Annotated in this window: 53 protein-coding genes, 1 pseudogene and 1 CRISPR repeat array (1 of these 55 only partly in view); of the genes and pseudogenes, 23 read left to right on the top strand and 31 right to left on the bottom strand. The window is 71.1% G+C overall.

Annotated elements, in window-relative coordinates; all coding sequences use genetic code 11:
• Positions 1–359 precede the first annotated feature (359 nt).
• Complete coding sequence (locus AB0I52_RS21795; protein WP_363074969.1) at positions 360–704, top strand: STAS domain-containing protein; 345 nt, start codon at positions 360–362, stop codon at positions 702–704.
• A 237-nt stretch (positions 705–941) separates the two neighbouring features.
• Entirely contained in the window at positions 942–1919 is a 978-nt protein-coding gene (locus AB0I52_RS21800) for a peptidoglycan-binding protein (protein WP_363074971.1), read from the top strand.
• A 133-nt stretch (positions 1920–2052) separates the two neighbouring features.
• Here the strand turns inward: AB0I52_RS21800 and AB0I52_RS21805 are convergent, their stop codons facing one another.
• From AB0I52_RS21805 to AB0I52_RS21815, 3 genes are all read right to left on the bottom strand, one after another.
• Positions 2053–3045 carry a sigma-70 family RNA polymerase sigma factor gene (locus AB0I52_RS21805; protein ID WP_363074973.1) on the bottom strand — a complete coding sequence of 331 codons (993 nt, stop codon included), beginning with the start codon at positions 3043–3045 and terminating at the stop codon, positions 2053–2055.
• A gap of 100 nt (positions 3046–3145) precedes the next feature.
• Complete coding sequence (locus AB0I52_RS21810; protein ID WP_363074975.1) at positions 3146–3829, bottom strand: L,D-transpeptidase family protein; 684 nt, start codon at positions 3827–3829, stop codon at positions 3146–3148.
• 189 nt (positions 3830–4018) lie between these two features.
• Positions 4019–5338 (bottom strand): MFS transporter, encoded by a 1320-nt coding sequence (locus AB0I52_RS21815; protein ID WP_363074977.1) that lies wholly within the window; start codon positions 5336–5338, stop codon positions 4019–4021.
• Between the two features lie 63 nt (positions 5339–5401).
• Between AB0I52_RS21815 and AB0I52_RS21820 the strand changes: the two genes are divergently transcribed.
• A complete protein-coding gene (locus AB0I52_RS21820) occupies positions 5402–6355 on the top strand; it encodes a LysR family transcriptional regulator (protein ID WP_362953976.1) in 954 nt (317 codons plus the stop codon).
• Between the two features lie 16 nt (positions 6356–6371).
• On the opposite strand, the gene AB0I52_RS21825 is transcribed toward AB0I52_RS21820, so the two are convergent.
• The gene (locus AB0I52_RS21825) at positions 6372–6590 is read right to left on the bottom strand and encodes a DUF397 domain-containing protein (protein WP_363074980.1); all 219 of its coding nucleotides are present in this window, start codon (positions 6588–6590) and stop codon (positions 6372–6374) included.
• The gene (locus AB0I52_RS21830; RefSeq protein ID WP_363074982.1) at positions 6587–7435 is read right to left on the bottom strand and encodes a helix-turn-helix transcriptional regulator; all 849 of its coding nucleotides are present in this window, start codon (positions 7433–7435) and stop codon (positions 6587–6589) included. Before AB0I52_RS21830 ends, AB0I52_RS21825 begins: the two co-directional genes overlap by 4 nt.
• Positions 7436–7579: 144 nt before the next feature.
• Here AB0I52_RS21830 and AB0I52_RS21835 point away from each other — a divergent pair.
• Positions 7580–8008: pseudogene (locus AB0I52_RS21835) on the top strand (ATP-binding protein); the annotation flags it as partial.
• A 20-nt stretch (positions 8009–8028) separates the two neighbouring features.
• Positions 8029–8545: a CRISPR direct-repeat array (repeat unit 29 nt; unit sequence GGGACCATCCCCGCACGCGCGGGGAGCAG).
• A gap of 462 nt (positions 8546–9007) precedes the next feature.
• Here the strand turns inward: AB0I52_RS21835 and AB0I52_RS21840 are convergent.
• From AB0I52_RS21840 to AB0I52_RS21855, 4 genes are all read right to left on the bottom strand, one after another.
• Entirely contained in the window at positions 9008–10642 is a 1635-nt protein-coding gene (locus tag AB0I52_RS21840) for a hypothetical protein (protein WP_363074984.1), read from the bottom strand.
• Positions 10643–11005: 363 nt separating this feature from the next.
• On the bottom strand, positions 11006–12664 hold the full coding sequence (locus tag AB0I52_RS21845) for a hypothetical protein (RefSeq protein ID WP_363074986.1): 1659 nt from the start codon (positions 12662–12664) through the stop codon (positions 11006–11008).
• 198 nt (positions 12665–12862) lie between these two features.
• On the bottom strand, positions 12863–13330 hold the full coding sequence (locus AB0I52_RS21850; protein ID WP_363074988.1) for an NUDIX domain-containing protein: 468 nt from the start codon (positions 13328–13330) through the stop codon (positions 12863–12865).
• A gap of 37 nt (positions 13331–13367) precedes the next feature.
• Positions 13368–14129: an alpha/beta hydrolase gene (locus tag AB0I52_RS21855; RefSeq protein WP_363074990.1), complete on the bottom strand. Its 762-nt coding sequence runs from the start codon at positions 14127–14129 to the stop codon at positions 13368–13370.
• A 113-nt stretch (positions 14130–14242) separates the two neighbouring features.
• Between AB0I52_RS21855 and AB0I52_RS21860 the strand changes: the two genes are divergently transcribed.
• Both AB0I52_RS21860 and AB0I52_RS21865 read left to right on the top strand, forming a co-directional pair.
• Positions 14243–15397: an adenosine deaminase gene (locus AB0I52_RS21860; RefSeq protein WP_363074992.1), complete on the top strand. Its 1155-nt coding sequence runs from the start codon at positions 14243–14245 to the stop codon at positions 15395–15397.
• A 134-nt stretch (positions 15398–15531) separates the two neighbouring features.
• Positions 15532–15846 carry a hypothetical protein gene (locus AB0I52_RS21865; RefSeq protein ID WP_363074994.1) on the top strand — a complete coding sequence of 105 codons (315 nt, stop codon included), beginning with the start codon at positions 15532–15534 and terminating at the stop codon, positions 15844–15846.
• A gap of 70 nt (positions 15847–15916) precedes the next feature.
• On the opposite strand, the gene AB0I52_RS21870 is transcribed toward AB0I52_RS21865, so the two are convergent.
• The 5 genes from AB0I52_RS21870 to afsQ1 form a co-directional block, all read right to left on the bottom strand.
• The gene (locus AB0I52_RS21870) at positions 15917–16123 is read right to left on the bottom strand and encodes a PspC domain-containing protein (protein WP_363074996.1); all 207 of its coding nucleotides are present in this window, start codon (positions 16121–16123) and stop codon (positions 15917–15919) included.
• A 93-nt stretch (positions 16124–16216) separates the two neighbouring features.
• Positions 16217–16765 (bottom strand): VanZ family protein, encoded by a 549-nt coding sequence (locus AB0I52_RS21875; protein WP_363074998.1) that lies wholly within the window; start codon positions 16763–16765, stop codon positions 16217–16219.
• A 90-nt stretch (positions 16766–16855) separates the two neighbouring features.
• The gene (locus AB0I52_RS21880; protein WP_363075000.1) at positions 16856–17470 is read right to left on the bottom strand and encodes a hypothetical protein; all 615 of its coding nucleotides are present in this window, start codon (positions 17468–17470) and stop codon (positions 16856–16858) included.
• Complete coding sequence (locus AB0I52_RS21885; protein ID WP_363075002.1) at positions 17470–19008, bottom strand: HAMP domain-containing sensor histidine kinase; 1539 nt, start codon at positions 19006–19008, stop codon at positions 17470–17472. The genes AB0I52_RS21880 and AB0I52_RS21885 overlap by 1 nt, the downstream gene beginning before the upstream one ends.
• On the bottom strand, positions 19005–19682 hold the full coding sequence (gene afsQ1 / locus AB0I52_RS21890) for a two-component system response regulator AfsQ1 (protein ID WP_026171255.1): 678 nt from the start codon (positions 19680–19682) through the stop codon (positions 19005–19007). Before afsQ1 ends, AB0I52_RS21885 begins: the two co-directional genes overlap by 4 nt.
• A gap of 192 nt (positions 19683–19874) precedes the next feature.
• Here afsQ1 and AB0I52_RS21895 point away from each other — a divergent pair, with 192 nt between their 5' ends.
• Positions 19875–20636 carry a SigE family RNA polymerase sigma factor gene (locus AB0I52_RS21895; RefSeq protein ID WP_363075004.1) on the top strand — a complete coding sequence of 254 codons (762 nt, stop codon included), beginning with the start codon at positions 19875–19877 and terminating at the stop codon, positions 20634–20636.
• A 185-nt stretch (positions 20637–20821) separates the two neighbouring features.
• Here AB0I52_RS21895 and AB0I52_RS21900 read toward each other — a convergent pair whose 3' ends face one another.
• From AB0I52_RS21900 to AB0I52_RS21910, 3 genes are all read right to left on the bottom strand, one after another.
• Positions 20822–23083, bottom strand: a complete 2262-nt coding sequence (locus tag AB0I52_RS21900; protein WP_363075006.1) for an alpha-L-rhamnosidase C-terminal domain-containing protein — start codon at positions 23081–23083, stop codon at positions 20822–20824.
• A 42-nt stretch (positions 23084–23125) separates the two neighbouring features.
• Entirely contained in the window at positions 23126–25351 is a 2226-nt protein-coding gene (locus tag AB0I52_RS21905; protein ID WP_363075008.1) for an alpha-L-rhamnosidase C-terminal domain-containing protein, read from the bottom strand.
• A 279-nt stretch (positions 25352–25630) separates the two neighbouring features.
• Complete coding sequence (locus tag AB0I52_RS21910) at positions 25631–26269, bottom strand: uridine kinase (RefSeq protein ID WP_363075010.1); 639 nt, start codon at positions 26267–26269, stop codon at positions 25631–25633.
• Between the two features lie 141 nt (positions 26270–26410).
• Here AB0I52_RS21910 and AB0I52_RS21915 point away from each other — a divergent pair, with 141 nt between their 5' ends.
• Complete coding sequence (locus AB0I52_RS21915) at positions 26411–26818, top strand: hypothetical protein (RefSeq protein WP_363075012.1); 408 nt, start codon at positions 26411–26413, stop codon at positions 26816–26818.
• Positions 26819–26877: 59 nt separating this feature from the next.
• On the opposite strand, the gene AB0I52_RS21920 is transcribed toward AB0I52_RS21915, so the two are convergent.
• From AB0I52_RS21920 to deoC, 3 genes are read right to left on the bottom strand one after another with little or no spacing between them, the layout of a single operon-like run.
• Positions 26878–27798 carry an aldehyde dehydrogenase family protein gene (locus tag AB0I52_RS21920; RefSeq protein WP_363075014.1) on the bottom strand — a complete coding sequence of 307 codons (921 nt, stop codon included), beginning with the start codon at positions 27796–27798 and terminating at the stop codon, positions 26878–26880.
• Entirely contained in the window at positions 27791–29227 is a 1437-nt protein-coding gene (locus tag AB0I52_RS21925) for an aldehyde dehydrogenase family protein (RefSeq protein WP_363075016.1), read from the bottom strand. The genes AB0I52_RS21920 and AB0I52_RS21925 overlap by 8 nt, the downstream gene beginning before the upstream one ends.
• A gap of 5 nt (positions 29228–29232) precedes the next feature.
• Positions 29233–30219 carry a deoxyribose-phosphate aldolase gene (gene deoC, locus AB0I52_RS21930; protein WP_363075018.1) on the bottom strand — a complete coding sequence of 329 codons (987 nt, stop codon included), beginning with the start codon at positions 30217–30219 and terminating at the stop codon, positions 29233–29235.
• Positions 30220–30366: 147 nt separating this feature from the next.
• Between deoC and AB0I52_RS21935 the strand changes: the two genes are divergently transcribed.
• Both AB0I52_RS21935 and AB0I52_RS21940 read left to right on the top strand, forming a co-directional pair.
• A complete protein-coding gene (locus AB0I52_RS21935) occupies positions 30367–31005 on the top strand; it encodes a PH domain-containing protein (protein WP_363075020.1) in 639 nt (212 codons plus the stop codon).
• A gap of 245 nt (positions 31006–31250) precedes the next feature.
• Positions 31251–31604 carry a beta/gamma crystallin domain-containing protein gene (locus AB0I52_RS21940; protein WP_363075022.1) on the top strand — a complete coding sequence of 118 codons (354 nt, stop codon included), beginning with the start codon at positions 31251–31253 and terminating at the stop codon, positions 31602–31604.
• A gap of 137 nt (positions 31605–31741) precedes the next feature.
• On the opposite strand, the gene AB0I52_RS21945 is transcribed toward AB0I52_RS21940, so the two are convergent.
• Entirely contained in the window at positions 31742–32725 is a 984-nt protein-coding gene (locus AB0I52_RS21945; protein ID WP_363075024.1) for a LuxR family transcriptional regulator, read from the bottom strand.
• Positions 32726–32918: 193 nt separating this feature from the next.
• Between AB0I52_RS21945 and AB0I52_RS21950 the strand changes: the two genes are divergently transcribed.
• On the top strand, positions 32919–34331 hold the full coding sequence (locus AB0I52_RS21950) for an aminopeptidase P family protein (RefSeq protein WP_363075026.1): 1413 nt from the start codon (positions 32919–32921) through the stop codon (positions 34329–34331).
• Between the two features lie 124 nt (positions 34332–34455).
• On the opposite strand, the gene AB0I52_RS21955 is transcribed toward AB0I52_RS21950, so the two are convergent.
• From AB0I52_RS21955 to AB0I52_RS21965, 3 genes are all read right to left on the bottom strand, one after another.
• Positions 34456–36096, bottom strand: coding sequence for a phospho-sugar mutase (locus AB0I52_RS21955; protein ID WP_363075028.1), 1641 nt, complete (start codon positions 36094–36096; stop codon positions 34456–34458).
• Between the two features lie 224 nt (positions 36097–36320).
• On the bottom strand, positions 36321–37145 hold the full coding sequence (locus AB0I52_RS21960; protein WP_363075030.1) for a purine-nucleoside phosphorylase: 825 nt from the start codon (positions 37143–37145) through the stop codon (positions 36321–36323).
• Between the two features lie 135 nt (positions 37146–37280).
• On the bottom strand, positions 37281–37718 hold the full coding sequence (locus AB0I52_RS21965) for a gamma-glutamylcyclotransferase (RefSeq protein WP_024490113.1): 438 nt from the start codon (positions 37716–37718) through the stop codon (positions 37281–37283).
• Between the two features lie 249 nt (positions 37719–37967).
• Between AB0I52_RS21965 and AB0I52_RS21970 the strand changes: the two genes are divergently transcribed.
• A complete protein-coding gene (locus tag AB0I52_RS21970; protein WP_363075032.1) occupies positions 37968–39407 on the top strand; it encodes an NAD(P)H-quinone dehydrogenase in 1440 nt (479 codons plus the stop codon).
• A 185-nt stretch (positions 39408–39592) separates the two neighbouring features.
• Entirely contained in the window at positions 39593–40552 is a 960-nt protein-coding gene (locus tag AB0I52_RS21975) for a DeoR/GlpR family DNA-binding transcription regulator (RefSeq protein WP_363075034.1), read from the top strand.
• A gap of 55 nt (positions 40553–40607) precedes the next feature.
• On the opposite strand, the gene AB0I52_RS21980 is transcribed toward AB0I52_RS21975, so the two are convergent.
• The gene (locus tag AB0I52_RS21980; protein ID WP_363075036.1) at positions 40608–41192 is read right to left on the bottom strand and encodes a TetR family transcriptional regulator; all 585 of its coding nucleotides are present in this window, start codon (positions 41190–41192) and stop codon (positions 40608–40610) included.
• 154 nt (positions 41193–41346) lie between these two features.
• Entirely contained in the window at positions 41347–43101 is a 1755-nt protein-coding gene (locus AB0I52_RS21985; RefSeq protein WP_363075038.1) for a biotin carboxylase N-terminal domain-containing protein, read from the bottom strand.
• A gap of 397 nt (positions 43102–43498) precedes the next feature.
• On the opposite strand from AB0I52_RS21985, the gene AB0I52_RS21990 reads away from it, so the two are divergent.
• Entirely contained in the window at positions 43499–43948 is a 450-nt protein-coding gene (locus AB0I52_RS21990) for a hypothetical protein (RefSeq protein WP_363075040.1), read from the top strand.
• Positions 43949–43978: 30 nt separating this feature from the next.
• On the opposite strand, the gene AB0I52_RS21995 is transcribed toward AB0I52_RS21990, so the two are convergent.
• From AB0I52_RS21995 to AB0I52_RS22010, 4 genes are all read right to left on the bottom strand, one after another.
• Complete coding sequence (locus AB0I52_RS21995; protein ID WP_363075042.1) at positions 43979–44596, bottom strand: nucleoside triphosphate pyrophosphatase; 618 nt, start codon at positions 44594–44596, stop codon at positions 43979–43981.
• 31 nt (positions 44597–44627) lie between these two features.
• Positions 44628–44756, bottom strand: coding sequence for a hypothetical protein (locus AB0I52_RS22000; protein ID WP_093900106.1), 129 nt, complete (start codon positions 44754–44756; stop codon positions 44628–44630).
• A 76-nt stretch (positions 44757–44832) separates the two neighbouring features.
• The gene (locus AB0I52_RS22005; RefSeq protein WP_363075044.1) at positions 44833–45039 is read right to left on the bottom strand and encodes an acyl-CoA carboxylase epsilon subunit; all 207 of its coding nucleotides are present in this window, start codon (positions 45037–45039) and stop codon (positions 44833–44835) included.
• Between the two features lie 14 nt (positions 45040–45053).
• Entirely contained in the window at positions 45054–46646 is a 1593-nt protein-coding gene (locus tag AB0I52_RS22010; RefSeq protein WP_363075046.1) for an acyl-CoA carboxylase subunit beta, read from the bottom strand.
• A gap of 133 nt (positions 46647–46779) precedes the next feature.
• Here AB0I52_RS22010 and AB0I52_RS22015 point away from each other — a divergent pair, with 133 nt between their 5' ends.
• The 5 genes from AB0I52_RS22015 to hutH all read left to right on the top strand — a co-directional run bounded on the left by AB0I52_RS22015 (position 46780) and on the right by hutH (position 52791).
• Positions 46780–47682, top strand: coding sequence for a biotin--[acetyl-CoA-carboxylase] ligase (locus AB0I52_RS22015; protein ID WP_363075048.1), 903 nt, complete (start codon positions 46780–46782; stop codon positions 47680–47682).
• 121 nt (positions 47683–47803) lie between these two features.
• On the top strand, positions 47804–48988 hold the full coding sequence (locus AB0I52_RS22020; protein WP_363075050.1) for an adenylate/guanylate cyclase domain-containing protein: 1185 nt from the start codon (positions 47804–47806) through the stop codon (positions 48986–48988).
• 76 nt (positions 48989–49064) lie between these two features.
• On the top strand, positions 49065–49877 hold the full coding sequence (locus tag AB0I52_RS22025; RefSeq protein WP_363075052.1) for an enoyl-CoA hydratase-related protein: 813 nt from the start codon (positions 49065–49067) through the stop codon (positions 49875–49877).
• Positions 49878–49973: 96 nt separating this feature from the next.
• Positions 49974–51161, top strand: coding sequence for a GGDEF domain-containing protein (locus AB0I52_RS22030; protein WP_363075054.1), 1188 nt, complete (start codon positions 49974–49976; stop codon positions 51159–51161).
• Positions 51162–51240: 79 nt separating this feature from the next.
• Entirely contained in the window at positions 51241–52791 is a 1551-nt protein-coding gene (gene hutH, locus AB0I52_RS22035) for a histidine ammonia-lyase (RefSeq protein WP_363075056.1), read from the top strand.
• A gap of 161 nt (positions 52792–52952) precedes the next feature.
• On the opposite strand, the gene AB0I52_RS22040 is transcribed toward hutH, so the two are convergent.
• Positions 52953–53243: a hypothetical protein gene (locus AB0I52_RS22040; protein WP_363075058.1), complete on the bottom strand. Its 291-nt coding sequence runs from the start codon at positions 53241–53243 to the stop codon at positions 52953–52955.
• A 146-nt stretch (positions 53244–53389) separates the two neighbouring features.
• Between AB0I52_RS22040 and AB0I52_RS22045 the strand changes: the two genes are divergently transcribed.
• The 4 genes from AB0I52_RS22045 to AB0I52_RS22060 form a co-directional block, all read left to right on the top strand.
• Positions 53390–53764, top strand: a complete 375-nt coding sequence (locus AB0I52_RS22045; RefSeq protein ID WP_363075060.1) for a hypothetical protein — start codon at positions 53390–53392, stop codon at positions 53762–53764.
• 283 nt (positions 53765–54047) lie between these two features.
• On the top strand, positions 54048–55310 hold the full coding sequence (locus AB0I52_RS22050) for an Ig-like domain-containing protein (RefSeq protein WP_363075062.1): 1263 nt from the start codon (positions 54048–54050) through the stop codon (positions 55308–55310).
• Between the two features lie 403 nt (positions 55311–55713).
• Positions 55714–55836: a hypothetical protein gene (locus AB0I52_RS22055; protein ID WP_363075064.1), complete on the top strand. Its 123-nt coding sequence runs from the start codon at positions 55714–55716 to the stop codon at positions 55834–55836.
• 64 nt (positions 55837–55900) lie between these two features.
• Positions 55901–56187 carry the 5' end (the start) of an RNA polymerase subunit sigma-70 gene (locus AB0I52_RS22060; protein WP_363075066.1) on the top strand. Its footprint extends 712 nt past the window's final position, so 287 of the gene's 999 nt are visible here — the first part of the coding sequence; the start codon lies at positions 55901–55903; the stop codon falls past the right edge of the window.

Genomic DNA, 56187 nt, shown 5'->3' on the forward strand with positions numbered 1-56187 from the left:
CCGGGGAAGCTCATCGGCTCCTTGAGCCACACCAGGATCTGTCGGCGGGCTGGATTGGACGTGCACCGGAGCCGGCCGTTTCACCCGTAGAGAGGGGAGATCTGACCGGATCGGTTCACAGTAGGCACACAGATGACTGGAGTTGGCGCATCTTCATCGGCTGTCGATCGACAGTCGGTCGGCTGTTGATCGGCAGCCGATCGGCGACCGGTCGGCTGCCGGTTGCCCCTGCGATGCGGGGAGCGGCCGTCGCGGAGGTGGCCGGAGAGGTTCATGGGAGGCTCGGGGCACCCGGGCGCCCCGAGCCGCCGGTCGTGCGGAGTGCTGGGGTCCGAAGGGAAGCGGCGAGCGGCTGGGCGATGAGTTTCGGCCACCGGACCGGTCTTCCTGATGTGGATGCCATGACCCCGATCGTTCTCACCGTCTCCGGACGCCTCACCCGGTCCGCCGTCCCCGGGCTCTGCGCCGAGCTGGAGGCGCTGCTGGCCACCGCGGACACGCAGGTGACGGTGGTGGACTGCGACGTGGGCGGGCTCGTCCACCCCGACCTCGCCGCCGTTGAGGCGGTCGCCCGGCTGTCGCTGGTCGCCCGCCGGTCGGGCGGCAGACGGCTCCGGCTGCGCGGAACACGTCCCGAACTCCGGCTGCTGCTGGACCTGGTGGGGTTGGGGGACGTGGTCGGGCTGGCGGAGACGCCTCCCTGAACCGGATCCGCCGAATCCCGGAGCGGAAGAGTGGCGAAGGCCGGTCCGGAGTCCTTCGGGTGTGTGCGAGGACCCTGATTGGGCCCAGACCGGGCCCATGGGCCTATGGCCGGATCGGTGTCGCCTCCTTAACGTCTATGCGAGTAGACGTTGTGACGTGAGCACTTCAATTGCCTGCTTTCCGGGGTGACCACGTCGACAACCCGTGCCCGATTCAGCAGATCTGAGGGAGCGAACATGTGCGATTCCTGCGCAACGGCGGTGGAGGCGACGGCGGAGAGGCCGGAGCCGCGCGGTGGCCTGTCCCGTCGCGGACTGATCGCCGGGATGGGTCTCGGACTCGGTCTTTCCGCGGTGGGCCTGGGGACCGGAGCCACCGCGGCCTTCGCGGCCACGGCGAAGAACGGCCGGTGGGCCAACCCCGCTCTCGGTCACTTCCCCGCCGGCGGCAACTACGGCGCCTCCCGGGGCGGCGCCGCGCACGCCGGTCAGGACGTCTCGAACTCGACGGGTACCGGGGTCTACGCGGCGGCGGCCGGCACGGTCGTCCGCCGGGCGTGGGGCGGCGGCCTCACCGGCCGGACCGGCAACGCCCTGGTCATCTCGCACGGCAGCGGCCAGTACACCTACTACGGTCACCTCAGCGCCTACCGGGTCGCGCTCAACGCCACGGTCGCCGCCGGCCAGCGCATCGCCGACATGGGAGCCACCGGCAATGTGACAGGGCCCCACCTGCACTTCGAGACGCATTCGGGAGGGCTCGGCGTCACGACCAACCCGGTCACCTTCATGGCCGCACGGGGCGTGGACCTGGGCGGCGGCTGGCCCAGGATCGACCCCGGTGCGAGCGGAAAGACGGTCGTCGTCATTCAGTACCTGATGGCGAAGCGCGGGTACGGCCTGGTCGCCGACGGGCAGTACGGCTCGGTCTCGTCCGCCGCCGTCAAGGCCTTCCAGAAGGCCAAGGGCCTGGTGGCCGACGGCCAGGTGGGACCGGCGACCTGGCCGCATCTCGTCTACACCCTGCGGCAGGGCAGCAGCGGCTCCCACGTCCAGGCCCTGCAGACCGCGCTGAACAAGCGCAGCGCCGGCCTGGTGGCCGACGGCACGTTCGGCGCGGTCAGCACGTCCGCCGTACGCACGTACCAGGGAGTCAACCGGTTGGTCGTCGATGGCGAGGCAGGCCCGCTGACCTGGCAGGCACTGGTCGGCTGACGGTTGTGCCGACTCCCTGGGCCACGTGGGGACCGTAGCGGATGACGCACGGCAGGCACGTGGCCCGGGGCGTGGGACGAGCAGGCCGGGTGGCCGGCGGACCACCCGGCCTGCCCCCGCACCACCTACGGCCTCACGCCGCGTCCGCCTCCAGGTGATCGGGCAGCCCGAACAGCGGGAACCAGCGCGGGGTGTCCAGGAAGCAGTGCATCCCGGTGATCGCACCGTCCGCGATGTCGATGACCTGCACCGCCCAGGGCACGAACCCGGGCCCGTCCGGATTCGGCTTGTAGTGCGCGAACGCCGGGGTGCCGTTCGCCGACGTCGCGATCAGCCGGGAGCCCGCGCAGGACGCACCGATGGAGGTCATGAAGCCCGTGATGTCGTCGTGCCCCTGGAGCCAGAGGTCGAACGGCGGCATCGTCATGATGGCGTCCTCGTGGAGCAGCGCGGTCAGCGCCTTCATGTCGTAGCCCTCGAACGCCGCCACGTACCGCTCCAGGAGCTTGCTCTGCTCCTCGTCGAGCGGATCGGCGGCGTCGGCGGGCGTGTCCTTGTGTTCGCTGATCGTCGCCCGCGCCCGCTGGAGGGCGCTGTTGACCGACGCGACCGAGGTGTCGAGCAGCTCGGCGACCTCGCTCGCCTTCCACGCGAGCACCTCGCGCAGGATCAGCACGGCCCGCTGCTTGGGCGGCAGATGCTGTAACGCGGCGACGAACGCGAGCCGCACCGACTCGCGCGCCACAGCCGCCTCGGCCGGGTCCGCGACGGACGGCAGGATCCGCCCGTCCGGCATCGGCTCCAGCCAGGTGTTCTCCGGCAGCGGATTGAGCGCGGCCTGCGCGAGCGGCGTCGGGCCGGACAGATCGACGGGCCTGGCGCGCTTGTTGCCCGCGTTCAGCATGTCGAGACAGACGTTCGTCGCGATCCGGTACAGCCAGGACCGCAGCGAGGAACGGCCCTCGAACTTGTCGAAGTTGCGCCAGGCACGCACCAGCGTGTCCTGGACCGCGTCCTCCGCCTCGAAGGCCGAGCCGAGCATCCGGTAGCAGTACCCGGTCAGCTCGACCCGGTGTCCTTCGAGGCGGCTGTCGACATCGCCCGCCGTCGCCGTCAGATCACCCATAGCGTCGCTCCACCCCTGTCGCGCTGTGACACCACTCACTTCAGCACTTCGGAAGCTACCCCAGGGCACTGACAACGGGGGCGGGAAGAGCGGAAAGCGGTCACGTTCCGAGCTTGCGCCCGTACACGTACACGTCGTCGCCGTTCTTCAGCAGCTTCCAGTACGACTTCGCGTCGGCGGTGCGCATGTTGACGCAGCCGTGCGACCCCGGCGGGTTCCACATCTTCACGCCCACCGAGTGGAACGCCTGCCCGCCGTCGAAGAACTGGGAGTACGGCATCGACACGTGGTAGATCGACGACACGTGGTTGATGTGGCGCCAGTAGATCTTCTTCGCCCCGGTACGGGTCTCGTACCCGTCCCGCCCGGTCCGCACCGGCACCGGCCCGAACTTCAGCTTCTTGCCGTCCTGGATCCAGCTGATCTGCCGGGTCAGGTCCACGCACGCGATACGCCCCTTGTTGGTGGGGCACTTCTTGGCCTTGTTCGGGTTCTTGCCGGCCGCCTTCTGGGCGGTGAGCGTCTGCATGGTGCGCCAGGTGACCGGCCCGGCGTATCCGATGGTGGGCGTGACCCCGTACGTGCTCTGGAACGACCGGATCGCCTTGCAGTCGGCCGCGGACTGCTTGCCGTCCACCTTCAGGTGCAGGTACTTCTCGACCTGCTTCTGGTACGGCCCCTTGGACGTCGTGCAGGACGCCGCCTGCGCGGACGTGCCGCTGCCGAGGACGAGCGCCGGTATCGCGGTCAGCCCCGCGACGGACAGCGCGAGCCCGCGCCGCATCCGCGCGCCTCGTACTCCCCGTATGCCCCGTCTGTCCTGGACGTTCGTGATGCTCCCCGTGACTCCCATGTACGCCAACTCCCCTTCGCGCGCAGTGCGGTGATTCCGCCTGCTAGACGCGCGTCGGGGAGTGGTTGGTTGTGCGCCGTATGTCTCGGTTCTGTACGGAGGGAACCGGGGCCGGCTGTCTCAGTTCCGGACGGGCACCATGACGGCCGGCCGGCGCCGCTCGATGCGCGCGGCCCGCGTCCCGTACAGCGTGATCGAGACGACACCGAGCACCGCGAACAGTCCCAGAGCGACCGTGCCCGCCCAGCCGCCGGAGTGGAAGGCGACCGCGCCGAGCGTGCCGCCCGCGCTGGAGCCGAGGTAGTACGCCGACTGGTACAGCGCCGACGCCTGGGCCCGGCCCTTGGTGGCCGTACGGCTGACGGAGGAGGAGGCGACCGCGTGCCCCGCGAAGAAGCCCGCCGTGATCAGGACGAGACCGAGGAGCACGGCTGCCAGCCGGTCGGCCAGCGAGAGCAGCAGACCGGCGGCCGTGGTGGAGACGGCGAGGTACAGCGCACCCCGGCGCCCCAGCCGGGCGACGAGCCTCCCCGCCGCCGCGGAGGAGACCGTTCCGACCAGATAGACCAGGAAGATCGAGCCGACGATCCCCTGCGGGAGGTTGAACGGCGCCTCCACGAGACGGAAGCCGATCACCGTGTACACCGCGCCGAACACCGTCATGAACAGCGCGCCGATCGCGTACAGCCGGCGCAGCAGCGGGTCGGCGAGGTGCCCGCCGACGGTACGGGCGAGCGCCTTCGGGTTCAGCGAGCCGGGGGTGAAGTGCCGGGCCCTGGGGATCATGAGGTGGAAGACGACGGCGCAGGCCACGGCCAGCACACCGACCGAGCCGAGCGCGGCCCGCCAGCCCCACAGCTGGGCGACCCAGCCGGTGAGGATGCGCCCGCTCATCCCGCCGATGCTGTTGCCGGCCACGAACAGTCCGATCGCCGCTACCAGCGCCTTGGGCCGCACCTCCTCCGCGAGGTACGCCATCGCGGACGCGGGCAGCCCGGCGAGTGCGGCGCCCTGCACGGCGCGCAGCGCGATCAGCCAGCCGAGCGACGGCGCGAACGGCACGAACAGTCCCACCACGACCGCGACCGTCAGCGAGGCGGTCATCATCTGCCGCCGCCCGAACCGCTCGGACAGCGCGCTCATCGGCAGGACGAAGAGCGCCAGCGCACCCGTCGCCGCGGAGACCGTCCAGCTCGCCTGTCCGGCCGTGGCGCCGAAGGAGGCGGAGACGGCGGGCAGCAGGGCCTGGGTGGAGTAGAGGAGTGCGAAGGTCGCGACACCGGCGGCGAAGAGCGCGAAACTCATCCGGCGGTAGCCGGGCCCACCGGGTTCGAGCCGGTCCGCGGTGGCGGTCTCGGCGGCGGCTGCGGCGGTTACGGGGGACGGCTGGGTCGAGGCGGCCACGGTCAGGGTGGACGCCCCGGTACTGGCGGGAGGCATGCCAAGAACGTAGGCCGCACACCTTTCATGCGTCCAATGCGCAAACGGGCGATAATCAATCCCATGGCGCATCAGCACAGCTCACAGCCACGGCTGTCACCAAGCAGTTACGAAGAAGACATCCGCGCGGTCCTCGCTCCACGGCTCGCGTACTTCGAGGCGGTGGCCCGGCACGAGCACGTGACCCGCGCCGCGCACGAGCTGGGCGTGCCGCAGTCCACGCTCTCGCGCGCCATGGTCAGGCTGGAACAGGACCTGGGAGTCGCCCTGTTCGCCCGCAAGGGCCGTACCGTCTCCCTCACCCCTGCGGGCCGCACCTTCCTCGGCTCTGCGGAACGGGCGCTCGCCGAGGTGGAGAAGGCCGCCGACTCGGTACGGGCGGACGCCGACCCCACCGCGGGCAAGGTCGCCTTCGGCTTCCTCCACACGATGGGCTCGGAGACCGTCCCCGCCCTGATCCGCGCCTTCCGCGCCGACCACCCCCGGGTCCGCTTCCAGCTCGTCCAGAACTACGGCGAGGCCATGATCGAACGCCTCCGCGCGGGCGGCCTCGACCTCTGCCTCACCTCACCCGTCCCGGACGCCCCGGACCTGGTCGCCCGGCGCCTGGACGAACAGCGACTGCGCCTGGTCGTCCCCGACGACCACCGCCTCGCCACCCGCCGCCGCATCCGCCTGGCGGAGGCCGCCGACGAAACCTTCGTCACCCTGGAACCCGGCTACGGCCTGCGCCGCATCACGGACGACCTCTGCGCGGAGGCGGGCTTCGTCCCCCGCGTCGCCTTCGAGGGCGAGGAGGCCGAAACCCTGCGCGGCCTGGTGGCGGCAGGCCTGGGCGTGGCCCTGCTCCCGCCTCCGGCGGTGGCCCGCCCCGGCGTGGTGGAGCTGACGGTGACGGCACCGCGGGCCGCTCGGGAGATCGGCGTGGCCTGGCTGGACGGGCACCCGGACACCCCGCCGGTGGCGGCGTTCAAGAAGTTCCTGCTGTCGCGGCGGGGGCACCTGTTGCCGGAGTGAGCGGCGCCGGTGGGTGTCAGGACTGTGCGGCGGAGGACGCGGACGACGCGAACGCGGTGAAGTCCGTCCAGGCGGTGGCGGAGACGCTGAACGGGCGACGGGCGGTGTCCTTGGAGTCGCGGACGTGGACGGCGTCGGCGTGGGGGGCCTCGCTGTGGAGGGCGACCTCGATGCAGTTGTCGCCGTCGCCGCCGCTGTAGCTGCTCTTGAACCAATTCAGCTCTGTTGTGGTCATAGCGCTCCTCGCATCTGTTTCAGCAAGCTCACCGTAGCCCGGCAATCCAGGGCCTGGGAACGCAGCTTGCCATAGCGCTGAAGCAGGATGCTCACTTCGCTAGGAGCGGTGATCAGGGCGCTTGAACGGTGTCCCTCGGTGTAACCGAACCACTGGTTGTGCGGACTCTCGGCCAGATACAACTGCCCGTCGATTCCCGTGTGATCCTCTTGCCTGAGCGGCATGATCTGGATCTCTACGTTTGTGTACGACCCGAGGCGCAGCAGGTGGTCGATGACGCCCCGGGTGACATCCGGCCCGCCGACGTGGCGCTCCAGAACGCACTGCTCGATGACGAAGCTGAAGGCGGTGTTCGGATGCTCGGTCAGGAGCCGCTGCCGCTCGACCCTGGCCGCCACCTGTCGCTCGATCTGCGTCGCGGTGAGGGGTGGGAGCTGGCGTTCAAACAGCGCCTGGATGTATCCGTCCGGCTGTAACAGCCCCGGGATGCCCCGGCACTCGTACGCGTACAGCGTGATCGCTTCCTCCTCGATCCCCGCCCACTGCAGGAACCAGGACGCCAGACCGGACTTGCGCCGAAGGCTCCGCGCCGCAGCGGCGAGAACCTTGCCCGCGACCGGCCCGAGGGCTTCCGCAGCCCGCTCGGGGAGGTCCTCGGGTGGGAACCGCCTGCCCTGCTCGATCTTGGCGATGTAGGCCGCCGAGTACCGCACGCGGGGTGCGAACTCCTCCTGGGTGAGGCCGGCCGCTTCGCGCAGGGCCTTCATGACCGCGCCGAACGTCTTCAGGCTGTCGGAGAGTTCGGGTTCGCCATGGGTGGTGGTGCTGTCGTGGTTCGCCGTCATCGTTGCCCCGTCTTTCGCGCATGGATCAACGCAGCCAGACTCACGGAGTGTTACCCGTCCCGTCCAGAGAACCAACCCATACAAGTGAACGTGTATGGGTGTTGTTCCTACTGGCGGGGGTGACCGAGACGGAACGCTGAGCGCATGACGGCTCTCCAGGCACAACCGCCCGTAACTGTACGTGTGTTCGCCCAGAAGTGCTCGGCCACCCGCCGCGGTGCGACGCTGGCGCGGCACCTCGCGGTGTGGAAGCTCGACACGTGGGGGATCCCGTACGGCACCCGGCTCTCCGACACGGTGGCGCTCCTCGTAGCGGAGCTCGCGGCCAATGCGGTCCTGCACGGGCGGGTACCGGGCCGCGACTTCGAGCTGCGGCTCATGTACCCGTACGAGGAGGCCGGGGTCGTACGGATCGAGGTGTCGGACACCCACGAGACCCGCCCGACCCCTTCGGCGGCGCGGCAACCCGACCCGGATGCCGATGGAGGCCGGGGACTGCTCATCGTGGAGTCCATCGCTGCCCGCTGGGGTGTGAGCGACCGGGTGGGGCCGGGCAAGACGGTGTGGGCGGAGGCGGGTGGGGTGGCGGGCGGCTGTGAGGTGTCTCATGTGCGGGGAGCAGTTGGAAGTCGGCACGTTCGCGACCGACACCGTGGGACCATCCCCGCGTGAGCGGGGAGCAGCCCGATGTATGGGCCGACGTGGTGCAGGCGAAGGGACCATCCCCGCACGCGCGGGGAGCAGACGGCAACGAGCGACCGGTCGGCGCCGAGGTCGGGACCATCCCCGCACGCGCGGGGAGCAGGGCGATGAGTCCGTCGATGACGGCGGCGGCGCGGGACCATCCCCGCACGCGCGGGGAGCAGGCACGCGGGTCCCTTCTCCCACTGCTGAACCAGGGACCATCCCCGCACGCGCGGGGAGCAGGACGGCGCCGCAGGTGCGGGTGACGGCGAAGGGGGACCATCCCCGCACGCGCGGGGAGCAGCACATCCGCGGGTACACCGAGGTGCTCGACCAGGGACCATCCCCGCACGCGCGGGGAGCAGACCTCGGACGGCGCGTTCGTCGCGTCGTATGAGGGACCATCCCCGCACGCGCGGGGAGCAGACTGCGCGACCTGCGGGTTTACGGCATGCGGCAGCAGTTTCCCATCATCTTCAGGGAATCCGGCAAAACGTCCATGAGGCCTCGAATCGGATGGCGAACCACAGGGTCGCGAGGACAAGAACTTAGCCTCAGCCCGCCACCCATGAGGCGCATACGCGAGAACGCACCCCGTATTTCTGCAAGCATCGCCACACCACCGTCCCGCGCCAGGCAGGGTTTCCCTTGCCCATGAAGCATGACAACCGAGTGAGGCAGGCGCTCCCACCTCCAGCCCAGGCCTGCTGGCCCCGAGCTCTCTCCCCGGCCGGCCACGACAGCCGCCCTGAACAGGCCTGTCCGACCGCCGCCGGCCGACCGCCGCCGGTCGGCCGCCGCCGGCCGACCGCCGGCCGACCGCCGCCAGCCGACCGTCGGCCCGGCCGCCGGCCAACGACCGGTCGGCCGGCCAGCTCCCCCCGCCCCCTACCGCTTGAACGTCACTTCCTTCGAGTCCTTCTCGCGGTCATACGTACCCGCGAAGCCCCAGTTCTTCCAGCCGCCGTCGCCGTTGTTGACGATGGTGCCGTTCTTGATGGAGAAGATGTCGACGCCGTCCACCACCGCGATGTGTTCGAGGCCGGAAACCCCGGAGAAGGAGAGGTCGTTGAAGTTCTTCACCGCGATGATGTTCGTGTCGGGGAAGGTGCGGCTGTACTCGTCGATCAGTGACTTGTTCAGCTCGGCGTCGTCGCCCGGCTTCTTGCCGGAGAAGTCGGTACCGGGGTACGTCCCCTCCGTGTACTTCGGTGCGCCGTCGTTGAAGTTGACCGACTCCGTGCCGGTGGAGGTGGAGTCGGCGTCCAGGTCAGCGGGTTCCGGCTGCTTGAACGTGGCTTCCGAGCCGTCGCGGGTGGAGTCGCCGTAGTAGGCCCAGTTGGTGTAGCCGCCGTCGCCGTCGTTGCTGAACTTTCCCTTGTCGAAGACGTACACGTCGAACACGGCCCGGCCCGAGGCGATGTCGTCGCCGGTCTCCTCGTCGTGGTATTTGGGGGAGTTCAGCCGGTACCGGCTTTCGTTGATGAACGAGTCCGGCTTCTCGACCCAGTGTGACGACTGCTCCGAGTGCATCGCGACCACGTTGTAGTCCGGGTAGCAGCGCCGCATGTCGTTCACGAGCATCCGGACCGCCTGCGCCGAACCTTCGTTGTCCAGCGGGGAGTACGTGTTGTAGTACCGGTTCCTGTCGGGCGGTTCCTGGCCCTCGATCTGGCAGCCCTCGTCGCCGGGCTTCCAGTCCTTCTTCCGCTTGGGGCGGGGCGGCTCGTTGAAGGTGACCGTGCGCTTGTCGTCACTGACGTCGTAGTAGCCCTTGAACGCGCGGTTCTTCCAGCCGAGGTCGGCGTTGTCGGCCCAGGTGAACTTGCCGGTCTTGAAGGCGTAGACGCGGTACGTCGTGCCGCTGATCTCCACGGTCGAGATCATCGCCGCGCCGTCCATCTGCTGGAGGTTTCCCTCGTGGGGCTGCGCGATGACGATGTTGTAGTCGGGGAGGCAGTAGGAGAGGTCGTCGAGCGCCAGCTTGACGCGCTTCTCCTTGTTCTTCTCGTTGTTGACCTTGTCGACGATGAAGTTGACCAGGTACGAGTACCCCCAGGCGGCCGCCGTGCTGGTGGGGCCGTTGCCCGGGACGGAGATGTTCGAGCTCGACGACCGTTCACGCGGCTCGAAGCACAGGCTGGGGAGCGCGTTGCCCTTGCCGTCGGTCTTGCCGGGCTTGTCACCGGACTCGTCGGGCTTGCCGCCCGGTACGCCGCCGGAGTCGCCGGGCTGGTCGTCGGGGGCGCTGACGGGCTCGACGGGTTCGGTGGGGTCTTCGCCGCCGGAATCGGAGCCGCCGTCGGTGACAGCGTTGTCAGCAGCGCATTCGCCGCCGCCGCCCGTGGTGGCCGCCAGGCGGCAGATCTGTACGTGTGCGGAGCTGGTGATGTCGCCGCCGATGGTGGCGGCGACGATCGCGCCGACCACGGCGACGACGACCCCCAGCAGGGCCAGGTACTCGATCGCCGTCTGCCCCGTGCTCGTGCGTACGCCTCGGCGTATGCGTTCGCTCTGCTTCACGTGTCACCTCGTCGTGGTTCGCCCCCGAGCCACCGGGGGCGGGTCCGCCTGCCGGGACACGAACCGTAACGACAGCACCGGGGCCCACCGACAGTGCCCAAAGGCCCATACCAGGACCCAAATCGCGGATGCGTGCAGACGGGCAGGGCGTTCGCCCGTTTCTCGGCGGACCCCGGACCCCGGACCCCGGGCCGGCGGGCCGCCCCTGCTGTCTGTCGCTCGGTGCCGGTCTGCGGTGAACGCACCTCCGACCGGTCGGGACAGCCGCCCTCGACGGGCACGTCCGACCGGTCGGAGGTGCTGTCCCCCGGGCCGTGCCGGGCCTCGCGCGCCGGACGGGAGAGGGGGCTTCGCGGACACTCGCTAGCGCTTGAAGGTCACTTCGTTGGAGTCCTTGTCGCGGTCGTAGGTGCCGGTGAAGCCCCAGTTCTTCCAGCCGCCGTCGCCGTTGTTGATGACGGTGCCGTTCTTGACGGAGAAGATGTCGACCCCGTCCACCACCGCCAGGTGTTCGAGGCCCGACACCCCGGAGAAGGAGAAGTCGTTGAAGTTCTTCACCGCGATGATGTTCGTGTCGGGGAAGGCGCGGCCGTACTCGTCGATCAGGGACTGGGTGAGCTCGGAATCGTCGCCGGGCACCTTGCCGTCGTAGTCGGTACCGGGGTACGGCCGGTCGTCGTCCTTGTACTTCGGCGCCCCGTCGTTGAAGTTGACCGACTCGGTTCCGGAGGAGTTGGAGTCGGCTTCCAGGTCGGCGGGTTCCGGCTGTTCGAAGGTCACCTCCGAGCCGTCGCGGTCGAAGTCGCCGTAGAACGCCCAGTTGATGTAGCCGCCGTCGCCGTCGTTGCTGAACTTTCCCTTGTCGAAGACGTACACGTCGAACACGGCCCGGCCCGAGGCGATGTCGTTTCCGGTCTCCTCCTTGGTGTACTCGTTCGAGTTCAGCCGGTACCGGCTCTCGTTGATGAACGAGTCCGGCTTCTCGACCCAGTGCGAGGACTGCTCCGAGTGCATCGCGACCACGTTGTAGTCCGGGTAGCAGCGCCGCATGTCGTTCACCAGTCTGCGTACCGCCACGGACGAACCGTCTTTGTCCAGCGGGGAGTAGGTGTTGTAGTACCGGTTCCGGTCGGGCGGTTCCTGGCCCTCGATCTGGCAGCCCTCGTCGCCGGGCTTCCAGTCCTTCTTCCGCTTGGGATGCGGCGGTTCCTGGAACGTGACGGTGTGCTTGTCCTCGCTGACGTCGAAGTAGCCCTTGAACGCGCGGTTCTTCCAGCCCAGCTCGGCGTTGTCGGCCCAGGTGAACTTGCCGGTCTTGAAGGCGTAGACGCGGTACGTCGTGCCGCTGATCTCGACAGTGTCGATCACCGCGGCGCCGTCCATCTGCTGGAGGTTTCCCTCGTGGGGCTGCGCGATGACGATGTTGTAGTCGGGGAGGCAGTAGGAGAGGTCGTCGAGCGCCAGCTTGACGCGCTTCTCCTTGTTCTTCTCGTTGCTGATCTTGTCGACGATGAAGTTGAGCAGTGTGGAGAACCCCCAGGCGGCCGTCTTGCCGAGGATCGAGTTGGCCCCGACGGATATCGATGAGTGCGTTGACCGTTCCCGCGGCTCGGAGCACAGGCTGGGGAGCGCGTTCCCCTTGTTGTCGGTGGGCTTGTCAGTGGGTGTGGCGTCGGGTGTCTCGCCGGACTCGTCGGGCTTGCCGCCCGGTACGCCGCCGGAGTCGCCGGGCTGGTCGTCGGGGGCACTGACGGGCTCGACGGGTTCGGTGGGGTCTTCGCCGCCGGAATCGGAGCCGCCGTCGGTGACAGCGTTGTCGGCAGCGCATTCGCCGCCGCCGCCCGTGGTGGCCGCCAGGCGGCAGATCTGTACGTGTGCGGAGCTGGTGATGTCGCCGCCGATGGTGGCGGCGACGATCGCGCCGACCACGGCGACGACGACCCCCAGCAGGGCCAGGTACTCGATCGCCGTCTGCCCCGTGCTCGTGCGTACGCTGTGGCGTACCCGTTCTCTGCGGTTCACGTGTCACCTCGTCGTGGCTCGCCGGAGTCACCGGGGGCGATCCACCCGCCGGGACGCGAACCGTAGCGATGCCACCGGGGCCCACCGACAGTGCCCAAAGGCCCATGCCAGGACCCAAATCGCGGATGTGTGCAGACGGGCAGGGCGTTCGCCCGTTTCCCGGCGGGCCGCCCCTGCTGTCGGGACGCCGCATTCGCCTCAGTGCTGGACCAGGCCGCCGACCGGTACGGGCGCGACGTGGCCGGTCGCCGGAGCGGTTCGTTCCAGGTCGAGGCCGACATCGATGAGCGATGACCGGCGCAGGGAAGCGACATCGGGGACGGGGGTCCAGACGGACTCGGCGATCTCGCCGTTCGGCTCGGGCCGCAGCCGGCCGCCGGTGATGCGGACCCGGTAGAAGACGCCGACGTTCTGGTGCTCGATCCCCATCCGCGCCTCGGCCGGCGGGATCACCCGGGAGTCCACGCCCAGCAGGCGTTCGACCACCGCGTCGCAGCCGGTCTCCTCGGCGACCTCCCGGATCACCGCGTCGAACGGATCCTCCCCCTGCTCGACCCCGCCGCCCGGAAGGGTCCAGGTGCTCGTACCGTTCGCCGATACGTGACGGGCCAGCAGCACCCGTCCGTCCTCGACGCACACGGCGTACGCCGCCAGTCGGAGACTCACCCCCCGTACCTCCTGTCTGATCCTGTCCAACTCACCGTCAGTGTCCCAGCGACTTCCCGAACCCCGCCGCCAGCGGCATCCGCAGACCCAGTGGCGGCGGGGCCGCCAGGGCGTCGGCGACCGGGCGGGCGTAGGCGTGGGCGAAGAGCGAGCCGCGGATGAAGTCCGCTGCCAGGGCGGCCACTTCGCTGTGGTGCTGGCGCAGCGCGTGGCCGTCCGAGTGGACCTCGAAGCGGCAGGTGTCGCGGTTGGACTTCTTGGCGCGCTCCGCGAGGCGGAAGGAGAGTTCGGGGTCGGCGCGGGCGTCGTTCGTGCCGTGCACCAGCAGGACCTGACGGCCGACCAGGTGCTTCACCGGCTCCGGCTCGGCGTCCGGGCCGGCGGGCAGCCAGGGGGCCAGGGCGAGGACCGCGCCGACCGCCGGGTGGCCGCCCGCGCGCAGGGCCGCGCGGGCGCCCATGCCGTGGCCGGCCAGGCAGACCGGGACGTCGCCGTAGCGGCGTACCACCTCCTCCACGGCCCATTCGGCGTCCGCCGCGAGCCGCGCGTCCGTCGTGTTCCAGCCGCGGCTGCGGTAGCGGACGACGTGCGCGGTGAGGCCGTCGTCCCGGCCCGCGCGGGCCAGGGTGCGGGCCAGCGGGATCTGGAGGGCGTACGAGAGGGGGGAGGGGCGGCGGTCCGAGTCGGGCTCGCCGTCCGGGAGCAGCAGAACCACACCGCTGACCGCGGTCGGTGCTCCGGCCGTTCTGACGGCCCGTCCCAGCCTCGCAGCAGGCAGGGGTAGTGCGCGCTGTGCCATGACGTAACAGTCTCAGAAGTACAGGTGTACACCACCCGTATTCGCGGTCACTGTTACGCATCGACGAGCCGCGCCCAGGAGCGCTCTACGCGCGTAGGCGCTAGAGTGCGTGGATGATGAGCCCGACCCTCAATGTGCCCGGCCAGGATCAGATCCGGCGTGCGCCCAAGGTTCTTCTCCACGACCACCTGGACGGCGGACTGCGCCCCGGGACGATCGTGGACCTCGCCGCGGCGAGCGGATACGAAGGACTCCCGGAGAGCGAGCCCGACAAGCTCGGCGTCTGGTTCCGGGAAGCCGCCGACTCCGGGTCGCTGGAGCGGTACCTGGAGACGTTCGCCCACACCTGTGCCGTCATGCAGACGCGTGACGCGCTGGTCCGGGTCGCCGCCGAGTGCGCGGAGGATCTGGCCGCGGACGGTGTCGTGTACGCCGAGATCCGGTACGCGCCCGAGCAGCACCTGGAAGCCGGGCTCTCCCTCGAAGAGGTCGTCGAGGCCGTCAACGAGGGCTTCCGCGAGGGCGAGCTGCGGGCCCGCCGGGACGGCAACCGGATCCGGGTGGGCGCCCTGCTCACCGCGATGCGGCACGCCGCCCGCTCGCTGGAGATCGCCGAGCTCGCCAACCGCTACCGGGAACAGGGCGTCGTCGGCTTCGACATCGCCGGCGCCGAGGCGGGCTTCCCGCCCACCCGGCACCTCGACGCCTTCGAGTACCTGAAGCGCGAGAACAACCACTTCACCATCCACGCGGGCGAGGCCTTCGGGCTGCCGTCGATCTGGCAGGCCATCCAGTGGTGCGGCGCCGACCGGCTCGGCCACGGCGTCCGCATCATCGACGACATCGAGGTCGCCGAGGACGGCAGCGTGAGGCTGGGCCGCCTCGCCTCCTACGTGCGGGACAAGCGCATCCCGCTGGAGCTGTGCCCGACCTCCAACCTCCAGACCGGCGCCGCCGCCTCGTACGCCGAGCACCCCATCGGGCTGCTGCGCAGGCTGCACTTCCGGGCGACCGTGAACACGGACAACCGGCTGATGAGCGGTACGAGCATGAGCCAGGAATTCGAGAAGCTGACCGAGACATTCGGATACACGCTCGATGACATGCAGTGGTTCACCGTCAATGCGATGAAATCAGCATTCATTCCTTTCGATGAACGTCTGGCGATGATCAGTGACGTCATCAAGCCCGGATACGCCGAGCTGAAATCCGAATGGCTCTTCGAGCAGACCGCTGCGACCAGCGTCTCCACCTCTGTCGCCGGCTGATCGGACCCTCGCGACAAACGGCCGGGAAGGCGAATCCCGGCCGTTTTCGCGTTTTCTCGATGTTTGCGGGACGGGCATGGAACTGGCTACGTTGCAGAGCCGCTCACATCCCCTTCCCCAAGGATGAAATTCACATGAAGCAGTCTGCTGTCAGGACTCTCGGCGTCGCCGCTGTCGGTGCCGCCTTCGCCGCTGCCGCCGCCGGCACCGCTTCGGCCTCCGCGCTGCCGCTCGACGCCGCGACCGGCGCCCTGCCCGTCGCCGGCGCGCTGGCGAACGCCACCTCGACCCTGCCGGTCAAGGACACCGCCACGGACCTCCTCGGCACCAGCCAGACGAAGGTCGTCAACGACGTCACCGCCCCCGCCAAGGGCCTCCTCGGCGGGCTGCCCACGGGCGGCCTGAAGACCGGCGGCCTGACGGCCAACGGCCTGCCGCTCGGCCGCTGACACCCGTACGTCACACGCCTGTGGGCGGGCACCCCGGCCGGGGTGCCCGCCCACAGGCATGGGTACGGGGCTACCAGGTGGTGGAGGCGGACGACGACCGCTCCTCGGGGAACAGCATCCACAGCGCCAGGTACACCAGGAACTGCGGGCCCGGCAGCAGGCACGAGACGAGGAAGATGACGCGCATGGTTCCCGCGGAGGTGCCGAAGCGCTGTGCCAGCGCCGCGCACACTCCACCGATCATGCGTCCGTCACGGGGGCGGGCAAGTGCGGCCATGGTGGGCTCCTTCGCGAACCGTTGACGGGGAGCGGGTCCGTTGTGCTCCCGATACATCCATGGTGACGCGCCGAGCAGGTGCGATGCATCGGTCTACGGGGCGATGCCGACCCTTGGAATCGTCGGGGTCGCCCCCTGAGGGACCTCGTGGCCCGCCGAGGGCAGCACTCGGATCCGCCGCTGCTTGCGGTGGCGCAGCCGCGCCCGGCACGCCGGTACGAACAGCACGTGGGCGAGCGCGACGCCGACCGTGTTCAGGATCAGCGAGTCGACGTCGACGACCTGGCCGGGCACCCCGGTCTGGCCGAGTTCGATGCCCAGCGAGATCAGTGACCCGGCCGCGACGGTACGGGCGAGCGAGGCCCACGGCGAGACGAAGAGCCGGCCCCCGGCCATCGGCAGCAGTACGCCCAGGGGCGCCAGCAGCAGGAGGTCCCCGCCGATCCGGCGGGTGGCGACGGCCGGGCCCATGGCCAGGTCCGCCTTGATGCCGGCGAACGGCTGGAGGTTGGCGGCGGTCATCCACGGCACGTCCAGCGGGCGAAGAGTCAGCCACCCGACGAGCAGCAGATGCGCGAGGAGGAGGAACACTCCGACCGCGCGGAAGCGGATGACGGCTTGGCCGCCCGAACCTTGACGCACGTTCCCCAAGACGCGGGCAGCGGCAGGATCGGTTCCGCTCCTGCGGGGGAGACCTGGCTCACCGTGCGGCGGGACACGGCGGCGCGGCGCTCAGGACAGCCGGACCGCACCCAGGGTCGGTACGGCCTTCGGGCTGGCCTTCGTCTCCGCGGTGCACAGATAGCCGCGCGGCGCGTACGCCCCCGGCCCGCCGAGCATCACCGTGCCGTCCCGGACGAGCGGATCGCTCTCCGTGTACGTACAGACGATCTGGGCCAGCGCCTCGGGTGTCAGGTCCTCCGGCTGCGCGCTGAGCCGCAGCGCGCCCTTCGGGTCGCCCGCGCGCGGCCCGCTGACCCGCAGCGTCGACGGGACGTCCGTGGAGAAGCCCGCCTGCCGCTCGGGGCCCGGGGGCTCCTTCCGCAGCTCGTCCAGGAGGGCGACGGCGACGGTGAGCCGGTCGGACTTCGCCTCCTGGACCCGGACCGTGCGGTCGACCGTGACGAGCTGCGAGTTGCAGACGAGATAGATCTCCGCGGCGGTGCTCCGCCGGGGCTCGGCGGTGGCGTCCGGCGCGGGCACCGCGCACGGCACCCGGGACGGTGCGGGCCCGGCGTCGACCGGCACCGATGTCGTCCTGATCCCGCAGCCGGAGGCCAGTACCGCGCAGAGCACGGCCCCGGCCACCGCCGCGGCGGGGCGTCGGCCCCGGCGTTCGCTGCGCATCACGTCGCGTCGTCCTCCTCGTCCGGGATCTCCGCGTCGGGGCCCTCGGCGGTGCCGCTCAGCGCCTCCGCGTCGCGCGGCAGGCGCAGTACGAACACCGCCCCGTCGCCGTCCGGCGAGTTCGCGGCGGTGATGTCACCGCCGTGGATGTGCGCGTTCTCCATGGCGATCGACAGTCCGAGACCGCTGCCCTCGGACCGCGGCCGGGAGGCACTGGCCTTGTAGAAGCGGTCGAACACATGGGGCAGTACGTCCTCGGGGATGCCGGGACCGTGGTCGCGGACCTCGATGACCAGCTCGTCGCCCTCGGTCCGTACCGTGACCCGGACCGGTGAACCGCCGTGCTTGAGCGCGTTGCCGATCAGGTTCGCCAGGATCACGTCGAGCCGGCGTGGATCGAGGCGGACCATCATGCCGCGCTCGGCGTCCAGATCCACCGCGTCCAGCCAGGCGCGCACGTCTATGCAGGCCGTCACCTGGTCGGCGACGTCGACGGTGTCCAGGACCAGCCGGGCCGTGCCCGCGTCGAAGCGGGTGACCTCCATCAGGTTCTCCACCAGGTCGTTGAGCCGCCGGGTCTCGCTGACCACCAGGTGCACGGCCGGCGCGATCATCGGGTCGAGGTTGTCGGCCTCGTCCTCCAGCACCTCCGCGACCGCGGTGATCGCGGTGAGCGGGGTGCGCAGCTCGTGCGACATGTCGGCGACGAAGCGGCGGCTGGACTCCTCCCGCGCGGTCATGTCCGCGACCTTCTTCTCCAGGGAGCTCGCCGTTCTGTTGAACGTCCGGGAGAGATCGGCCAGTTCATCGGTCCCGGACACGACGAGGCGGGTGTCGAGCTTGCCCTCGCCGAGCTTGCGGGCGGCGTCGCCGAGGCGCTGCACCGGACGCAGCACGGTCGTCGCGGCGGCCTGGGCGAGCAGGGCGGAGCCGACGAGCGCGAGCGCGGTGGCGATCCCCAGCGACCAGGCGAGGGAGTTCAGGTCCTGCCGCTCCTGGTCGAGGGACTTGAGCATGTAGCCGGTCGGGCCACCGCCGATGATCTTCGTGCCGCCGACGAGATACGGCGTGCCGCGGATCGAGGTCCGCTGCCAGAACAGGTGATACGAGTACTTGTTGCCCGCCTTGACCGGCTGCTTCCTGGCGACCTGCTCCCGGAGCGACTGCGGCACGTTGTCCCGGGTGAAGGTGTCCACGTCGGAGTTGCCGACGATCGGCTTGCCCGGATCGCGCTCGTCGATCAGCAGCACGCTGTAGCCGGGGCTGCTGCTGGCCATCTGCGCGGCGGCGTGGTCCAGATCGTCCTTGGTGGGGCTGGGCGGCAGCGAGGCCGCCCGGTTCTGCATCTCCTGGCGGAAGTCCCCGAGCGCCGAGTCCTGGGTGCGGGTCAGCACCGCCTCGCGGTTCAGCCAGTACGCGATCCCGGACGCGGACACCGCGGCGGTCAGCGCCACCAGCGCGAACACGACGACGAGCCGCAGCCGCAGGCTGGTCCAGCGGAGCCCGGCGAGCAGGCCCCGCCGCACAGCCGTGCTCACTGCGGCGAGTCCAGCCGGTATCCCACGCCCCGCACGGTACGGATCAGGGTCGGCGAGGACGGCACGTCCTCCACCTTCGCGCGCAGCCGCTGGACGCAGGCGTCCACCAGCCGGGAGTCACCGAGATAGTCGTGTTCCCAGACCAGGCGCAGCAGCTGCTGCCGGGACAGGGCCTGGCCGGGGCGGCGGCTCAGTTCGAGCAGGAGGCGCAGCTCGGTCGGCGTGAGCTGCAGGTCCTCCCCGTTCTTGGTGACCGTCATCGCGGACCGGTCGATCACCACGTTCCCGAACGTCGCGGAGTCCGTGGACTCGCGCTCGCCCCGGCGCAGCACCGCGCGGATCCGGGCGTCGAGCACCCGGCCCTGTACGGGTTTCACCACGTAGTCGTCGGCACCGGACTCCAGTCCGACCACGACGTCGATGTCGTCGCTGCGCGCGGTGAGCAGAATGATCGGCAACTGGTCGGTGCGCCGGATGCGCCGGCACACCTCGAATCCGTCGATTCCGGGCAGCATCACATCCAGCACGACCAGGTCGGGCCGTTGTTCTCGCAGCAGGTTGAGGCCGTCCTCTCCCGTCGCCGCGGTGGCCACACGGTGGCCCTGGCGTGACAGCGAGAGTTCGAGGGCCGTGCGGATGGCGTCGTCGTCCTCGATCAGCAACAGGAAAGGCACGCTGGTCATTCTGACCCATGGGGGAGCCCTAGTTCGACAGTTGGTCCCCCCTTATGCATCCGGCACCCCCGGATCGCACTCGCGCCGGGCCCTGTGACAGGTCTGTGACAGTCGGGGGACAGCGCCATGAAACTGCCCCGGCAAGCTCGTTGACACAAGGAACGGACGGACTCCACCGACGGGGGGCGCGAGATGAACGCAACTCACAGCATCACCGCAAGCGCAGTTGTCACGCGTCTCCACGACGTCGGACGGACCGCCGAGAAGTCCGGCGCCGCATTGAACGGACGGGGGTGCGTTCGTGGCGTCGGGCGTCAGCACCCGTCGTACATGACGGTGGTCGACGCACCTGCCGCAACGGGCGGGAGCAACGGGGGAAGCACGTACGGGGAGGCCATGGGGGAGCGGCAGGCCCCGGCGCGGGACGAGGACGCCGAAGCGGTGTTCACGGCCTACGTCAGGGAACGCCGTGCCTCTCTGTACGCCACCGCCTATCACCTGACCGGCGACCGGTTCGAGGCCGAGGACCTGCTGCAGAGCGCCCTCTTCTCGACGTACCGGGCATGGGACCGGATCAGTGACAAGGCGGCGGTCGGCGGCTATCTGCGCCGCACCATGACCAATCTGCACATCAGCGCCTGGCGCAGGCGCAAGCTGAACGAATACCCGACCGAGGAGCTGCCGGAGACGGCGGGCGACACGGACGCGATGCGCGGTACCGAGCTGCGTGCCGTGCTCTGGCAGGCGCTGGCGCGGCTGCCGGAGCTCCAGCGCACGATGCTGGTCCTGCGGTACTACGAGGGCCGTACGGACCCGGAGATCGCGTCCATCCTCGACATCAGTGTCGGCACGGTGAAGTCCAGCATCTGGCGGTCACTCCGCCGGCTGCGTGAGGACGACGTCCTCAGCTTCGGCCGTGACGAGGAGGAGTCCTTCGGCGAGCTGGTGGCCTGAGGCGACGGGGGAGCACGGGGACGGGGGAGCACGGGGCCGCCGCTTCGGGGGAGGCGGCGGCGCACGGGGGAAATACGCCGACGGGGTCGGACAGGCCGGGGGGTCCTGTCCGGCCCCGTCGGCGTGTGCGCGGGGGCCGCCCATGACGAGCGGCCCCCGCGCACACGACCGGTGACGGACCGCGGTCAGCGGCTGTGCCCGCGCAGCACGTGGTGACCGGACCGGACCCCGTCGACGTACACCTGCGCCCCGTCGGTGGTGGCCTTCGCGTCGCCGACCGCCCGGGAGCCGTTCCATACGGTGACCCCGTCCAGGGTCACCCGTACCCGCTTCCCGCCGGTCGGGACGGCGAGGCGTCCCGAGGTGCCCCGGGGAGCCGTGGCGTCCAGAACGAAGCCGCCGGGCAGGGAACGCCAGGAGGCGCTGATGTCACCGTGCGGCGTCGGGACGCTGCCCTGGGCCCAGGGCAGGCCGCCCGGATGCGGCACGATCGCGTACGTCGAGAAGCCGGCACCGGTCGGCCGCACGCCCAGTACCTGGTTGGACAGCGTGACCGTCGGGCCGGACGCCCAGCCGTGGGCGAGGCTGGTGAACTGCTTGATGCCCGGCTCCCCGTTCGCGTCGGCCTTCTCCCAGAACGTGCCGCCCGGATCCTGGGCGAGCTGATGGCCCCAGAACGTACGGAGCAGCTCCAGGGCGCTCTTCTGCGTCCCGCCGCTCGGATCGGCCGCCGTCAGCCGGGCGTCCGCCTCGAAGCCGCTCGGCAGCGGCTCGTAGGACGGATTGATCGAGGCGTTGGGCGTACTCGGCGACACGGTCAGGGCGCCGTACGGGCCCCAGCTGTTGCGCTTCAGGTAGTCCAACGCCCGCCCGGCCCGCACCGGGTCCGCGATGCCGGCCAGTACCGCCGTGGCGTTGGCGTCCTGCGGATAGGCGTCCGGAATCTCGCGGGACAGCCGGTAGGCGCCGGCGCTCTCGTCCCAGAGCTGCTCGTTGACGGCCTTCTTCACCTCCGTGGCCCGCGAGGCGTACGAGCCTGCGGCCGAGGCGGCGCCCCTGGCCCCGGCGAGCTCCGCCATCTCGTCGAGATTGCGGATGTAGAGGGCGTTGACGTACGTCTCGTGGCCGCAGTCGCTGTATCCGTAGTGCCCGCAGGAGCCCGAGTCCTGGAACGCGATCAGCCCCTTCGGGTCCGCGCCGCGCACCTTCTCCAGCCATCCCATGGCCCGGGTCAGCTGCGGCCACCACTGGTCCAGGTAGGCGCGGTCGCCGGTGTAGAGCCAGTGCGTGTAGAGGTTGTGGACGAACCAGGTGACGTACTCGCCGTAGGTGCGCAGCTCGTCCTGGTTGTGCGGCCCGACCAGGCTCGCGGCCGGCACGTAGCCGTCGTCCAGCTGCTGCGCGGCGAGGGAGGACAGTGAGTTCTCGACCGCCGGGACGTCGTCAGTGCTCAGGTACGTCACCGGTGCCTGGACGGCGAGGTCGCCCTGCCAGACGATCCGGTCGCGCTTGCCGCCGTCGAAGATGACCTCCTCGCGCGGATCGGCGTGCGGCACCTGGTCGTCGGCGTGGTCCGCCTCACCCGGCTCGTACGGCCAGCTCTTCGCGGTGTCCGACATCCACGTGTTGAGCTGGACGGTGTACGCACCGGCGTACCAGATCTTGTTCAGCTCGTTGTCGCTGGAGAGGAACCAGCCCTTGTACGCCGCCGGGTCGGACTGCTTGGGAACGGCGGTGAAGTCCAGCGACACCGTGCCGACGTCCACCCAGCCCGGACCGTCGAGGAACAGGGTCGCGTAGCGGAATCCGCCGCGCAGCTGCGGGTCGGTCAGCGTGGCCGGGAGTTTCGCCGGGTCGAGTTCGAGGGTGTGGCTGTCGGAGTCGTAGGTGTAGGCGGTGCCCGGGTAACCGTTCCAGATGTTCGCGGTGTCGCAGCCCGGGGCGTGCGCCGCCTGGCCGTCGTTGTCCTGCGGCTGAGTCGCGGCGAACTGCCGCGACTCGCTGAAACACACGTGTAGCTCCGGAGGCGTCGCGGACGCCCCGGCGACGTGGACACGGATCTTCCCGCCGGTGTTCTTGCCGAAGTCCAGGGTGAGGAGCGGGGACCCGGTGCGGTCGCCGGTGCTGACGAGCCGGACCGGGTGCCGTGACCCGCCCAGGACGGCCTTCGGGTCACCCTTGATCTCTCCGCCGCGCGGATCGGCGGAGAGCACGGACACCGGCTCGACGTCGTGCCCGCTGGGCGCGAGGACGTACGGCTGCCACCGGCCGGGCTGCGGCCGGTAGCCGGCGTCGTCCCAGGGGCCGGCGTGCCCGGCCGGCCGGCGGGTGTCGGGACGCGGTGCGGCCGGCGCGGCCCCTGCCGGTGCGGGCAGGACGCCCAGCAGGAGGGCGCCGCTCGCGGCCGCTGCCAGACCCGTGAGGCGCTTTCTCGAACGTGTGGTCATCTGATTCCGGCTCCTGTTCGTGGTGTTGGCGGAAGGGGCGGCTCAGCTGCGGCGTACCGTCACCTCGTGCGTACGGCCGGACAGCCCGGACAGGACGACCCGGCCCGGCACGGCGCGGGCCCCGTGGGCCAGGGACCTCCCGTCCCAGGCGCGCTTCCCGTCGACCCGCACGACGCACGGGCTCCCCTCGGGCACGGGCACCGCGACCTCGTCCACCACCGCGGCCGGCGCGCTGAGCGACAGGTCGAAGCCGTCGTGCGACCGGGCCCGCCACGACACCCGGATCACTCCCGCGGGCGTCGTCAACTGGCCTTCCGCACGCCGCAGTCCACCGGGCCCGGGGGCCACGGAGTACCCCGTGCCGCCGTCCGCCGAGGGTGCGATGCCGAGCAGGAAGTAGGTGAGCGCGGACGTCGGGCCGGTCGACCAGCCGTGGGCGGCGCTCATGTACGAGCCGCTGTAGTCGGAGGTGCCGTCGGTGCGGTAGCCCTCCCAGAAGGTGCTCGCGGTCCCGTGGGGGGCGTTCAGCATGAAGCCCCATTCGCGGCGGATCAGCTCCAGCGCCGTACGGTCGCGGCCCGCCGCGAAGTGGGCGTGCACCTCCATGCCGCCGGGGAACGGGTGGACGGCGTCGGCGCCCTTCTCGGGCGTGAGCGCCCCGACAGGCGTCCACCGCCGCGCCAGTGCCGTGCTCACGGTCCGCGCCCGGCCGGGGTCGGTCACCAGGCCGAACCAGACGGCGAGCGCGTTGCCGTCCTGCGGGTACAGCTCCGCGCCCGCACCGGTGGGCTTGTCCCGGTACAGGCTCGCCGACGCGTCCCAGTAGCCCTGGGTGTCCACGGCCCGCCTGAGCTTCTGCGCCCGCTCCGCGCAGTCGGCGGCGGTCGCCCCGTCGCCCATCGAGCGGGCGAGCGGGCCCGCCGTGACCAGCGCCCGGTACATGATCGCGTTGGCTTCGAGGTTCTTGCCGTCGGCATCGGTACGGGCCCAGTCGGCGGCGGCCGTCACGTTCAGCAGACCGTCGGTGTCGATCTTCGCCACCACGTGGGCGAGGGCCTTGAGATAGGCGTCGTAGACCGTGCGCATCCAGTCGAGGTCGCCGGAGAGCTGGGTGTAGGAGGCCGTGCCGATGAGCGTCCACAGGTGGTACGCGTCGGAGTTGCCGATGAAGTTCACCGCCGGTCCCGCGTACGGCAGCGCCCCGCTCGTGGGGTCCTGGTGGTTGTACAGGGTCTGGAGTGCGTTGCGTACGGTGTCGAGGTCGCCCAGCGACACATGGTCGGTGAGCACGGAGATGCCCAGGTCCCCGGGCCAGATCGTTCGGTCGCGCTTGGCGCCGTCGACCAGGACGGTGCTGCCCAGTTCACCGACCCGGGCGTCGTTGGCCCAGCCGATGTCCGGCGGGCCCCAGACGCGCCCCTCGCCGCTCGCGACGATGTTCGTCTGCACGGTGTAGGCACCGGCGTACCAGATCCGGTTCAGGAGATCGTCGTCGCAGTGGAAGTAGTTGGGGTAGGCGCGCAGGTCGCGGGCGTCCGGTGCGAAGGTGATCCGCACCGTCACCCCGGTCAGGGCCACCGTCGCGTCGGTCTCGTTGACGACGGTCAGGTACCGGAAGCCGCCCCGCTGCTGGGACGCCGGATCGACCGCCCGCGCCGAACCGTCCTCCGCGACCGGTGTGTCCTTCGAGGTGTCCACCCGGCCCCCGGGCGGTGCCGGGTACCGCACGGCGGGCTCGTTGTTGCTGCCGCCGTTGGAGCCGTCGCTCGCCGACGGGCTGACGTAGGTGGACAGTTCGCTGTAGGTGAGCCCCACGATCTGCCCCTGGTCGCTGCTCCCGGCGACGGCGAGGGCGACGAAGCCGCCCACCTCCCGGCCGAAGTCCAGCGTGACCGAGGAGCCCGCCCCGGTCAGCCGTGCGGCGCCGGAGCCGTGGCGGGACGTCAGGGACGCGGCGCCCTCGACCGTGCCGGTGGTGGTGTACACGGCCACCGGACGCACGGTGCGGCTCGCGGGCGACAGGTTGTGGGCGTCCCACCGGCCGGCCGGTGCCTTGCGGTACGGCCGGGGCGCGGTGGCCGGGTGTGCGGCGGCGGGGACACCGGCCGCGGCGGAGCCGGAGGGCGTACCGCCCGTGCCGGGGGCGGCGCCGGCCGGCTCCGCGGCCGCGGCGGTGCCGGGCAGCGCACCGGCTGCCGCGGCCGCCGCGACCAGACCGCCGGCCAGGAAGGCGCGCCGGCGCGGACCCTCTCCCGATTCGTGGTTCATGACGATCCTTCTCTCGTGAGGGAAAACGTTGTCATGGGGGCGTGCGAGAGGCCGTGCGACAGCGGGCGGGCAGGGCGGAGCGGCCGGTCCCGGCCGTGACGGTGGCCGGACCGACGGGTGTGAATCGTTTCAATTCGTGGCCTCACGGCGAAGGTATACGGGCCTGCCCGGCCCGTACAGAGGTATGCCGAAGATCTCCGGAAGCCGTCCGGCGGGAACCGGCCACCCGAGCGCAGCCCGATCCGGCCATCCGGGCGCGGCCCGATTCCGGCCGAGGTGTTACGCGGCCCCGTGCACCGATCGCGCCCGGCGGTGTCCCGCCGCGGCAGCGGCGAGCCGGCCCAGCGCCTCCTCCTTGCTGCAGGGGTACGCCCCCAGTTCGGCCTGGCGTGCCACGATCCGCCGCTCGGCGCGCATCAGCCGCCAGCCCCGCCGCAGCAGGAACGGCACGGACTTGCGGCCCTCGCGCAGGTCCCGCAGCAGCCGGCGGCGGAACGTCGTCGTCGGGCGGCCGCGCAGGCACAGGGCGTCCGCGAGCACCCCCAGTGACCGGCACCGCTCGACGACGTCCGCGGCGAAGATGCCCTCGGCCACGAAGAGCGAGGTGCGCTCGATGTGCAGGATCTCGTGCCCGGTGCGGGAGCTGGTGGCGATGTCGTACAGCGGCACGTCGGTGCGGCCGGTGCGGCACAGCGCCGTGATCGCGGCGACCGCGGCGTCGGCGTCCCAGGACTGTGCGGAGTCCCAGTCGATGTCCGTGCTGCCGGGGACGAGCGGCAGTGTGGGGTCGCCGGCCTCCTTGTAGAAGTCGTCCAGCCGCAGCACCGGAAGACCGGTGCGGGCGGCGAGGGAGGACTTGCCGGAGCCGGAGGGGCCCGTCAACAGGACGACGCGGGTCGAAAGCGCATGGGAACTCACAGGACACGAGTGTGAGGCATTGACCCGCACAGGGGATCCCCCGGTACCTGTGTTGGTATCCGGCAGCACACCTCAACTACGCTGTGCACCCAGACGATTACTCGATTGATGGTTCGATCGGCCCGATCAGGTGGGAAATCCATGGCACGTCACGCACTTTCCAAGTCCCGGCGCCGCGCTCTGCTGCGGGCAGGCCTGACCGTCACCGCGGTGGGCGCCGCCCTCGGCGCGGGGGGTGCGGCGGCCCAGGCGGCGCCGCTGCCCGTCGTGCCGGCCACGGGCTCCGACAGCACCGGCCTCGGCGCGGCCACCCACGCCGCAGGCGGGGCGGTGGCCGGGGCGCTCGACAACAGCATCGCGCCCGTGACGCATCTGCGGCTCGACCCGCTGGCCGGCACCGGCACCGACCCGCTGGACAACGCGGTGGGGACCCAGGTCGCCGACTTCGAGCCGGTCTCCACGGCCCAGCTCACCGACCCGGTGACCAGCGGCGGCGCGCTGAAGGACCTGCCCCTGGTGGGGCAGGTCACCGGGCTGCTGCACAGCTGACACGGAGGTGGCCCGTGCCCCCGGGGTCCCCGGGGGCACGGGCCGCGCCCGCGGGTGCGTCAGTACGAGGAGCCCGACACGCCCAGCGCGCCTGTCGGGTGCCAGACCGTCTTGGTCTCCAGGAACGCGGTGAGCCGGTGCGTACCCGGATCGGCCGACCAGTCGGTCCCGTCCACGGCCTTCGGACGGTGGACCCGCTTCAGGTTGTCGGCCGCCGCGATCTCCAGCTCCTTCGCCAGATCCGCGTCGGCGCCCGTGAGGTCGATGCCGTTCACGTCCTGGTGGGAGGCGAGCGGCGCGGCGATCTCCGCGGTCTTCCCGGAGAGGATGTTGACCACACCCCCCGGCAGGTCCGAGGTGGCCAGCACCTCGCCCAGCGACAGGGCGGGCAGCGGGGCGTCCGCCGAGGCGATGACGACCGCGGTGTTGCCCGTGGCGATCACCGGGGCGACCACCGAGACCAGGCCCAGGAACGACGAGGCCTGCGGGGCCAGGACCGTGACGACACCGGTCGGCTCGGGGGTGGAGAGGTTGAGGAAGGGGCCCGCGACCGGGTTCACCGCGCCCGTGATCTGGCCGATCTTGTCGGTCCAGCCCGCGTACCAGACCCAGCGGTCCACCGCCGCGTCCACGACGGCGGCGGCCTTCGACTTCGAGAGGCCCTCGGCCTCCGCCACCTCCCGTACGAACTGCTCCCGGCGGCCCTCCAGCATCTCCGCGACGCGGTAGAGGACCTGGCCGCGGTTGTACGCGGTCGCGCCCGACCAGCCACCGAACGCCTTGCGGGCGGCCACGACCGCGTCGCGGGCGTCCTTGCGGGACGACTGGGGGGCGTTGGCCAGCCACCTGCCCTTGCCCGCCGCCCCAGCGGCAGATGTCTGCGTGGTCACCTCGTACACCCGGCCGCTCTCGGAGCGGGGGAACTTGCCCCCGACGTACAGCTTGTAGGTCTTGAAGACACTCAGTCGTCCGTCAGACATCGAGGTAGGCCTCCAGACCGTGGCGGCCGCCCTCGCGGCCGAAGCCCGACTCCTTGTAGCCGCCGAACGGCGAGGTCGGGTCGAACTTGTTGAACGTGTTGGCCCAGACGACGCCCGCCCGGAGCTTGTTCGCCACCGCGAGGATGCGGGAGCCCTTCTCCGTCCAGATGCCGGCCGAGAGGCCGTACTGGCTGTTGTTGGCCTTGGCGACCGCCTCGTCCGGCGTGCGGAACGACAGGACCGACAGCACCGGGCCGAAGATCTCGTCGCGGGCGACGGTGTGTGCCTGGGTGACGTCGGTGAACAGCGTCGGGGGGAACCAGTAGCCCGATGAGGGCAGTTCGCAGGGGGCCGACCAGCGCTCGGCGCCCTCGGCCTCGCCGGTCTCGACGAGCGCGGTGATCCGGGAGAGCTGCTCCGCGGAGTTGATCGCGCCGATGTCGGTGTTCTTGTCCAGCGGGTCGCCCAGGCGCAGCGTGGTCAGCCGGCGCTTGAGGGCGTCCAGCACCTCGTCCTGGACCGACTCCTGCACGAGGAGCCGCGAGCCCGCGCAGCAGACCTGGCCCTGGTTGAAGAAGATGCCGGTGACGATGCCCTCGACGGCCTGGTCGATGGGGGCGTCGTCGAAGACGATGTTGGCGCCCTTGCCGCCCAGCTCCAGGGTGGCCTTCTTGTCCGTGCCCGCGATGGACCGGGCGATGGCCTTGCCGACGGCGGTCGAGCCGGTGAACGCGACCTTGTCGACGTCGCCGTGCTCGACGAGGGCCTGGCCCGCGTCCCCGTAGCCCGTGAGGATGTTGACGACACCCCTGGGCAGCCCGGCCTGGCGGCAGATGTCCGCGAAGAAGAGCGCGGAGAGCGGGGTCGTCTCGGCGGGCTTGAGGACCACGGTGTTGCCGGTGGCGAGCGCCGGGGCGATCTTCCACGCGAGCATCAGCAGCGGGAAGTTCCACGGGATGATCTGGCCCGCGACGCCGAGCGGACGCGGGTTCGCTCCGTAGCCCGCGTGGTCCAGCTTGTCGGCCCAGCCCGCGTAGTAGAAGAAGTGCGCGGCGACCAGCGGGAGGTCCGCGTCACGGGTCTCCTTGATCGGCTTGCCGTTGTCCAGGGTCTCCAGGACGGCCAGTTCGCGCGAGCGCTCCTGGATGATCCGGGCGATCCGGAACAGGTACTTGGCGCGCTCGGAGCCGGGCAGCGCCGACCACTTCTCGAACGCCCTGCGCGCCGCCTTCACGGCCCGGTCCACGTCCTCGGCGCCGGCGCGGGCGACCTCGGAGAGGACCTCCTCGCTGCTCGGCGAGACGGTCTTGAAGACCTTGCCGTCGGCGGCCTCGGTGAACTCGCCGTCGATGAACAGGCCGTACGAGGGCGCGATGTCGACGACCGAACGCGACTCGGGGGCGGGTGCGTACTCGAATGCAGATGCCATGGGGATCAGTCCACCGTCACGTAATCGGGGCCGGAGTAACGGCCGGTGCTGAGCTTCTGGCGCTGCATCAGCAGGTCGTTCAGCAGGCTGGAGGCGCCGAAGCGGAACCAGTGGTTGTCCAGCCAGTCCTCGCCCGCCGTCTCGTTCACCAGGACCAGGAACTTGACGGCGTCCTTGGAGGTGCGGATGCCGCCGGCCGGCTTCACGCCGATCTGGACGCCGGTCTGCGCACGGAAGTCGCGCACCGCCTCCAGCATCAGCAGGGTGTTCGCGGGCGTGGCGTTGACCCCGACCTTGCCGGTCGACGTCTTGATGAAGTCCGCGCCCGCCAGCATCCCGAGCCAGGAGGCCCGCCGGATGTTGTCGTACGTGGACAGCTCGCCGGTCTCGAAGATCACCTTCAGCCGGGCCCGGCCGCACTCGGCCTTCACGGCGAGGATCTCCTCGTACACCTTCAGGTAGCGCCCGGAGAGGAAGGCACCCCGGTCGATCACCATGTCGATCTCGTCGGCCCCGGCGGCGACGGCGTCGCGGACGTCCGCGAGCTTCACGTCGAGCGCGGCCCGGCCGGCCGGGAAGGCCGTCGCGACGGACGCCACCTTCACGCCGGAGCCGGCCAGGGCGGCGACCGCGGTCGCCGCCATGTCGGGATAGACGCAGACGGCGGCGGTGCGCGGGGCCGTGCGGTCGGTGGGATCGGGATTGACGGCCTTGGCGGCGAGCGCCCGGACCTTGCCCGGGGTGTCCGCGCCTTCCAGCGTCGTCAGGTCGATCATCGAAATGGCGAGGTCGATGGCGTACGCCTTGGCCGTCGTCTTGATCGAACGGGTTCCGAGCGAGGCGGCGCGCGCTTCGAGGCCGACGGCGTCGACGCCGGGCAGCCCGTGCAGGAAGCGGCGCAGCGCACTGTCGGACGCCGTCGCGTCGGCGAGGGGGGTACCTCCCTGCTCGAACGAAGCTGAGAGCTTGGGGGAAGGTGCAGTGGTGGGCATGGTCACCAGATGAGCATATCTACGCGCGTAGCGGCCTGTACAGGGGCCCACGCCGTTCGCGTATCGCACGGCTCCACGACGCCGGGCGCACGCCGGAGCGGGAAGCCGCCCCCGCATCCCTTGCCCCCGTCAGGCAGAATCGGGCTCATGACGAGCCCCACGCCCCCCGCCGAGCCCACCTACGCCGACCGGACGTTCCGGTCGCCCGCCGGGCTGGTCGGGGGTGCCCTGCTGCTCCTGCTCATCCTCTGGATCGGCCTGGACGCCGCGATCCGGGGCGAGGGCCGGGTGCCGTGGCTGGCGCTGGCCGGGCTGCTCACCGCGATCCCGCTGGTGGTCGCCTTCACCCTGCGGCCAGTGGTGTTCGCCAACGAGCGGCGCATCCGGATCCGCAACCCGTTCCGCACGATCACGCTGCCGTGGACCGACGTCGCGAACGTGCGGGCGAGCTACTCCAGCGAGCTGTTCACGCAGGACGGCACGAAGTACCAGCTCTGGGCGGTGCCGGTCTCGCTGCGGCAGCGCAAGAAGGCCGCCCGCCGGCAGTCCCGCCAGTCGATGGACGACCCCTACGGCAGGACGTCGGTGAGCGCCGACGTGCGCGCCACCAAGGCGCTGACCGCGGGCACCGACCAGGCCGTGGTGGACCTGCGTGAGCTCGCCGAACAGGCGGGCGAGACACCCGTGGCGGGGGACGTCGTCGCGTCGGTGCGCTGGGCGTACGAGGTGATCGCGCCGGCCGTGGTGGGTGCGGTGCTTCTGGTGGTGCTGGGCGCGACCGGCTGAGGCCCGTCGCGCCGCGGCTGTTCTTGATATGCGAATGTATTTTTTCCGTAAATCCTGCATTCGTGAATGCGCCTGGTTCGCGGCTGTGTGAGCTCCGGTGCGCCGGGGTCGGATGATCACGTTCAGGTGATTTCCCATCAGAATCCCCTTGATTGGACGGACGCTTCGTAAGCTGCCAGTGCCAGTGCCGTTCATCGGCAATGGTCGTGCGGGTTATCTGTTCCGTATTCAATTTAAGGGGAAACATGTTCTCGACGAAGAAGAGCGCCGCGCGCACCGCGGCGGCGGCGCTCGCCGTGGCCGCGGCGTTCACCCTGGGCGGGCCGGTCGCGACGGCTTCCGCCATCAACCACGTCACCTGCGACCCCGCCGCGGGCTTCCTGAAGATCTGGTCGCACGCCGGTAACGGTGGTCAGCACGTGGACTGCTACGCGAACGCGGGGAAGACCGACTTCGGTGACCGGTGGATCGACCAGATTTCCACGGGGAACAACGACGTGAAGTACTACGACGTCAATGGCGATGTGGTGAGCATTCCCCGTTGGAGCAATCTCAAGTACAACAATGTGCCGCACGTCAAGGCCATCGAAATTCTCTGAGACCTTCCTTCGGGGGTGCTTCGGAGCCCCGTTCCGGGAGTCCCGCTGATCACCTGGGCCCGCAAGCCGTACGGCGAGCGCGGAGCGCACGGCCGCACGACGCGGTGGGCCGGCCGTCGTGCGGTCGGCGCCACCGCTCACAGCCAGCCGCTGCGCTGCGCCTGCAAGGCCATCTGGAAGCGGTTGGCGGCGCCCAGCCGGGCCATCAGGACCTGGAGGCGGCGGAACAGCGTGCGGCGGCTGATGCCCAGCTCACGGGTGATGGCGTCGTCGCTCGCACCGCCCGCCAGGAGCCACAGCAGACGGCGGTCGGCGGGCGGCAGACCGCCCGGACGGGTGGTGCGGCCGTGGAACGGCAGGGCGTTCTGCCAGGACTGCTCGAACAGCGCGATGAGGGCGGACAGCAGTCCGCACGGCTGCACGACCAGCATCGTGTTGTGCACGTCGGCCTCTTTGATCGACAGCGACACGAGTGCGTACGCATCGTCGATGATCACGAGCTTGACCGGCACGGACGGCAGCACCCGGGCCTGCTCACCGGCGTTGACACACGGTTCGATGACGTCCTTCAGATGGCCCGGATGCTCCAGCGACTCCCGTGAGTACACGACGCGCTGCGTCACCCCGCGGGCGAGCGTGGCCAGCGCGTCGTCCGTGGCGCCCGGCAGCGGGAAGTACGGCGGCGACTCGAACTGCCGGATCTGATCGCGGGCGCTCGCCCAGGCCTGGCGAATCCTGGGGCCGACGGCGTCGCCGGTGACGACCTCGACGAGATGGTCGTTGTACGCCGCGAGCCGCTGGCGCCGGAACGAGTCGAACGCGCCCCCGACGGCGATGCGCGACTCCTCGACCTCGCTCGCCCGGTGCCGGGCGAGGATCTCCAGGCCCGCGGCCGGCGGCACCGGGGCCACCACGTCCTCGCCCTCCCCGGCGGCGCTGGCCAGACCGGCGTCGACCAGCGCCCCGTACGCCGCGTCGAGCTCCGCCCCGCCCAGACCGGCCGCCGCGCCGATCGCCCCCAGCGGCGCCGGAGCCAGGTCGAGCAGTGCCAGATAGACCCGGCCCGCCGCGTCACCGAGCCCCAGGAGCCGGAGGGCCTCACCGAGTTTCGCGTTCGTCATGTCCGTATTATCCAACGGCCACGATCCCGGTCGTGGCCGATCCGTGCCAGTGGCACTCCTTCGTACCGGGCGCGCGCCGTGCGGGATACCGTCCGGGTGCCGCCGCCGGCCGGCGGCAGCGAGGGCACCCGGTCCGTACCCGGGAGTCACGCCCCTCGCCGCTGAGGAACCCACCCGGAAGCAGGTGTACTACGTGGCGAAAGACCGAAAGAACCGTCTCTACCCAGGGATCTCCGAGGAACTGTCCGCACTGATGCGGACGGGCTGGGCGGACACCGAGCGGCACGACCTCCAGCTGAGCGAGCAGGCCCCGTACGCGGCCGGCCGCCGCGCCGCGCTCTCCGCGTGCTTCCCCGGCGAGCGCCTCGTGATTCCCTCCGGGAACCTCAAGATCCGCTCGAACGACGACGGCTACGCGTTCCGGCCCTACACGGGCTATGTGCACATGACCGGCGACCGGGCCCGGGACGGCGCTCTCGTGCTCGAACCCCGCACGGACGGCGGCCATGACGCCTACTGCTTCCAGCTGCCGCGTGACAGCCGGGACAACGACGAGTTCTGGACCGGACCCACGGCGGAGCTGTGGATGGGCCGGCGCCGCTCGCTCGCCGAGTCGGAGCTCGTACTCGGCCTGCCCTGCCGCGACGTCCGCACCGCGGCCGACGCCCTGGCCGGCGGCTCCGGCGCACCGACCCGGATCGTCCGCGGTGTCGACCCGTCCCTGGAGGACGCCGTCACCACCGAGGAGGAGCGCGACGCCGAACTGGAGGAGGCGCTCAGCGATCTCCGCCTCGTCAAGGACGACTGGGAGATCACCGAGCTCCGCAAGGCCGTCGACTCCACCGTCCGCGGATTCACCGATGTGATCGGTGAACTCTCCCGCGCGGTCGCCTCGTCCGAGCGCTGGATCGAGGGCACGTTCTTCCGCCGCGCCCGCCTGGAGGGCAACGCCGTCGGCTACGGCTCGATCTGCGCCGCCGGCGAGCACGCCACGATCATGCACTGGACGGACAACGACGGCCCGGTGCGCCCCGGCGACCTGCTCCTGCTCGACGCCGGCGTGGAGACCCACACCCTCTACACCGCCGACGTCACCCGCACGCTCCCGATCAACGGCACCTTCACCCCCTTGCAGCGCAAGGTCTACGACGCGGTGTACGAGGCCCAGGAGGCGGGCATGGCCGCCGTGAAGCCGGGCGCCGCGTACCGCGACTTCCACGAGGCCTCCCAGCGCCACCTCGCGGTCCGGCTGGTCGAGTGGGGCTTCATCGAGGGCCCGGCCGAGCGCGCGTACGAACTCGGCCTCCAGCGCCGGTTCACCATGGCGGGCACCGGGCACATGCTCGGTCTGGACGTCCACGACTGCGCACACGCCCGGAACGAGGAGTACGTCGACGGCGTACTGGAGCCCGGCATGGTGCTCACCGTCGAGCCCGGCCTCTACTTCCAGCCGGACGACCTCACCGTGCCCGAGGAGTGGCGCGGCATCGGCGTCCGGATCGAGGACGACCTGGTCGTCACCGAGGACGGCCACGAGAACCTGTCGGATGGCCTGCCGCGGTCGGCGGACGACGTCGAGGCGTGGATGGCGCGGTTCGCGGGCTGAGTGCGCCGGAGCTGAAACAGGCACGGAGCCGGAGCTGAAACAGGCACAGAGGGAGGGCACCCGCCCGGAGCGGGGCCCTCCCTCTGTGCCTGCGGGGGAGACCTTCAGCGGCCTCCGCCCGCCCTCAGATGCCGGCCGCGGCCGCCAGGTCCCGCTTGATGCCGGTGAGCAGCTCCGCGCCCTTCGCGCGGGCCGCCGGCAGTTCGTCGGCCGAGGCGACCGGCACCACGACCTCCAGGTAGCACTTGAGCTTCGGCTCGGTGCCGCTCGGGCGGACGATCACCCGGGCGCCCTCCAGGTGGTAGCGGAGCCCGTCGGTGGGCGGCAGCAGGTCGGTGCCGCGGAGAAGGTCCTCGGCCGAGGTGACGGCGAGGCCGGCGAGCGCGGTCGGCGGCTGCTCGCGCAGGCGGCGCATGGCGTCCGCGATGAGGGACAGGTCCTCGACCCGGACCGACAGCTGGTCGGTGGCGTGCAGCCCGTGCTCGACCGCGAGGTCGTCCAGCAGGTCGCGCAGTGTCCGGCCCTGTTCCTTGAGTACGGAGGCGAGTTCGGCGACGAGGAGCGCGGCCGTGATGCCGTCCTTGTCGCGGACGCCGTCCGGGTCGACGCAGTAGCCGAGCGCCTCCTCGTAGCCGTACCGCAGACCGTCCACCCGGGCGATCCACTTGAAGCCGGTCAGCGTCTCCTCGTAGCCGAGGCCCGCCTTCCCGGCGATCCGGCCGAGGAGGGACGACGACACGATCGACTCGGCGAACACGCCGGTGACACCGCGGCGCACGAGGTGGGCGGCGAGCAGCGCGCCGACCTCGTCGCCGCTCAGCATCCGCCAGCCGCCGTCGGCGGCCGGGTCCGGGACGGCGACGGCACAGCGGTCGGCGTCCGGGTCGTTGGCGATGACGAGGTCGGGGTCCGAGCGGCGGGCGGTGGCGAAGGCGAGGTCCATCGCGCCGGGCTCTTCCGGATTGGGGAAGGCGACGGTGGGGAACGCGGGGTCCGGCTCGGCCTGCTCGGCGACCAGGACCGGGGCGGGGAAGCCGGCCCGGTCGAAGGCCGCGGTGAGCACGGACGTGCCGACGCCGTGCATCGCGGTGTGGACGACGCGGGCGGTGCGTGGCGATCCGGCGCCGAGCACGGTGTCGGTACGCGCCAGATAGGCGTCCAGCACTTCGTCGCCGAGGGTCTCCCAGCCGTCGTCGGGGCGGGGCACGGTGTCCAGCGGGCCGACCGCGGCGATCGAGGCGGCGATCTCACCGTCCGCCGGGGGGACGATCTGCGAGCCGTCGCCGAGGTAGACCTTGTAGCCGTTGTCGCGCGGCGGATTGTGGCTCGCGGTCACCTCGACGCCCGCGACGGCGCCCAGATGCCTTATGGCGTACGCGAGTACGGGTGTGGGGAGCGGGCGGGGGAGCACCGCCGCCCGCAGACCGGCGCCGGTCATCACGGCCGCGGTGTCGCGGGCGAAGTCGGTGGACTTGTAGCGGGCGTCGTAGCCGATGACGACGAGGCCGCCGGCCTGTCCCTGGTCCTTCAGGTACGCGGCGAGTCCGGCGGCGGCGCGGATGACGACGGCGCGGTTCATCCGCATCGGACCGGCGCCCAGCTCACCGCGCAGGCCCGCGGTGCCGAACTGGAGGGTGCCCGCGAAGCGGCTGGCGAGCTCGTCGAGATCCTCGGTCTCGATGAGCTTGGCCAGCTCGTCGCGGGTCTCGGGGTCGGGGTCCTCGGCGAGCCAGGTCCTGGCCCGAGCGATGAGGTCCTGCTGCACGGTGTCCGCCTTCCTTGTGGTCTTGGGGTCTTGGTGGGGTTGCCGGGCGGGGGGGTGCGCCTGCGGCGGGCCTCTTCCCCTCCCCGCCCTTCCCCGTAACCGGGGCTCCGCCCCGGACCCCGCGCCTCAAACGCCGGCGAGGCTGAATCGGGCTTCTCAAGCCCCTCCGGCCGTTGAGGCGTGGGGGGTACGGGGGCAGCGCCCCCGGAACGGCCCGAGCCGGGTCAGATGCGGTCGAGCAGGCGCGCCAGCAGCGAGCCCATGCGGGTCGCCGAGTCGCGGCCCGCCTGGAGCACCTCTTCGTGGTTCAGCGGCTCCCCGCTCAGCCCGGCGGCCAGATTCGTCACCAGGGAGATGCCCAGGACCTCCGCCCCGGCCTCCCGGGCCGCGATCGCCTCCAGCACGGTGGACATGCCGACCAGGTCGCCGCCCATGACCCGGACCATGTTGATCTCGGCCGGCGTCTCGTAGTGCGGGCCGGGGAACTGCACGTACACGCCCTCTTCGAGGGTCTCGTCGACCTCCTTGCACAGCGCCCGCAGCCGCGGCGAGTACAGGTCGGTCAGGTCGACGAAGTTGGCGCCGATGATCGGCGACGCCGCCGTGAGGTTGATGTGGTCGCTGATCAGGACCGGCTGGCCGGGGCGCATGCCCTCGCGCAGCCCGCCGCAGCCGTTCGTCAGCACGACGGTCCTGCAGCCCGCCGCGACCGCGGTACGCACCCCGTGCGCCACGGCGGCGACGCCGCGGCCCTCGTAGAAGTGCGTGCGGCCGAGGAAGACCAGGGCGCGCTTCTCGCCGATCCGGTACGAGCGGATCGTGCCGCCGTGGCCCTCGACGGCGGGGGCCGGGAATCCCGGCAGGGCGGTCACCGGGAACTCGGCCTCCGGAATGCCGAGCGCATCGCCCGCGGGTGCCCAGCCGGAGCCCATCACGAGTGCGACGTCGTGGGTCTCGGCACCGGTCAGCTCGCGCAGGCGGGCGGCGGCGTCGGCGGCGGCGGCCTGCGGGTCGCCCTGGATGTGGTCCGGAATAACTGATGCGTTCACGCGGATGAGCGTAACCGCTGATTCCCTACGCGCGTAGATGCTCCCGTACAGAGTCCGAAAGCAGTCGTTCGTGCGTTCCCACAAGCGATGGGGCGGTGATCCTGCGGAATGGCGGCTCGCGGGCGCTGTCCGGGCTCAGCAGGGGCGCTTGCGGAGTTCCATCACATAGTCGTGCGGCGCGCCCGCGGAGTCGGCGGCATCCGCGATCTCGCCGAGGTAGCGGGCGGAGGGCAGCCCGCCCTCGTAACCGTTCAGCACGTACATCCAGGCCGGCTCCTCGCCGTCCAGGGTGTGCACCCGGACCCGCATCCGCCGGTAGATGTCGAGGCCGACACCCTCCCAGCGGTCCATGGAGTCCTCGTCCATCGGCGCCAGGTCGTACAGGGCCACGAAGACCTGGGAGCGCGGCGCCTCGACCACCGTGGCCAGCGCGCCCTCCCAGCCCATCTGCTCCCCGCCGAACGTCAGCCGCCAGCCGTTCAGCCAGCCGGTTCCGCGCAGCGGCGAGTGCGGTGCGCGGCGCGTCATCAGCCGCGCGTCGAGGTTGCCGGCGTATGCGGCGTAGAGCGACATGGGGTCGAGGGTACGGGAGGTGGCCCCGGGGAGGTCGATTCCCGGGAGGAAGACGCCCGCTCGGGGGGTGGGCCGCCTGCGGCCCGGCCCCTGCCCCCGGGGGGCCGGTGCACGTATGGAGGGCCCCGGGGCGAAGCACCTTGGCGCGTGCGGGACAATGAAGTACGTACTGCATTCACCCGGGGCGACCCCCTGGACCCCGGCCGGGGCAGCAGACGGCCGCGGGACGAAACGCGAGGCGGACTTTTCGTGACCCGGATCGTGATCATCGGCGGCGGACCCGGCGGGTACGAGGCGGCATTGGTGGGCGCCCAGCTCGGCGCGGAGGTGACCGTCGTCGACTGCGACGGCCTCGGCGGCGCGTCCGTGCTCACCGACTGCGTGCCCTCGAAGACCCTGATCGCGACGGCAGAGGTGATGACCACCTTCGACTCCTCGTACGAGGAGCTGGGCATCATCGTCGCGGACGACACCCCGAGCAAGGAGCAGGCGGCCCGCGTGGTCGGCGTAGACCTGGGCAAGGTCAACCGGCGGGTGAAGCGCCTGGCGCTCGCCCAGTCCCACGACATCACCGCCTCCGTCACCCGTGCGGGTGCGCGGGTGATGCGCGGACGCGGCCGGCTGGAGGGACTCCAGGCCGCCGACGGCTCCCGCCAGGTCGTGGTGACCGCGGCCGACGGCACGGAGGAGACCCTCTCCGCCGACGCCGTGCTGATCGCGACCGGCGGCCACCCCCGGGAGATCCCGGACGCGCTCCCCGACGGCGAGCGGATCCTGAACTGGACCCAGGTCTACGACCTCGACGAGCTCCCCGAGGAGCTCATCGTGGTCGGCTCGGGTGTCACGGGCGCGGAGTTCGCCGGCGCCTACCAGGCCCTCGGCTCCCGCGTCACCCTCGTCTCGTCCCGGGACCGGGTGCTGCCGGGCGAGGACCCGGACGCGGCCGCCGTCCTGGAGGACGTCTTCCGGCGCCGCGGCATGAACGTGATGGCCCGCTCCCGCGCCCAGTCCGCCAAGCGCGTCGGTGACCGTGTCGAGGTCACCCTCGCCGACGGCCGGGTGATCTCCGGCTCGCACTGCCTGATGGCGGTCGGCGCGATCCCGAACAGTGCGGGCATGGGCCTGGAGGAGGCCGGGGTCAAGCTCAAGGACTCGGGCCACATCTGGACCGACAAGGTCTCCCGCACCAGTGCGCCGGGCGTCTACGCGGCCGGTGACGTCACCGGGATCTTCGCGCTCGCCTCGGTCGCCGCGATGCAGGGCCGGATCGCGATGTACCACTTCCTCGGTGACGCGGTGACACCGCTGAACCTGAAGACGGTCTCCTCGAACGTCTTCACCGACCCGGAGATCGCCACGGTCGGCTACAGCCAGTCCGATGTCGACGGGGGCAAGATCGACGCCCGGGTCGTCAAGCTGCCGCTGCTGCGCAACCCGCGCGCCAAGATGCAGGGCATCCGGGACGGTTTCGTCAAAATACTCTGCCGCCCCGGTACCGGCATCGTCGTCGGCGGCTGTGTCGTCGCACCGCGGGCGAGCGAGCTGATCCACCCCATCTCGATCGCGGTCGACAACAATTTGACGGTGGAACAGATCGCAAACGCCTTCACCGTGTATCCGTCCCTGTCGGGATCGATCGCGGAAGTGGCCCGTCAGTTGCACACCCGTAAGCAGGCGGGCGAAGCGTAGAACGCCTCGGGGACCCGGCATTTCCCGGCAACTCCCGGCAAGTCAGGCGGTCCTGCGACCGCCGGCGATCAGTAGGGAACAACAAGGGGCCGCCTATACCACTTGGCGGCCCCTTGTGTGTACAACTTCTGCTATTCGGCGCAAACTGCTGAAAACTCTCGGGTGATCGCGTTACTGTCAGTTTCGTGTTCGCTGCAGAACGTCGTCAATTGATCCTCGAAATGGTGCGTGCCAACGGGGCGGTATCGCTCCGTGAGCTCGCCCGCGTCGTCCAGACCTCCGAAGTGACCGTACGGCGGGACGTGCGGGCACTGGAGGCAGAAGGACTCCTCGACCGCCGGCACGGCGGTGCGGTTTTGCCGGGCGGTTTTACGCGGGAGTCCGGCTTTCCGCAGAAATCCCATCTCGCCACCGCGGAGAAGACGGCCATCGCCGATCTGGCCGCCGGTCTCGTCGAAGAGGGCGAGGCCATCGTGGTCGGCGCCGGTACGACCACGCAGGAGCTGGCCCGCCGGCTCGCGCGGGTCCCCGGTCTGACCGTGGTCACCAATTCGCTGCTGGTCGCCCAGGCGTTGGCCCATGCCAACCGGGTCGAAGTGGTGATGACCGGGGGCACCCTGCGCGGTTCCAACTACGCCCTGGTGGGCAGCGGTGCCGAGCAGTCGCTCCAGGGGCTGCGGGTCTCGCGCGCCTTCCTGTCCGGGAGCGGACTCACCGCCGAGCGCGGGCTCTCCACGTCCAACATGCTCTCCGCGAGCGTGGACCGGGCGCTGGTGCAGGCGGCGGGGGAGGTGGTGGTCCTGGCGGACCACACCAAGCTCGGCTCCGACACCATGTTCCAGACGGTGCCGACCGACCTCATCACCCGGCTCGTGACGGACGAACCGGCCGCGCACGACGACCGGGCCGCGGCGGAGCTGCAGGCCCTGGCGGACCAGGGGGTGCAGATCGCGGTGGCCGGCGCCGGAGGTACCCAGACCCCGGCCGACCCCGCGCCGCCCGGCCGGACCAACCGCCGCGACATGCCCCTGCCGGGCCAGCGGCGGACGCACGGGGGCGGGCCGCAGCCGTTGCGCGGCACGGCGTCGATGCCGGCGGCGGAGCAGGGGGAGCGGGCACGTGTCGCGGACCTGCGCCGACGGTGATCCGGGCGGGGGCGCCGCCCCCTCACCCCCGCCCTGAACCGCGGGAGGGGCCTGACTACGGCGCCCGCAACCCCTGCACCGTCAGCGTCAGCAGCCGCCCCGCCAGCCCCGGATCGTCCGGCGACTGCTCCGCGGCCAGTGCGATCGCCTTCGTGAGCTGCATCAGATCGTCGATGGAGACCTCCGCCCGCACCGCCCCGCCCGCCTGCGCACGGGCCAGCAGTACCGAACCCGCCTCGCGCAGCGGCACATTGCACGGGGACAGCGCCGAAGTCTCGTCCCGGCACGTCGACATGAGCGCCTGGGCCAGCCCGCGGTACTCACTCGCATGAGTGATGATCGCGCCCAGCCACTCCACCAGCCCGTCGCACGGCCGCTCCGTCCCGGCCAACGCGCGGGAGCGGGCGATCAGGTCGGCCACCGCCTCCTGGAAGACGGCGCTCATCAGCGCGTGCCGGGTCGGGAAGTGCCGGTACAGCGTGCCGATCCCCACCCCCGCGCACCGCGCGACATCCTCCAGGGACGCCGTCGTGCCGTGCTCCGCGAAGGCGGTACGGGCCTCGGCCAGCAGCCGGTCGTAATTGCGGCGCGCGTCGGCCCGCATGGGCCGGGCCGGTGTCCCTGCCGTGCTCATCGCCATCGCGCAGTCCTCCCTGATTCCGCCGCGGGGGTCCAGGATGCCATCGCGCGTCCGGACCGGTGCCCCTCGGGCGGTGTTCCCCCGGCCCACGAACGGCGCCCCTGCCACGTCGTACGAGGTGACAGGGACGCCGGTGGAACGGAGCGAGTGGGGGTCAGTCCTTGATCTCGCAGATGACGGCACCGGACGAGACCGAGCTGCCGACCTCGGCGGCCAGGCCCTTGACCGTGCCGGCGCGGTGCGCGTTGAGCGGCTGCTCCATCTTCATGGCTTCCAGGACGACGATCAGGTCGCCCTCCTTGACCTCCTGGCCCTCCTCCACGGCGATCTTCACGATCGTGCCCTGCATCGGGGAGGCGAGGGTGTCGCCGGAGGCCGCGGAGCCGGACTTCTTCGCCGCGCGGCGCTTGGGCTTGGCGCCCGCCGCGAGCCCGGTACGGGCCAGGCTCATCCCGAGCGACGAGGGCAGCGAGACCTCAAGGCGCTTGCCGCCGACCTCGACGACCACCGTCTCGCGGCCGGACTCCTCGTCCGCCTCGGCGTCGGCCGGAGCGGCGAACGCCGGGATCTCGTTGACGAACTCGGTCTCGATCCAGCGGGTGTGGATCCGGAACGGGTCGGAGGTGAACGCCGGGTCGGCGACGACCGCGCGGTGGAAGGGGATGGCGGTGGCCATGCCCTCGACGGTGAACTCGCCCAGCGCACGGGCCGCGCGCTGGAGCGCCTGCTCACGCGTCGCACCGGTCACGATCAGCTTCGCCAGCAGCGAGTCCCAGGCGGGGCCGATGACCGAGCCGGACTCGACACCCGCGTCGAGGCGGACCCCGGGACCGCTCGGCGGGGCGAACACGGTGACGGTGCCGGGGGCGGGCAGGAAGCCGCGGCCCGGGTCCTCGCCGTTGATCCGGAACTCGAAGGAGTGGCCGCGCACGGCCGGGTCGTCGTAGCCCAGCTCCTCGCCGTCGGCGATGCGGAACATCTCGCGTACGAGGTCGAGGCCGGTGACCTCCTCGGTCACCGGGTGCTCGACCTGGAGGCGGGTGTTGACCTCCAGGAAGGAGATCGTGCCGTCCGTGCCGACGAGGAACTCGACCGTGCCGGCGCCGACGTAGCCGGCCTCCTTCAGGATCGCCTTCGACGCCGCGTACAGCTCGGCGTTCTGCGCCTCGGACAGGAACGGTGCCGGGGCCTCCTCGACGAGCTTCTGGTGCCGGCGCTGGAGCGAGCAGTCACGGGTGGAGACGACGACCACGTTGCCGTGGGAGTCGGCCAGGCACTGGGTCTCCACGTGCCGCGGCTTGTCGAGGTAGCGCTCCACGAAGCACTCCCCGCGCCCGAACGCGGCCACGGCCTCACGGACCGCGGAGTCGTACAGCTCCGGGATCTCCTCCAGGGTGCGGGCGACCTTCAGCCCGCGCCCGCCGCCACCGAAGGCGGCCTTGATCGCGATCGGCAGCCCGTTCTCCTCGGCGAAGGCGACGACCTCGGCCGAACCTCCGACCGGGTCCGGGGTGCCCGCGACGAGCGGGGCACCCGCGCGCTGCGCGATGTGGCGGGCGGCGACCTTGTCACCGAGGTCCCGGATCGCCTGCGGCGGCGGGCCGATCCACGTCAGTCCGGCGTCCAGCACGGCCTGGGCGAACTCGGCGTTCTCCGAGAGGAATCCGTAACCCGGGTGGATCGCGTCCGCCCCGGAGTCCTTGGCAGCCTGGAGCACCTTGGCCATGTCCAGATAACTGGCGGCCGGGGTGTCACCGCCCAGCGCGAAAGCCTCGTCGGCCGCACGCACATGCAGAGCGTCGCGGTCCGGGTCTGCGTAGACGGCCACGCTCCCGATTCCCGCGTCCCGGCAAGCTCGGGCAACACGGACAGCAATTTCGCCACGGTTGGCGATGAGCACCTTGCGCACGATGGCTCCCTCCTTGAAACAAGCTGAGTTTAGGGACTACCGACACGGCCCTACGACCCGTCCCCAATGGTGAGCTTGCCCACACAGAGTGTGGTTCGAGGCTTGCTCAAGTCGCGAAATCCCTTGTGGCACCACGGTACGCCGGGATCCATAACCGCACAGTAGCCACGAGGTGTGGTCCAGGTCTCTGTCGGTACGGGCAGCGACGCCCGGTGTTTCTTTGTCTGATTCCTACTAACGGCTGCGCGATTCTTTGCCCGCCGTCCGGCCGTCCGCGTGGTGGGGGCCCGTCGCGGGGCCGCAGAGGTGCTGAGGCGGCCGAACCCCTTGTCCGGAGCAATACCGATGAGTAGGGTCCGCGCTATCGCACGTACTGCAGGTAACAGGGGGGAGTGTCATGGTGCGCAGGCCGGTGGCTTTCATAGCCGCGATCGTGCTGTTCGCGGAAGCCGTGGGCATCGTGATCGTCAACGGCGTCATGGCGACGGTCGTGAAGAACCAGGACATGTCCCTGGCGGGGATGGACCCCGGCGCCATGGCCAACGGCACCTGGGCGATGGGCGGAGTCTCCGGACTGTTCCTGCTGCTGTGCGGGGTGCTGCTCCTGCTGACCGGCATCCGCGACCGGGCCCCGGGCCGGATCGCCCGGATCGTCCTCATCTGCTGCGCCGTCGTCCACGGGGTGCTGGGCGCGTTCACGGTGGGGCTGGTCGGCTGGACCGCGTTCGTCTTCATGACGGTGGTGCTCGGACTGATCGTGCTGACGCTGGTGGCGTACGGCGCGGACCGCGAGAAGCCCGCCGCCGAGGCCGGTATCGAGCAGCCGGCGGCCCCGGCCCCGGCCTGACCGGGACGGGCCGACCGGGACGGGCCCCGCTCAGACCCAGAGGTCGGTGACCGGGATGCCCAGCTCGCCCAGCAGCCGTCGCAGCAGCGGCAGCGAGAGTCCGATGACGTTGCCCGGGTCGCCGTCGATGGAGTCGACGAACGGCGCCGAGCGCCCGTCGAGGGTGAAGGCGCCCGCCACGTGGAGCGGTTCGCCGGAGGCCACGTAGGCGGCGATCTCGGCGTCCGTCGGCTCACCGAAGCGGACCGTCGTGGACGCGGTCTCGGAGACCGTCCGCCCGGCTGCGGTGTCGATCAGGCTGTGACCCGTCCGCAGCACCCCCGACCGGCCCCGCATGGACTTCCAGCGGGCCGTGGCGTCCTCGGCGTCGGCCGGTTTGCCGAGCGCCTCGCCGTCGAGTTCGAGCACCGAGTCGCACCCGATGACCAGGGCGCCCGCGACATCCACAAGCGCGGCCACGGCCGCCGCCTTGGCCTCGGCGAGTACCAGCGCCAGCTCGGCGGGGGTCGGGGCGCTCAGTGCGTCCTCGTCCACCCCGCTGACGATCACCTCGGGAGCGAACCCGGCCTGCCGGAGCAGACCGAGGCGGGCGGGGGAGGCGGAGGCGAGCACGAGACGACGGGGCGCGGGATCAGTCATGCGCGCCATCGTACAAATCAGCCGCACGCCCCCTGCGCGGTCACCGCGTCCCGAGCACGAACATGGCGACCACCATGGCCAGGGCGAGCACCAGACCCGCGCGCCGCATCATGTCCTGGGCGTCGCGCAGTTCCTTCGGCGGCTTGTTCTCGGGGTCCGACCACAGCATGCGTCCGATCCTGCTGCGCGGGCCGCGCGGACGCCTGAGTACGCGTACTCAACCGCCCCGACAGCCTCGTGCCGGGCTACCCGGGCCAGTACGTCCGCGCCCAGGCGCGCGGCCCCGGCAGATGACGGCCGCGCCGGGCGACCCGGCCCGGGTCGGACCACTGGCCGGGCAGCTCCGGCGCACCGGACGACACGGCGGCCACCGCGGCGGCGCGCGCCTGCACGACCGCGAGCGCGGCTGCCAGCTCTTCCGGGGTCGGGTTGCCCCGTATGACCTTGATCATGGCCAGAGCCCTTTCTAGAGAGGGATGTTGCCGTGCTTCTTCGGAGGCAGCGACTCCCGCTTGGTCCGCAGCTGCCGCAGTCCCTTGGCCACGTGGGCCCGGGTCTCGGACGGCATGATCACCGCGTCCACGTAACCGCGCTCGGCCGCCACGTACGGGTTGAGCAGCGCGTCCTCGTAGTCCGCGATCAGGCCGGCGCGGGTGGTGTCCCTCTCGTCGGCGTCCGTCACGGCGGCGATCGTGCGGCGGTGCAGGATGTTGACGGCGCCCTGCGCGCCCATGACGGCGATCTGGGCGGTCGGCCAGGCGACGTTGATGTCGGCGCCCAGGTGCTTGGAGCCCATGACGTCGTAGGCGCCGCCGAACGCCTTGCGGGTGATCACCGTGATCAGCGGGACCGTCGCCTCCGCGTACGCGTAGATCAGCTTGGCGCCCCGGCGGATGATGCCGCTGTACTCCTGGTCGACGCCGGGCAGGAAGCCGGGCACGTCCACGAAGGTCAGCACGGGCACGTTGAAGGCGTCGCAGGTGCGCACGAAGCGCGCGGCCTTCTCGCTCGCGTTGATGTCCAGGCAGCCGGCGAACTGCATCGGCTGGTTGGCGACGATGCCGACCGGATAGCCCTCCACCCGGCCGAAACCGGTGAGGATGTTCGGCGCGAACAGGGCCTGGGTCTCCAGGAATTCGCCCTCGTCCAGCACGTGCTCGATCGCGGTGTGCATGTCGTACGGCTGGTTCGCCGAGTCGGGGATGAGCGTGTCCAGCTCGCGGTCCTCGTCGCTGGTCGCGAGGTCCGCCTCCTCCGGGAAGGCCGGGGCCTCGGAGAGGTTGTTGGACGGGAGGTAGGAGAGCAGCGACTTGACGTACTCGATGGCGTCCTTCTCGTCGCCCGCCATGTGGTGCGCCACACCGGAGGTGGTGTTGTGGGTGCGGGCGCCGCCGAGCTCCTCGAAGCCGACGTCCTCGCCGGTGACCGTCTTGATGACGTCGGGTCCGGTGATGAACATGTGCGAGGTCCGGTCGACCATGACCGTGAAGTCGGTGATCGCGGGGGAGTAGACCGCGCCGCCCGCGCACGGTCCGACGATCAGCGAGATCTGCGGGATGACACCCGAGGCGTGCACATTGCGCCGGAAGATCTCCGCGAAGAGGCCCAGCGCCGCCACGCCTTCCTGGATGCGGGCGCCGCCGCCGTCGTTGATGCCGATGACCGGACAGCCGGTCTTCAGCGCGAAGTCCATCACCTTGACGATCTTCTCACCGTAGACCTCGCCGAGCGAGCCGCCGAAGACCGTGAAGTCCTGTGAGTACACGCAGACGGGGCGGCCGTCGACCGTGCCGTACCCGGTGATGACACCGTCGCCGTACGGGCGGTTCTTCTCGATCCCGAAGTTCGTCGAGCGGTGCCGGGCGAATTCGTCGAGCTCCACGAAGGAGCCCTCGTCGAGCAGCAGAGCGACGCGCTCGCGCGCCGTCAACTTGCCCTTCGCGTGCTGCTTTTCCACCGCGCGCGCGGAACCCGCGTGGGTCGCCTCCCGGGTACGGCGCTGCAGGTCCGCGAGCTTGCCCGCGGTGGTGTGGACGTCGGTCTCTTCCGGCTCGGACATCGGGTTGCGGCTCCCTGCCTGGTCACGGGGACGACTGTGCTGCTGATCAGCGGATGAACAGCTACTGTCCCGTAGCGTATCGGCGCGGATACGGTTCGGCAGTGCGTCGTTTGACACACCTAGGGTGGCTTGCATGACACCTTCGGATGCGTCTCACAGCCGTTGGTCGGACCTGGACCGGCCGCCCCTGAACGTTCCCGCGCTGCGCCGCGGTCTGCTCCGGCCGGACGGGCTGTGGAGCTCCCTCGACGTCGTGGACACCACCGGCTCCACCAACTCCGACCTCGCGGGGCGGGCGGCCGGGCTCACCGAGGGCGCCGTCCTGGTCGCCGAGGAGCAGACCGCCGGACGCGGACGCCTCGACCGGACCTGGACCGCCCCGGCCCGCTCGGGCCTCTTCTTCTCCGTCTACCTGACCCCCGGCGGCATCCCGGTACGGCACTGGGGATGGCTGCCGCTGCTCACCGGGGTCGCGGTGGCGGCCGGTCTGGCGAAGTCGGCGGGCGTCGACACCGCCCTGAAGTGGCCCAACGACGTCCTGGTCACCGTCCCCAAGGACTCCGGCGGGCCCCGTCCGGGGGAGACCCAGGCCACCGAGGAGCGCAAGACCGGCGGCATCCTGGCCGAACGCGCCGGGGACGGCGTCGTCGTCGGCATCGGCCTCAACGTCTCCCTGCGCGCGGACGAGCTGCCCGCCCCCACGGCCGCCTCGCTCGCCCTGGCCGGAGCCGTCTCCACGGACCGCGAGACGCTGCTCAGGGGCGTGCTGCGCTCACTGGAGCAGTGGTACGGGAAGTGGCGCGAGGCGGACGGCGACGCGGCCGCGAGCGGCCTGCGGGAGGCGTACGCGGCGAGCTGCGCGACGCTCGGGCGGACGGTACGGGCCCAGCTGCCGGGCGGCCGCACGCTCACGGGGGAGGCGGTGGCGATCGACGGGGACGGGCGGCTGGTCCTGTCGACCGGCGACGGACTCCAGGAGCCGGTGTCGGCCGGCGACGTCGTGCACCTGCGGGGAGCCGGGGGCGGTCTGACCTGAGCGGCGTGCCCCGTTTCCGGGTGACCTGGGGACGTGAGGTAGGGCACACCTGCCGTATCGTTGAGGCGATCCACCGACAGATCGGCAGGGCAGTGCGCAGGGAACGGGCAGGAGGCGGCTGGTGACCGTCGACGACACAACCTCCGGCGACGGCGCGGAGCCCCCGTCGGACCCATCGGGCTACGCGACACCGCATCACGAAGTCGACCACACGGCGGAGCCGACCGACGATCCCCTCGCGATCAGGCTGGAAGCGCTGATCCTGGGCGCCGACCGGCGCTACACCCCGTTCCAGGCCGCCCGGACCGCGGGCGTCTCCATGGACCTGGCGTCCCGGTTCTGGCGGGCCATGGGCTTCGCCGACATCGGCCAGGCCAAGGCGCTGACCGAGGCGGACGTGCTGGCGCTGCGGCGGCTGTCCGGTCTGGTCGAGGCAGGGCTGCTCAGCGAGCCGATGGCGATCCAGGTGGCCCGGTCGACCGGGCAGACCACCGCCCGGCTGGCCGAGTGGCAGATCGACTCGTTCCTGGAGGGCCTCACCGAGCCGCCCGAGCCCGGAATGACCCGTACCGAGGTCACGTACCCCCTGGTCGAGCTGCTCCTGCCGGAGCTGGAGGAGTTCCTCGTCTACGTGTGGCGGCGCCAGCTCGCCGCCGCCACCGGCCGGGTCGTGCAGGCCGCGGACGACGACGAGATGGTCGACCGGCGCCTCGCCGTCGGCTTCGCCGACCTCGTCGGGTTCACCCGGCTCACCCGGCGCCTGGAGGAGGAGGAGCTCGGCGAGCTCGTCGAGTCCTTCGAGACCACCTGCGCCGACCTGGTCGCCGCCCACGGCGGCCGGCTCATCAAGACGCTCGGCGACGAGGTTCTCTTCGCCGCCGACGACGCGGGCACCGCGGCCGAGATCGCGCTGCGCCTCGTCGAGGCCATGGCCCTGGACGAGACGATGCCGGCGCTGCGCGTCGGCATCGCGTTCGGCACGGTCACCACCCGGATGGGCGATGTCTTCGGCACCACGGTGAACCTCGCCAGCCGGCTCACCTCGATAGCGCCGAAGGACGCCGTCCTGGTGGACGGGGCGTTCGCCGAGGAGCTGACCCGTACCGGCGACGCCCCCGTCTCCGAGGCCCAGGCCGCCGAGGACGCGGCGGCAGCCGCCGAGCGCGCCGAGAAGGAGGGCGCGGACGGCGAGGAGCCGGGACCCGTGCCCAAGTACCGCTACGGGCTCCAGCCGATGTGGCAGCGACCGGTGCGCGGCCTCGGTGTCGTCGAGCCGTGGCTGCTGGCCCGCCGCGGCCAGTCCTGACCTCGCCCCGTCCGGCTTGAGGGGCAGCGCTCTAGGATCCCTGCGGTAACGCTCGTTAACCGACAGGGGTGCAGTCATGACCGTCACGTCCGAGCAGCGGTTCGGGGATTTCGTCGTCGTACGGGGTCACGAGGGCCTGGAGCATGTCGCCGAGCTGGTCCTCGACCGGCCGCGGGCCATGAACGCGGTGTCCACGGACATGGCCCGCTCGATCGGGGCCGCCTGCGCCGCGCTCGCCGCCGACCCGGACGTCCGGGTCACCGTCCTCACCTCCAGCCATGAGCGGGCCTTCTGCGTGGGGGCGGACCTCAAGGAGCGGAATTCCTTCACCGACGCCGACCTGGTGCGCCAGCGGCCCACCGCACGCGCCGCCTACACCGGTGTCCTCGAACTGCCCATGCCGACGATCGCCGCGGTGCACGGCTTCGCGCTCGGCGGCGGCTTCGAGCTGGCCCTGTCCTGTGATCTGATCGTCGCCGACCGGACCGCTCTGGTGGGCCTGCCCGAGGTCTCGGTCGGGGTCATCCCGGGCGGCGGCGGCACCCAGCTGCTGCCGCGCCGGATCGGGGCGGCGCGCGCCGCCGAGCTGATCTTCACCGCCCGCCGGGTGGAGGCGGCCGAGGCCCGGGAGCTGGGGCTGGTCGACGAGCTGGTGGCGGAGGGCGAGGACCGGTCCGAGGCGCTGGCGCTCGCCGGCCGGATCGCGGGCAACTCCCCGGTGGGGCTGCGGGCGGCCAAGCGGGCGCTGCGACTCGGGCACGGGCTCGATCTGCGGGCCGGCCTGGAGGTGGAGGACTCCGCGTGGCGGTCGGTGGCCTTCTCCGGAGACCGCGCCGAGGGCGTCGCCGCGTTCAACGAGAAGCGGAAGCCGAACTGGCCCGGGGAGTGACGCGCATGTGACGGTGAGTGATCGCAAGGCCACGCAACGCGCATGATTATGGGCGCAAACTGATCAAATCGGCATGAATCTACATAGGCTGTAGCGATGGGTGGTGATGATGCGCGGCTCCGGGCCGTGGTTTCGCTTGCACAGGCGATGGCGGCGGCGCACACCCCGCGGGGGTGCTGGCGAGCGGCTGCGCTGGGGGCCTGCGGGGCGCTGGGCGGCAGCTTCGCCGCACTGTCGGTGTGGGAGCGCGGGCGCGGGCGGCTGCGCGTCCTGGTGAACGCGGGCGACCGGGCCGAGGGGGAGGAGGAGTTCCCCGACGAGGAGACGTACCCGGTGCACCAGTTCCCGGAGATCACCGAGTTCCTCCACGAACGGTGGGCCGGGGGCGGTGAGCCGGACGCCTGGGTGGAGACCGCCGAGGGCCCGGTGGAGCCGGAGCCCGCGGACGGTGAGCGGGGGGCCGGGGCGGTGGGTGCGCCCGGTCACGGGCACGGCTACTGCCATCAGCGGGTGGCGGCCCTGCGCCGGCGCGGGCGTGGCTGCTGTGTGGTGGCGCCGATCGTGCTGCACGGCCGGGCCTGGGGCGAGCTCTATGTGGCGCGTCCGGTGGGGGAGCCGGTGTTCGGGCGCGCGGACGCGGACTTCGCCACTGTGCTGGCCGCCGTCGTGGCCGCCGGGATCTCCCAGACGGAGCGCCTGGAGGAGGTGCGCAAGCTCGCCTTCACCGACCCGCTGACCGGCCTCGCCAACCGGCGGGCCGTCGACATGCGGCTGGACGAGGCGGTGGAGCGGCACCGGGTGGACGGTTCGGTGGTCAGCCTGGTCGTCTGTGACCTCAACGGGCTGAAGCGGGTCAACGACACCCACGGCCACGCGGTCGGGGACCGCCTGCTGGAACGTTTCGGCTCGGTGCTGTCCCGGTGCGGCGCCATGCTGCCCGGCGCCCTGTCGGCCCGGCTCGGCGGGGACGAGTTCTGTCTGCTGGCCGTGGGTCCGGCGGCGGACGAGGTGGTCGCGGTGTCCACCGAGCTCTGTGAGCGGGCGGCCGAGCTGGAGTTCGGCAACGGGGTCGCCTGCGGGATCGCCTCCACCGGTGACCCGATCGGCCCGGTCGTCTCCGCGCGGCGGCTGTTCCGGCTCGCGGACGCGGCCCAGTACCGGGCGAAGGCGGCCCGGTCGCTGGAGCCCGTGGTGGCGGGACGCGACGGCGAGGTGATCCGGTTGGCGGACTCCCCGCCCAAGCCCGCCCACGACCGTCGCCGGCTGCGCGGAAACCGGCCCTGAGCTGCGCGGTCCGATCGGTAAGGGGTCAACCCGGCGACCACTAGTGACATGAAGCGATTCAATCCGTACGCTTCTGAATATGGATATGCATACAGTCGTGGTGGGGACGTCCGGTACCACTGCCCAGGACGTCATCGCCGTGGCCCGCGGCAACGCCCGCGTCGAGCTCTCCGAGGCCGCGGTGGGCGCTCTCGCCGCGGCCCGTGAGGTCATCGAGGCGCTCGCCGCCAAACCCGAGCCGGTCTACGGCGTCTCCACCGGATTCGGGGCCCTGGCCAGCCGCCACATCAGCCCGGAACTCCGCGCGCAGCTCCAGCGCAACATCGTCCGCTCGCACGCCGCCGGCATGGGCCCGCGGGTCGAGCGCGAGGTCGTCAGGGCGCTGATGTTCCTCCGTCTGAAGACGGTCGCCTCGGGCCACACGGGCGTACGGCCCCGGATCGCGCAGACCATGGCCGACGTCCTGAACGCGGGGATCACACCCGTCGTTCACGAGTACGGTTCGCTCGGCTGCTCCGGCGATCTGGCGCCGCTCTCGCACTGCGCGCTGACCCTGATGGGCGAGGGAGACGCGGAGGGCCCCGACGGCGTCGTGCGCCCCGCGGGCGAACTCCTCGCCGCCCACGGCATCACCCCGGTCGAGCTGCGCGAGAAGGAGGGCCTGGCCCTCCTCAACGGCACCGACGGGATGCTCGGCATGCTCGTGATGGCCATCGCCGACCTCCAGAACCTCTACACATCGGCGGACATCACCGCGGCCCTCTCCCTGGAGGCCCTGCTCGGCACGGACAAGGTCCTCGCCCCCGAGCTGCACGCCATCCGCCCGCACCCGGGCCAGGGCGTCAGTGCCGACAACATGCTGCGGGTGCTCGCCGGATCGGGCCTCACCGGCCACCACCAGGACGACGCCCCCCGCGTCCAGGACGCCTACTCCGTGCGGTGCGCCCCCCAGGTCAACGGCGCGGGCCGCGACACCCTGGACCATGCCCGGCTCGTCGCGGACCGCGAACTGGCCGCGGCCGTGGACAACCCGGTGGTGCTCTCCGACGGCCGGGTCGAGTCGAACGGCAACTTCCACGGCGCCCCGGTCGCGTACGTCCTGGACTTCCTGGCGATCGTCGCGGCCGACCTCGGCTCGATCACCGAGCGCCGGACCGACCGGCTGCTGGACAAGAACCGTTCGCACGGGCTGCCGCCGTTCCTGGCGGACGACGCCGGCGTCGACTCCGGCCTGATGATCGCCCAGTACACCCAGGCGGCCCTGGTCAGCGAGATGAAGCGGCTCGCCGTCCCGGCCTCGGCGGACTCGATCCCGTCCTCCGCGATGCAGGAGGACCACGTCTCGATGGGCTGGTCGGCCGCGCGCAAGCTCCGTACCGCCGTCGAGAACCTCGCCCGGATCGTCGCCGTCGAGCTGTACGCGGCGACCCGGGCGATCGAGCTGCGCGCCGCGCAGGGGCTCACCCCGGCGCCCGCCTCGCTGGCGGCCGTCGAGGCGCTGCGTGCGGCGGGCGTGGAGGGGCCGGGCCCGGACCGCTTCCTGTCGCCGGACCTGGCCGCCGCGGACGCCTTCGTGCGCGCGGGGAAGCTGGTCGCGGCGGTGGAACCGGTGACGGGGCGGCTCGCCTAGGGCCTGTATTGGGTTGTCACGCGGAAGGAGGAGCGGGGCTGCGAGCGTGCGTGCCCAGCCCCGTGACGCCGCGGGACAACCCAATACAGGCCCTAGTTCCTTTCGGTGACGTACGCGAAAGCGGCCGCCGGGTGGATCGGGTGGCCGCTTCCGCGTGACGGTCAGCGCGCCGGCAGCAGGCCGGCGCGGCGGGCGGAGTAGGTGACGAAGCCCGCGCCCATGCCCAGGAACGCCATGCCCCCGATCAGGTACGGGGTCGTGTCGATCCCGGTCCCGGTGTCGGCGAGCGTCGTACCGTCCGTGCCGGTGGCGTGGACGGCGGACGTCCGGCCCGGCGCGCCCGCGGTGGCGCCCGTGCCACCGGTCGCGTTGGCCGTCGGGACGAACCAGAGGGCGCACAGCAGCGTTCCCGCAGCGATGGCGGTCAGGAGCGGGCGGCGGGTGATGGCCACAGAATCGATCCCCCTTGTGACAGCCGTGAGTTAGGCCTGCGACCGATGCTAGTGAAAGCAGCGGGTCGCAGGAAAGCCGCGGCGGCCGGGAGCTTACGCTCCGGCACATGAGCACTTCTGAGACATCACGTTATGTTCGGCTTCAGGTGGAAATGGTGTTGGAGATCACGGACGCCGATGCCCTGAGCGGTACCGCTCTGGAGAGCCTCGCGGCCGAGTTCGGTGAGCCCGGCGGCGATTCCGCCGAGGAACGCACGCATGCCGAGACCGCGGTCCGGGAAGACGCCGCGGAGGCCCTCGCCTCGCTGATCGACCCGTTCGACCTGGTCAGTGAGGTGCCCGGGGTCGAGCTGGCCCAGGCCTCCTGGAACAGCGAGGGCATCGCCTACGACCCGCAGGACCCGGACGGATGGGACCTCGACGACGGCGACGACGAAGAGGACGAGGACGAGGACGGCGCCGGCGTCCCGCACAATGGGAAGGAGAACGACGACGACGGCAGTGCGGAGCGGCGGGCGTAGCAGGTGGAGAACACCGGCCCCGACCCGCTTCCGGCGGGCCGGGGCCGGTGTACGTGACAGCCGGCGCACCGGGTCGTGAAGCTGCTGAACAACGGGTCGGACACCGGCGGCACCCACGTGGTGGACCACGGGAACCACCGCTGATACCACCGCGTCGATGAGTGGTGTTCCCCACATCTCCCGCAGATGTGGAACGGGTAACCCTTTCAGGGTGTTCTAGGAACATTGACGGGGCATCGCCGGTCGACGGCCCGGCTCGGGGTTTTTGGGGAATTCGGCAACGATGGAGAAGCGTGTGATGACGGACAGCAAGCGGCGCAAGGGCCTCATGGCCGCGTCCGCACTGCTCGGCGGCGTGCTGGTGCTTACGGCCTGCAGCGACGGCGGGGGCGGTGCCGGCCCCGACAGCTCGAAGAAGTCACAGGCGGCCGCGGTCGACAAGGCGGCGGCCGAGGAGGCTTCGGAGGCGCAGATAGCGATCTCGCCGAAGAACGGTGCGACCAACGCGAGCATCAACAACGACGCGAAGGTCTCCGTCGCCAAGGGCAAGCTCACGGTCGTCACGATGACCACGGCGGCCGGTGCGAGCGTCAAGGGCACCCTCTCCGCCGACGGCACCAGCTGGAAGCCGGACGCCCAACTGGAGCGCTCGACCACGTACAAGATCAGCGCCACGGCGAAGGACTCGAAGGGCCGCGACGCGCACGAGAACTCCTCCTTCACCACCGTGTCGCCCGCCAACAGCTTCATCGGGAACTTCACCCCCGAGGACGGTTCCACCGTCGGCGTCGGCATGCCCGTCTCGATCAACTTCAACAAGGCGATCACGGACAAGAAGGCCGTCCTGGACGGCATCACCGTGACGTCCAGCAGCGGCCAGCAGGTAGCCGGCCACTGGTTCAACGCGCAGCGGCTGGACCTGCGCCCCGAGGACTACTGGCAGGGCGGTTCCACCGTCACGCTGAAGCTGGCGCTGGACGGCGTCGAGGGCGCTGACGGCGTCTACGGCGTGCAGCAGAAGACGGTCACCTTCAAGGTCGGCCGCAACCAGGTCTCGACCGTGGACGCCAAGACGCACATGATGACCGTCGCCCAGAACGGGAAGACGATCAAGACCATCCCGATCTCCGCCGGTTCCTCGGAGAACCCGACGTACAACGGCCAGATGGTGATCTCCGAGAAGTTCAAGGAGACCCGGATGGACGGTTCGACGGTCGGCTTCACCGATGACGACGGCAAGGGCGAGTACGACATCAAGGACGTACCGCACGCCATGCGGCTGTCCACGTCGGGCACCTTCATCCACGGCAACTACTGGGGCGCCAAGTCGATCTTCGGCAGTGCCAACACCAGCCACGGCTGCGTCGGTCTCTCCGACACGAAGGGTGCCGGCGACGCCGCCGCGCCCGGCGCGTGGTTCTACAACAACTCCATGATCGGTGACGTGGTCATCATCAAGAACTCCCCGGACAAGACCATCCAGCCCGACAACGGACTCAACGGCTGGAACATGAGCTGGGCCCAGTGGACGGCTCCCGCGGCCTGATCCGACGTCCTGCTCGCCCCGGGCAGGACCCCGATCGGCCCCGAAGTCCCCCACCGCAGGCGGCGGCACCGGATCCCCACGGATCCCGGTGCCGCCGCCTGCGGCGTTCCGGGGCGTTCTCATCCGGATCGGAGGCGCCGAGATGGTCAGCGACCTGCTCAATGGTCCAGAGTCCGGTACTGAGGCGTCCCACGGCGGCCGCAACGGCCTCGCCGAACTCGTCGAAACCGTCCTCGGTCCAAGGGGCCACCTCTCCGGCGCCGGAGAGCCGGCGCCATCCCCAGCGGCCCGTTACGGAGCCCCCTGCCTGAACACCCCTCGGATATCTGTAAGGCGCGGGACCCTCTGACTACTTGCCAGACTTGCCTGACGCACATTTCTCACCCGAGATAACGACCCCGGCATGCGCCAGGCGATCGCGCATCCGCGCCCACTCCGGCGGGCCCACGCCCTCCTCGCCGTACCGCGCGTCGTGCTCCGCCACCGGATCCGTAACTGGATCAGCCATGCCGACCGCCCCCGGTGATGAGATTCCGCGCCCGCACCCGTCACACATACGGCGGGACACGACGAGGCGGAAGGATGACGTGATGAGTGCGAACACGCGGCTGGAGGAGTTGGGCGTGAGCGGTCTGGGCGAGGTCGACGAGCCGGCGTTCTCGGGGCTGGCTGAGCGGCACCGGCGGGAGTTGCACGTGCACTGCTACCGGATGCTCGGGTCGTTCGAGGACGCCGAGGACGCCGTGCAGGAGACGTTCCTCCGTGCCTGGCGGCGGCGGGAGACCTTCGAGGGGCGGTCGACGTTCCGGGCCTGGCTGTACCGGATCGCCACCAACGCCTGCCTGGACCTGCTCGCCAAGTGCCGCCCGGAGCCCGC

Origin of the sequence: Streptomyces sp. NPDC050423 (genome assembly GCF_040655445.1) — a bacterium.
Lineage (GTDB): Bacteria > Actinomycetota > Actinomycetes > Streptomycetales > Streptomycetaceae > Streptomyces.

Coding starts and splice junctions, on each gene's coding strand:
- AB0I52_RS21795 (WP_363074969.1), top strand. CDS start 360: ATGAGTTTCGGCCACCGGACCGGTCTTCCTGATGTGGATGCCATGACC.
- AB0I52_RS21800 (WP_363074971.1), top strand. CDS start 942: ATGTGCGATTCCTGCGCAACGGCGGTGGAGGCGACGGCGGAGAGGCCG.
- AB0I52_RS21805 (WP_363074973.1), bottom strand. CDS start 3,045: ATGGGTGATCTGACGGCGACGGCGGGCGATGTCGACAGCCGCCTCGAA.
- AB0I52_RS21810 (WP_363074975.1), bottom strand. CDS start 3,829: ATGCGGCGCGGGCTCGCGCTGTCCGTCGCGGGGCTGACCGCGATACCG.
- AB0I52_RS21815 (WP_363074977.1), bottom strand. CDS start 5,338: ATGCCTCCCGCCAGTACCGGGGCGTCCACCCTGACCGTGGCCGCCTCG.
- AB0I52_RS21820 (WP_362953976.1), top strand. CDS start 5,402: ATGGCGCATCAGCACAGCTCACAGCCACGGCTGTCACCAAGCAGTTAC.
- AB0I52_RS21825 (WP_363074980.1), bottom strand. CDS start 6,590: ATGACCACAACAGAGCTGAATTGGTTCAAGAGCAGCTACAGCGGCGGC.
- AB0I52_RS21830 (WP_363074982.1), bottom strand. CDS start 7,435: ATGACGGCGAACCACGACAGCACCACCACCCATGGCGAACCCGAACTC.
- AB0I52_RS21855 (WP_363074990.1), bottom strand. CDS start 14,129: ATGGCACAGCGCGCACTACCCCTGCCTGCTGCGAGGCTGGGACGGGCC.
- AB0I52_RS21860 (WP_363074992.1), top strand. CDS start 14,243: ATGATGAGCCCGACCCTCAATGTGCCCGGCCAGGATCAGATCCGGCGT.
- AB0I52_RS21865 (WP_363074994.1), top strand. CDS start 15,532: ATGAAGCAGTCTGCTGTCAGGACTCTCGGCGTCGCCGCTGTCGGTGCC.
- AB0I52_RS21870 (WP_363074996.1), bottom strand. CDS start 16,123: ATGGCCGCACTTGCCCGCCCCCGTGACGGACGCATGATCGGTGGAGTG.
- AB0I52_RS21880 (WP_363075000.1), bottom strand. CDS start 17,470: ATGCGCAGCGAACGCCGGGGCCGACGCCCCGCCGCGGCGGTGGCCGGG.
- AB0I52_RS21895 (WP_363075004.1), top strand. CDS start 19,875: ATGAACGCAACTCACAGCATCACCGCAAGCGCAGTTGTCACGCGTCTC.
- AB0I52_RS21900 (WP_363075006.1), bottom strand. CDS start 23,083: ATGACCACACGTTCGAGAAAGCGCCTCACGGGTCTGGCAGCGGCCGCG.
- AB0I52_RS21905 (WP_363075008.1), bottom strand. CDS start 25,351: ATGAACCACGAATCGGGAGAGGGTCCGCGCCGGCGCGCCTTCCTGGCC.
- AB0I52_RS21915 (WP_363075012.1), top strand. CDS start 26,411: ATGGCACGTCACGCACTTTCCAAGTCCCGGCGCCGCGCTCTGCTGCGG.
- AB0I52_RS21920 (WP_363075014.1), bottom strand. CDS start 27,798: ATGTCTGACGGACGACTGAGTGTCTTCAAGACCTACAAGCTGTACGTC.
- AB0I52_RS21925 (WP_363075016.1), bottom strand. CDS start 29,227: ATGGCATCTGCATTCGAGTACGCACCCGCCCCCGAGTCGCGTTCGGTC.
- deoC (WP_363075018.1), bottom strand. CDS start 30,219: ATGCCCACCACTGCACCTTCCCCCAAGCTCTCAGCTTCGTTCGAGCAG.
- AB0I52_RS21935 (WP_363075020.1), top strand. CDS start 30,367: ATGACGAGCCCCACGCCCCCCGCCGAGCCCACCTACGCCGACCGGACG.
- AB0I52_RS21940 (WP_363075022.1), top strand. CDS start 31,251: ATGTTCTCGACGAAGAAGAGCGCCGCGCGCACCGCGGCGGCGGCGCTC.
- AB0I52_RS21945 (WP_363075024.1), bottom strand. CDS start 32,725: ATGACGAACGCGAAACTCGGTGAGGCCCTCCGGCTCCTGGGGCTCGGT.
- AB0I52_RS21965 (WP_024490113.1), bottom strand. CDS start 37,718: ATGTCGCTCTACGCCGCATACGCCGGCAACCTCGACGCGCGGCTGATG.
- AB0I52_RS21980 (WP_363075036.1), bottom strand. CDS start 41,192: ATGGCGATGAGCACGGCAGGGACACCGGCCCGGCCCATGCGGGCCGAC.
- AB0I52_RS21990 (WP_363075040.1), top strand. CDS start 43,499: ATGGTGCGCAGGCCGGTGGCTTTCATAGCCGCGATCGTGCTGTTCGCG.
- AB0I52_RS21995 (WP_363075042.1), bottom strand. CDS start 44,596: ATGGCGCGCATGACTGATCCCGCGCCCCGTCGTCTCGTGCTCGCCTCC.
- AB0I52_RS22000 (WP_093900106.1), bottom strand. CDS start 44,756: ATGCTGTGGTCGGACCCCGAGAACAAGCCGCCGAAGGAACTGCGCGAC.
- AB0I52_RS22005 (WP_363075044.1), bottom strand. CDS start 45,039: ATGATCAAGGTCATACGGGGCAACCCGACCCCGGAAGAGCTGGCAGCC.
- AB0I52_RS22010 (WP_363075046.1), bottom strand. CDS start 46,646: ATGTCCGAGCCGGAAGAGACCGACGTCCACACCACCGCGGGCAAGCTC.
- AB0I52_RS22015 (WP_363075048.1), top strand. CDS start 46,780: ATGACACCTTCGGATGCGTCTCACAGCCGTTGGTCGGACCTGGACCGG.
- AB0I52_RS22025 (WP_363075052.1), top strand. CDS start 49,065: ATGACCGTCACGTCCGAGCAGCGGTTCGGGGATTTCGTCGTCGTACGG.
- AB0I52_RS22030 (WP_363075054.1), top strand. CDS start 49,974: ATGGGTGGTGATGATGCGCGGCTCCGGGCCGTGGTTTCGCTTGCACAG.
- hutH (WP_363075056.1), top strand. CDS start 51,241: ATGGATATGCATACAGTCGTGGTGGGGACGTCCGGTACCACTGCCCAG.
- AB0I52_RS22050 (WP_363075062.1), top strand. CDS start 54,048: ATGGAGAAGCGTGTGATGACGGACAGCAAGCGGCGCAAGGGCCTCATG.
- AB0I52_RS22055 (WP_363075064.1), top strand. CDS start 55,714: ATGCGCCAGGCGATCGCGCATCCGCGCCCACTCCGGCGGGCCCACGCC.